At 58.5% G+C, this 56,266-nt stretch carries 59 protein-coding genes (1 of these 59 running past the window's edge); 49 read left to right on the forward strand and 10 right to left on the reverse strand.

Annotation, left to right across the window (positions count from 1 at the left end; translation table 11 throughout):
- Positions 1-174: 174 nt before the first annotated feature.
- A complete protein-coding gene (locus tag MWU51_RS04530; RefSeq protein ID WP_247038709.1) occupies positions 175-1,338 on the forward strand; it encodes a M20 aminoacylase family protein in 1,164 nt (387 codons plus the stop codon).
- Positions 1,339-1,353: 15 nt separating this feature from the next.
- Here the strand turns inward: MWU51_RS04530 and moaA are convergent, their stop codons facing one another.
- Positions 1,354-2,361 (reverse strand): GTP 3',8-cyclase MoaA, encoded by a 1,008-nt coding sequence (gene moaA / locus MWU51_RS04535; protein ID WP_247035095.1) that lies wholly within the window; start codon positions 2,359-2,361, stop codon positions 1,354-1,356.
- A gap of 94 nt (positions 2,362-2,455) precedes the next feature.
- Here moaA and MWU51_RS04540 point away from each other — a divergent pair, with 94 nt between their 5' ends.
- Genes MWU51_RS04540 through MWU51_RS04550 form a run of 3 tightly spaced genes read left to right on the forward strand, consistent with a single transcriptional unit; the run spans position 2,456 to position 4,818 of the window.
- Complete coding sequence (locus MWU51_RS04540) at positions 2,456-2,923, forward strand: D-galactarate dehydratase (RefSeq protein WP_247035096.1); 468 nt, start codon at positions 2,456-2,458, stop codon at positions 2,921-2,923.
- Positions 2,920-4,584, forward strand: a complete 1,665-nt coding sequence (locus MWU51_RS04545) for an AMP-binding protein (RefSeq protein WP_348646716.1) — start codon at positions 2,920-2,922, stop codon at positions 4,582-4,584. Before MWU51_RS04540 ends, MWU51_RS04545 begins: the two co-directional genes overlap by 4 nt.
- A 33-nt stretch (positions 4,585-4,617) precedes the next feature.
- Complete coding sequence (locus MWU51_RS04550; RefSeq protein WP_247035097.1) at positions 4,618-4,818, forward strand: hypothetical protein; 201 nt, start codon at positions 4,618-4,620, stop codon at positions 4,816-4,818.
- Here the strand turns inward: MWU51_RS04550 and MWU51_RS04555 are convergent.
- From MWU51_RS04555 to glmU, 3 genes are read right to left on the reverse strand one after another with little or no spacing between them, the layout of a single operon-like run.
- Complete coding sequence (locus tag MWU51_RS04555) at positions 4,815-5,492, reverse strand: DNA alkylation repair protein (protein ID WP_247035098.1); 678 nt, start codon at positions 5,490-5,492, stop codon at positions 4,815-4,817. The two genes, MWU51_RS04550 and MWU51_RS04555, sit on opposite strands and share 4 nt — an antisense overlap.
- Positions 5,489-7,309 carry a glutamine--fructose-6-phosphate transaminase (isomerizing) gene (glmS, locus tag MWU51_RS04560; protein WP_247035104.1) on the reverse strand — a complete coding sequence of 607 codons (1,821 nt, stop codon included), beginning with the start codon at positions 7,307-7,309 and terminating at the stop codon, positions 5,489-5,491. Before glmS ends, MWU51_RS04555 begins: the two co-directional genes overlap by 4 nt.
- Positions 7,310-7,311: 2 nt before the next feature.
- Positions 7,312-8,667 (reverse strand): bifunctional UDP-N-acetylglucosamine diphosphorylase/glucosamine-1-phosphate N-acetyltransferase GlmU, encoded by a 1,356-nt coding sequence (gene glmU / locus MWU51_RS04565; RefSeq protein ID WP_247035106.1) that lies wholly within the window; start codon positions 8,665-8,667, stop codon positions 7,312-7,314.
- A 130-nt stretch (positions 8,668-8,797) separates the two neighbouring features.
- On the opposite strand from glmU, the gene MWU51_RS04570 reads away from it, so the two are divergent.
- The 33 genes from MWU51_RS04570 (at position 8,798) to MWU51_RS04730 (ending at position 41,011) form a co-directional block, all read left to right on the forward strand.
- Positions 8,798-9,490 carry an HAD-IA family hydrolase gene (locus MWU51_RS04570; RefSeq protein ID WP_247035109.1) on the forward strand — a complete coding sequence of 231 codons (693 nt, stop codon included), beginning with the start codon at positions 8,798-8,800 and terminating at the stop codon, positions 9,488-9,490.
- 39 nt (positions 9,491-9,529) lie between these two features.
- Positions 9,530-10,735: an aminotransferase class I/II-fold pyridoxal phosphate-dependent enzyme gene (locus MWU51_RS04575; protein ID WP_247035111.1), complete on the forward strand. Its 1,206-nt coding sequence runs from the start codon at positions 9,530-9,532 to the stop codon at positions 10,733-10,735.
- 187 nt (positions 10,736-10,922) lie between these two features.
- On the forward strand, positions 10,923-12,083 hold the full coding sequence (locus MWU51_RS04580) for an isovaleryl-CoA dehydrogenase (protein WP_247035113.1): 1,161 nt from the start codon (positions 10,923-10,925) through the stop codon (positions 12,081-12,083).
- On the forward strand, positions 12,083-12,619 hold the full coding sequence (locus MWU51_RS04585) for a lysozyme inhibitor LprI family protein (protein WP_247035115.1): 537 nt from the start codon (positions 12,083-12,085) through the stop codon (positions 12,617-12,619). The genes MWU51_RS04580 and MWU51_RS04585 overlap by 1 nt, the downstream gene beginning before the upstream one ends.
- Position 12,620: 1 nt before the next feature.
- Positions 12,621-14,225, forward strand: a complete 1,605-nt coding sequence (locus MWU51_RS04590; RefSeq protein WP_247035117.1) for a carboxyl transferase domain-containing protein — start codon at positions 12,621-12,623, stop codon at positions 14,223-14,225.
- 3 nt (positions 14,226-14,228) lie between these two features.
- Complete coding sequence (locus tag MWU51_RS04595) at positions 14,229-14,669, forward strand: thermonuclease family protein (protein ID WP_247035119.1); 441 nt, start codon at positions 14,229-14,231, stop codon at positions 14,667-14,669.
- Between the two features lie 78 nt (positions 14,670-14,747).
- Positions 14,748-16,685 (forward strand): acetyl/propionyl/methylcrotonyl-CoA carboxylase subunit alpha, encoded by a 1,938-nt coding sequence (locus tag MWU51_RS04600; RefSeq protein ID WP_247035122.1) that lies wholly within the window; start codon positions 14,748-14,750, stop codon positions 16,683-16,685.
- A complete protein-coding gene (locus MWU51_RS04605; protein ID WP_247035124.1) occupies positions 16,685-17,362 on the forward strand; it encodes a glutathione S-transferase family protein in 678 nt (225 codons plus the stop codon). Before MWU51_RS04600 ends, MWU51_RS04605 begins: the two co-directional genes overlap by 1 nt.
- Positions 17,363-17,367: 5 nt before the next feature.
- On the forward strand, positions 17,368-18,222 hold the full coding sequence (locus MWU51_RS04610; RefSeq protein WP_247035126.1) for a hydroxymethylglutaryl-CoA lyase: 855 nt from the start codon (positions 17,368-17,370) through the stop codon (positions 18,220-18,222).
- A 3-nt stretch (positions 18,223-18,225) separates the two neighbouring features.
- A complete protein-coding gene (locus MWU51_RS04615; protein WP_247035128.1) occupies positions 18,226-19,008 on the forward strand; it encodes a crotonase/enoyl-CoA hydratase family protein in 783 nt (260 codons plus the stop codon).
- A 22-nt stretch (positions 19,009-19,030) separates the two neighbouring features.
- Positions 19,031-19,396, forward strand: a complete 366-nt coding sequence (locus MWU51_RS04620) for a hypothetical protein (RefSeq protein ID WP_247035130.1) — start codon at positions 19,031-19,033, stop codon at positions 19,394-19,396.
- Positions 19,397-19,696: 300 nt separating this feature from the next.
- The gene (locus tag MWU51_RS04625; RefSeq protein WP_091429417.1) at positions 19,697-20,062 is read left to right on the forward strand and encodes an NADH-quinone oxidoreductase subunit A; all 366 of its coding nucleotides are present in this window, start codon (positions 19,697-19,699) and stop codon (positions 20,060-20,062) included.
- On the forward strand, positions 20,053-20,586 hold the full coding sequence (locus tag MWU51_RS04630; protein WP_091429419.1) for an NADH-quinone oxidoreductase subunit B: 534 nt from the start codon (positions 20,053-20,055) through the stop codon (positions 20,584-20,586). The genes MWU51_RS04625 and MWU51_RS04630 overlap by 10 nt, the downstream gene beginning before the upstream one ends.
- A 3-nt stretch (positions 20,587-20,589) precedes the next feature.
- Positions 20,590-21,201, forward strand: coding sequence for an NADH-quinone oxidoreductase subunit C (locus MWU51_RS04635; protein ID WP_247035131.1), 612 nt, complete (start codon positions 20,590-20,592; stop codon positions 21,199-21,201).
- A gap of 5 nt (positions 21,202-21,206) precedes the next feature.
- The gene (locus tag MWU51_RS04640; protein ID WP_247035133.1) at positions 21,207-22,046 is read left to right on the forward strand and encodes a sulfotransferase; all 840 of its coding nucleotides are present in this window, start codon (positions 21,207-21,209) and stop codon (positions 22,044-22,046) included.
- On the forward strand, positions 22,043-23,266 hold the full coding sequence (locus MWU51_RS04645; RefSeq protein WP_247035135.1) for an NADH-quinone oxidoreductase subunit D: 1,224 nt from the start codon (positions 22,043-22,045) through the stop codon (positions 23,264-23,266). Before MWU51_RS04640 ends, MWU51_RS04645 begins: the two co-directional genes overlap by 4 nt.
- On the forward strand, positions 23,266-24,405 hold the full coding sequence (locus MWU51_RS04650) for an NADH-quinone oxidoreductase subunit E (protein ID WP_247035137.1): 1,140 nt from the start codon (positions 23,266-23,268) through the stop codon (positions 24,403-24,405). The genes MWU51_RS04645 and MWU51_RS04650 overlap by 1 nt, the downstream gene beginning before the upstream one ends.
- Before the next feature lie 124 nt (positions 24,406-24,529).
- Positions 24,530-25,345 (forward strand): NADH:quinone oxidoreductase, encoded by an 816-nt coding sequence (locus MWU51_RS04655; RefSeq protein WP_247035139.1) that lies wholly within the window; start codon positions 24,530-24,532, stop codon positions 25,343-25,345.
- A gap of 18 nt (positions 25,346-25,363) precedes the next feature.
- Positions 25,364-25,588 carry a DUF5337 domain-containing protein gene (locus MWU51_RS04660; RefSeq protein ID WP_247035140.1) on the forward strand — a complete coding sequence of 75 codons (225 nt, stop codon included), beginning with the start codon at positions 25,364-25,366 and terminating at the stop codon, positions 25,586-25,588.
- 6 nt (positions 25,589-25,594) lie between these two features.
- Positions 25,595-26,890 carry an NADH-quinone oxidoreductase subunit NuoF gene (gene nuoF, locus MWU51_RS04665; RefSeq protein ID WP_247035141.1) on the forward strand — a complete coding sequence of 432 codons (1,296 nt, stop codon included), beginning with the start codon at positions 25,595-25,597 and terminating at the stop codon, positions 26,888-26,890.
- A 147-nt stretch (positions 26,891-27,037) separates the two neighbouring features.
- A complete protein-coding gene (locus MWU51_RS04670) occupies positions 27,038-27,457 on the forward strand; it encodes a DUF5333 domain-containing protein (protein WP_247035142.1) in 420 nt (139 codons plus the stop codon).
- Positions 27,458-27,517: 60 nt separating this feature from the next.
- Positions 27,518-29,539, forward strand: a complete 2,022-nt coding sequence (gene nuoG, locus MWU51_RS04675) for an NADH-quinone oxidoreductase subunit NuoG (RefSeq protein ID WP_247035143.1) — start codon at positions 27,518-27,520, stop codon at positions 29,537-29,539.
- Positions 29,540-29,688: 149 nt separating this feature from the next.
- Positions 29,689-30,726, forward strand: coding sequence for an NADH-quinone oxidoreductase subunit NuoH (nuoH, locus tag MWU51_RS04680; RefSeq protein ID WP_247035144.1), 1,038 nt, complete (start codon positions 29,689-29,691; stop codon positions 30,724-30,726).
- Positions 30,727-30,729: 3 nt separating this feature from the next.
- On the forward strand, positions 30,730-31,221 hold the full coding sequence (nuoI, locus tag MWU51_RS04685) for an NADH-quinone oxidoreductase subunit NuoI (protein WP_247035145.1): 492 nt from the start codon (positions 30,730-30,732) through the stop codon (positions 31,219-31,221).
- Positions 31,222-31,241: 20 nt separating this feature from the next.
- On the forward strand, positions 31,242-31,649 hold the full coding sequence (locus tag MWU51_RS04690; RefSeq protein WP_247035146.1) for a carboxymuconolactone decarboxylase family protein: 408 nt from the start codon (positions 31,242-31,244) through the stop codon (positions 31,647-31,649).
- Positions 31,646-32,260 carry an NADH-quinone oxidoreductase subunit J gene (locus MWU51_RS04695; RefSeq protein ID WP_247035147.1) on the forward strand — a complete coding sequence of 205 codons (615 nt, stop codon included), beginning with the start codon at positions 31,646-31,648 and terminating at the stop codon, positions 32,258-32,260. The genes MWU51_RS04690 and MWU51_RS04695 overlap by 4 nt, the downstream gene beginning before the upstream one ends.
- Before the next feature lie 81 nt (positions 32,261-32,341).
- Positions 32,342-32,647 (forward strand): NADH-quinone oxidoreductase subunit NuoK, encoded by a 306-nt coding sequence (nuoK, locus tag MWU51_RS04700; RefSeq protein ID WP_091429437.1) that lies wholly within the window; start codon positions 32,342-32,344, stop codon positions 32,645-32,647.
- A 6-nt stretch (positions 32,648-32,653) separates the two neighbouring features.
- The gene (nuoL, locus tag MWU51_RS04705; RefSeq protein ID WP_247035149.1) at positions 32,654-34,816 is read left to right on the forward strand and encodes an NADH-quinone oxidoreductase subunit L; all 2,163 of its coding nucleotides are present in this window, start codon (positions 32,654-32,656) and stop codon (positions 34,814-34,816) included.
- A complete protein-coding gene (locus MWU51_RS04710) occupies positions 34,816-36,360 on the forward strand; it encodes an NADH-quinone oxidoreductase subunit M (protein WP_247035152.1) in 1,545 nt (514 codons plus the stop codon). The genes nuoL and MWU51_RS04710 overlap by 1 nt, the downstream gene beginning before the upstream one ends.
- Before the next feature lie 12 nt (positions 36,361-36,372).
- On the forward strand, positions 36,373-37,809 hold the full coding sequence (gene nuoN, locus MWU51_RS04715) for an NADH-quinone oxidoreductase subunit NuoN (protein WP_247035154.1): 1,437 nt from the start codon (positions 36,373-36,375) through the stop codon (positions 37,807-37,809).
- The gene (locus tag MWU51_RS04720; protein WP_247035156.1) at positions 37,799-38,563 is read left to right on the forward strand and encodes a biotin--[acetyl-CoA-carboxylase] ligase; all 765 of its coding nucleotides are present in this window, start codon (positions 37,799-37,801) and stop codon (positions 38,561-38,563) included. Before nuoN ends, MWU51_RS04720 begins: the two co-directional genes overlap by 11 nt.
- A 10-nt stretch (positions 38,564-38,573) precedes the next feature.
- Complete coding sequence (locus tag MWU51_RS04725) at positions 38,574-39,353, forward strand: type III pantothenate kinase (protein ID WP_247035158.1); 780 nt, start codon at positions 38,574-38,576, stop codon at positions 39,351-39,353.
- Positions 39,350-41,011 carry a ribonuclease J gene (locus MWU51_RS04730; protein ID WP_247035160.1) on the forward strand — a complete coding sequence of 554 codons (1,662 nt, stop codon included), beginning with the start codon at positions 39,350-39,352 and terminating at the stop codon, positions 41,009-41,011. The genes MWU51_RS04725 and MWU51_RS04730 overlap by 4 nt, the downstream gene beginning before the upstream one ends.
- A 125-nt stretch (positions 41,012-41,136) precedes the next feature.
- Here MWU51_RS04730 and MWU51_RS04735 read toward each other — a convergent pair whose 3' ends face one another.
- The 3 genes from MWU51_RS04735 to MWU51_RS04745 form a co-directional block, all read right to left on the reverse strand.
- Complete coding sequence (locus tag MWU51_RS04735; RefSeq protein ID WP_247035162.1) at positions 41,137-42,546, reverse strand: DEAD/DEAH box helicase; 1,410 nt, start codon at positions 42,544-42,546, stop codon at positions 41,137-41,139.
- Between the two features lie 146 nt (positions 42,547-42,692).
- Complete coding sequence (locus MWU51_RS04740; RefSeq protein WP_247035163.1) at positions 42,693-43,355, reverse strand: hypothetical protein; 663 nt, start codon at positions 43,353-43,355, stop codon at positions 42,693-42,695.
- 3 nt (positions 43,356-43,358) lie between these two features.
- Positions 43,359-44,966 carry a peptide chain release factor 3 gene (locus MWU51_RS04745; RefSeq protein ID WP_247035164.1) on the reverse strand — a complete coding sequence of 536 codons (1,608 nt, stop codon included), beginning with the start codon at positions 44,964-44,966 and terminating at the stop codon, positions 43,359-43,361.
- 122 nt (positions 44,967-45,088) lie between these two features.
- Here MWU51_RS04745 and MWU51_RS04750 point away from each other — a divergent pair, with 122 nt between their 5' ends.
- The 4 genes from MWU51_RS04750 (at position 45,089) to MWU51_RS04765 (ending at position 48,512) form a co-directional block, all read left to right on the forward strand.
- Positions 45,089-45,868, forward strand: coding sequence for an SDR family oxidoreductase (locus MWU51_RS04750; protein WP_247035165.1), 780 nt, complete (start codon positions 45,089-45,091; stop codon positions 45,866-45,868).
- A gap of 88 nt (positions 45,869-45,956) precedes the next feature.
- On the forward strand, positions 45,957-47,000 hold the full coding sequence (locus MWU51_RS04755; RefSeq protein ID WP_247035166.1) for an aldo/keto reductase: 1,044 nt from the start codon (positions 45,957-45,959) through the stop codon (positions 46,998-47,000).
- A 43-nt stretch (positions 47,001-47,043) separates the two neighbouring features.
- Entirely contained in the window at positions 47,044-47,565 is a 522-nt protein-coding gene (locus tag MWU51_RS04760) for a lipocalin family protein (RefSeq protein WP_247035167.1), read from the forward strand.
- Between the two features lie 41 nt (positions 47,566-47,606).
- Positions 47,607-48,512 carry a DMT family transporter gene (locus MWU51_RS04765; protein ID WP_247035168.1) on the forward strand — a complete coding sequence of 302 codons (906 nt, stop codon included), beginning with the start codon at positions 47,607-47,609 and terminating at the stop codon, positions 48,510-48,512.
- A 3-nt stretch (positions 48,513-48,515) separates the two neighbouring features.
- Here MWU51_RS04765 and MWU51_RS04770 read toward each other — a convergent pair whose 3' ends face one another.
- Together MWU51_RS04770 and MWU51_RS04775 are read right to left on the reverse strand one after the other, a co-directional pair.
- Positions 48,516-49,241 (reverse strand): NUDIX hydrolase, encoded by a 726-nt coding sequence (locus MWU51_RS04770; RefSeq protein ID WP_247035169.1) that lies wholly within the window; start codon positions 49,239-49,241, stop codon positions 48,516-48,518.
- Between the two features lie 16 nt (positions 49,242-49,257).
- Positions 49,258-49,686: a DUF983 domain-containing protein gene (locus MWU51_RS04775; protein WP_247035171.1), complete on the reverse strand. Its 429-nt coding sequence runs from the start codon at positions 49,684-49,686 to the stop codon at positions 49,258-49,260.
- Between the two features lie 198 nt (positions 49,687-49,884).
- Here MWU51_RS04775 and MWU51_RS04780 point away from each other — a divergent pair, with 198 nt between their 5' ends.
- The 4 genes from MWU51_RS04780 (at position 49,885) to MWU51_RS04795 (ending at position 52,070) form a co-directional block, all read left to right on the forward strand.
- Positions 49,885-50,469 carry an EF-hand domain-containing protein gene (locus MWU51_RS04780; protein WP_247035173.1) on the forward strand — a complete coding sequence of 195 codons (585 nt, stop codon included), beginning with the start codon at positions 49,885-49,887 and terminating at the stop codon, positions 50,467-50,469.
- A gap of 77 nt (positions 50,470-50,546) precedes the next feature.
- The gene (locus MWU51_RS04785) at positions 50,547-51,134 is read left to right on the forward strand and encodes an RNA polymerase sigma factor (RefSeq protein WP_247035175.1); all 588 of its coding nucleotides are present in this window, start codon (positions 50,547-50,549) and stop codon (positions 51,132-51,134) included.
- Positions 51,121-51,561, forward strand: a complete 441-nt coding sequence (locus MWU51_RS04790) for a hypothetical protein (RefSeq protein ID WP_247035178.1) — start codon at positions 51,121-51,123, stop codon at positions 51,559-51,561. The genes MWU51_RS04785 and MWU51_RS04790 overlap by 14 nt, the downstream gene beginning before the upstream one ends.
- Positions 51,558-52,070 carry a periplasmic heavy metal sensor gene (locus MWU51_RS04795; protein ID WP_247035180.1) on the forward strand — a complete coding sequence of 171 codons (513 nt, stop codon included), beginning with the start codon at positions 51,558-51,560 and terminating at the stop codon, positions 52,068-52,070. The genes MWU51_RS04790 and MWU51_RS04795 overlap by 4 nt, the downstream gene beginning before the upstream one ends.
- Positions 52,071-52,093: 23 nt before the next feature.
- On the opposite strand, the gene MWU51_RS04800 is transcribed toward MWU51_RS04795, so the two are convergent.
- Positions 52,094-53,479 carry a diguanylate cyclase gene (locus MWU51_RS04800; RefSeq protein ID WP_247035187.1) on the reverse strand — a complete coding sequence of 462 codons (1,386 nt, stop codon included), beginning with the start codon at positions 53,477-53,479 and terminating at the stop codon, positions 52,094-52,096.
- A gap of 100 nt (positions 53,480-53,579) precedes the next feature.
- Here MWU51_RS04800 and MWU51_RS04805 point away from each other — a divergent pair, with 100 nt between their 5' ends.
- The 4 genes from MWU51_RS04805 to MWU51_RS04820 form a co-directional block, all read left to right on the forward strand.
- Entirely contained in the window at positions 53,580-53,858 is a 279-nt protein-coding gene (locus MWU51_RS04805) for a DUF3572 domain-containing protein (RefSeq protein WP_247035188.1), read from the forward strand.
- A gap of 51 nt (positions 53,859-53,909) precedes the next feature.
- A complete protein-coding gene (locus MWU51_RS04810; RefSeq protein WP_247035189.1) occupies positions 53,910-54,605 on the forward strand; it encodes an HAD family hydrolase in 696 nt (231 codons plus the stop codon).
- 73 nt (positions 54,606-54,678) lie between these two features.
- Positions 54,679-55,275 carry a heme NO-binding domain-containing protein gene (locus MWU51_RS04815; RefSeq protein ID WP_247035190.1) on the forward strand — a complete coding sequence of 199 codons (597 nt, stop codon included), beginning with the start codon at positions 54,679-54,681 and terminating at the stop codon, positions 55,273-55,275.
- Positions 55,272-56,266, forward strand: the 5' portion of a protein-coding gene (locus MWU51_RS04820; RefSeq protein ID WP_247035194.1) for a diguanylate cyclase. The gene runs 13 nt beyond the window's last position; the window shows 995 of its 1,008 coding nt (coding positions 1-995); its start codon is at positions 55,272-55,274; the stop codon falls past the right edge of the window. The genes MWU51_RS04815 and MWU51_RS04820 overlap by 4 nt, the downstream gene beginning before the upstream one ends.

Consider the following 56,266-nt stretch of genomic DNA (forward strand, 5'->3'; position numbering starts at 1 on the left):
AGCGTCGCTGTTTGCCAAAGTCACGCCATTGAGGTCGGAATCGCGCCAAATTTGTCCGACGCATCCGCACAACAGTTGAACCAGACCGCCAACCCGCGCATTGTCACACTCGCGGCAGGATTCTTTGTGGGTTTGCCGTTGTCCTCGCAGCATCATGAGCGGAAAGGTCAGGACGTGCCGATCAGGAACAGATTTCATGAGTTGAAAGACGACATCACTGCTTGGCGGCGTGATTTTCATGCCCATCCAGAGCTGATGTTCGACACCCATCGCACTGCTGGCATTGTGGCCGAGAAGTTGCGCGGCTTTGGTTGTGATGAGGTTGTGGAGGGTATTGGGCGCACCGGCGTTGTTGGCGTCATCAAGGGGCGGTCTGATATGGCAGGTCGGGTTGTCGGATTACGCGCCGATATGGACGCGCTACCGATCGAAGAGGCGACAGGGCTGGATTATGCCTCGACGCAGCCGGGCAAGATGCACGCTTGCGGCCATGATGGGCACACCGCGATGCTTCTTGGTGCGGCGCAGTATCTGGCTGAAACCCGGAATTTCGACGGCACTTGCGTCGTGATTTTCCAACCCGCCGAAGAAGGTGGCGGCGGGGCGCGCGTCATGTGCGAAGACGGGTTGATGGAGCGGTTTGGTATTCAGGAAGTGTACGGTATGCACAACTGGCCGGGCCATGATCAGGGGACATTTGCGATCCGTCCTGGCCCGTTCTTTGCGGCCACTGATCTGTTGGATATCCGTTTTGAAGGGCGCGGCGGGCATGCTGCCAAGCCGCATGACACGATCGATCCGGTGGTGATGGCCTCGCAAGCGGTGCAGGCCTTGCAGACCATCGCGTCGCGCAACGCCGATCCGACCGAGCAAGTGGTTGTGTCGATCACGTCATTTGAGACAAGCTCGAATACTTTCAACGTGATACCGCAAGGTGTTCATCTGCTGGGCACAGTGCGAACGCTTTCAAACGACGTTCGGGATTTGGCCGAAGAACGGGTGCATGCGATCTGCAATGGGATTGCCGCCGCCTTTGGTGGGTCAGTCACGGTGCGCTATGACCGAAATTATCCAGTCATGGTCAACCACGCGGACGAAACCGGGTTTGCCGCACGGGCCGCACAGGAGGTGGCGGGGACGTGTAAGGAAGCCCCTTTGATCATGGGGGGCGAGGATTTCGCCTATATGCTGGAAGAACGTCCCGGCGCCTATATTCTTGTGGGCAACGGTGACACCGCGATGGTCCACCACCCCGAATACAATTTCAACGACGAGATTATCCCGCAGGGCTGTTCCTGGTGGGTCGAGGTCGTCGAGCAACGGATGCCTGCATCTTAAACGGAAACGATCTTCTTAGCCGCCCGTATGGTTCATATGGCGGATCGTCTGGCCTTGCACGATTTGCCGGGAATAGTCAAAATCGTGCCCTTTCGGTTTGCGTCCGATGGCTGCGTGAATCGCGTCGATCAGCACCGCATCGCTTTCCGACGCACGCAAGGGCGCACGCAGGTCTGACATGCCGTCATGACCCAGACAGGTATAAAGCTGGCCGGTGCAGCTCATCCGCACCCTATTGCAGCTTTCGCAAAAATTATGGGTCAAGGGTGTAATCAGGCCGATCTTTTGTCCGGTTTCTTCGACCCGCATGTATCGGGCCGGGCCACCAGTGGACATGTCCAGATCGGTAAGTGTCAGGCGTTCGGCCAGTTGCGCGCGCAGGTCCGATAGGGGCCAATATTGATCCAGTCGATCTTCTTCCCCCATATCGCCCATCGGCATGACTTCGATAAAGGTCAGGTCCAGACTTTTTTCGGCACACCAATCAACAAGTTCAAACAGCTCGGTGTCGTTGAAGCCTTTCAGCGCAACCGCGTTGATCTTGACCTTCAGACCGGCATCCAACGCCGCGTCAATGCCGCGCATAACCTGTGGCAGACGACCCCAGCGGGTAATCCGGGCAAACTTATCCTCGTCCAGCGTATCAAGCGAGATGTTCACCCGCCGCACCCCCGCGGCATAGAGATCCTTGGCAAAGCGATGCAGTTGCGAGCCGTTGGAGGTCAACGTCAACTCGTCCAAAGCGCCGCTTTCCAAATGGCGGCCCATGCCTTCGAAAAAGCCGATGATACCCTTGCGCACCAGCGGCTCGCCACCGGTAATGCGCAGCTTGCGCACACCAAGACCGATGAAGGCAGAGCAGATGCGATCCAACTCCTCAAGCGTCAACAAGTCTTTCTTGGGTAGAAAGGTCATGTTCTCGGACATGCAATATGTGCAACGGAAATCGCACCGGTCCGTGACGGACAGGCGCAGATAGGTGACCGTTCTCATAAACGGATCGACAAGCCGAGGTGTATTCATGGCCTGAACCTAAGCACGGGCGGTCAGGCGCGCAAGTCAACGATCGGTGAATTCTGCCGTTGAAACAGGCGACGAATTGCGCCACGCTACGAATATGAAACATGTCATTCTTATACCTGCGATTTGTCTGACCTTGGCCGGGTGTTCCGGTCTGGATATGAACAATCTCATGCCCCGCCCGCCGCATTTGCAAAACCAGCCGACCTATAACAATGACCTTCCGCCCGCGCCGCCCGAAGATGCGATCACGGTGGATGAGTTGGATACCGCCACGGAAGAAGATCGGATGGCCGCGGCCACGACCGCACCCAACGTGGCGGCCGGGTCGTTGGGCGTGACAGTGGCCAGCCTTGGCGACCCCACTGCGCCCGGTTTCTGGGTCGAAACCTCGCTTGTGTCCTCCGAAACGCAGGGCCGCGTGCAGTCCAAAACGACCGGACGCACCGTGAAAGTTACCCTGCGCCCCGCATCGGGTGGAGGAAGCCGCGTGTCGCTATCGACGCTTCAGTTGCTGGACCTCGACATCTCGGGGTTGCATGAGCTGGTTGTCTTTGGATCGTGACCTCGCGTCTGTCTGACGCGGATTGGCTGGCCGATGGCCGAGCGCGCAAGCTTATAGCGCGTTGGGATCAGTGGCAGGTGATGCGCGATGCTTTCGCGTGGAACGTTCCCGAACATTTCAACATCGCCGAACGGTGTTGTGACAGCTGGGCAGCACGTGATGCAGGGCGCGTGGCGCTGACCCATATCGCTCAGGACGGTGACGCCACAGACTGGACCTTTGGCGCGTTGAAGGCCGCATCTGATCGGTTAGCCACGGTCTTACGCAGGCGAGGGCTGGGTAAAGGTGACCGGATAGCGGTGTTGCTGGGGCAGGGGCCGGAGGTGCTGATCACCCACTTTGCCGCTTATAAACTGGGCGCTGTGATTTTGCCTTTGTTTACATTGTTTGGTGCCGATGCGCTGGCCTACCGCCTGTCTGACAGCGGCGCGCGGATCGTGGTGACGGACGCACAAGGCCTTGCAAAAATTGACGAAATTCGTGCAGACCTGCCGGAATTGACCGAGGTGTTATCGGTCACCTCAACCTTGAGCACATTGGATTTTTGGGCCGAGCTCAATGCGGCGCCACCCCTGACCACTGCCGTGGTTACTCATGCCGAAGATCCGGCGGTGATGATCTATACCTCGGGCACAACCGGACCACCCAAGGGGGTGCTGCACGCGCACCGATTCCTTCTGGGTCATTTGCCATGCGTGGAAACCTATAACGAGGATTTCCCGCAAGCTGGCGACAAAGGTTGGACACCTGCGGATTGGGCTTGGATCGGCGGATTGATGGATCTGGCCCTGCCGTTTCTTTATTTTGGCGTGCCGATTGTCAGTCACCGGATGCGGAAGTTCGAGGCCGAAGCAGCCTACGCCCTGATAGCAGATCAGAACATTCGCAATCTGTTCATGCCTCCGACCGCCCTGAAGCTGTTGCGGCAGTCTGATGCGCCGCCGGATGGTGTCCATATCCGGTCGATTGGGTCAGGCGGAGAAAGCCTTGGGTCGGGATTGCTAGGCTGGGCACAAGAGACATTGGGCGTCAATGTGAACGAATTTTACGGCCAGACCGAATGTAATTTGGTTTTATCTTCTGTGGCCGGAGCGATGCAGGTCAAACCGGGCAGTATGGGGCAGCCGATACCCGGTCATGCTGTTGCGGTGATCGACGCACGGGGGAAACCGTGTCCGCCCGGCGAAATGGGTGAAATCGCGGTGCGTGCAGGCGATCCGGTGATGTTTCTGCGTTACTGGAACCTGCCAGAAAAGACAGCGGCGAAGTTTGATGGCGACTGGATGCGCACGGGCGACTTGGCCGTCCAGGATGCGGATGGGTATTTCACCTTTGCCAGCCGCGACGATGACGTCATCACATCGGCAGGCTATCGCATCGGTCCGTCCGAGATTGAGAACTGCTTGCAAACCCACCCTGATGTCGCAATGGCTGCAGTGGTGGGCGTCCCTGACGCCCTTCGGACCGAGGCTGTCAAAGCCTTCGTCGTTTTGCGCGAGGGTGTGCGCGAAGCGGGGATGGCTGACCGACTGATTCAACTCGTCCGCGACCGGATCAGCCCACATGTTGCCCCGCGATTGGTCGAGTTCGTCGATAAGCTGCCAATGACTGCCACGGGCAAGATCATGCGCAGAGAATTGCGAGAACCAGATGCGCCCTAACGCAGGAATGACCTCTCGCAATAGGAATCTAACATGAAGAAGCTTTTGCGCACGCTTGGTCTGGTGTCGCTTGTGTTTGCCGCCACATCATGGCTCGCCGAGCGCATATTTTACGGAGGGCTGGATGAAAACGGTGTGTTGCAAGAAAGTATGAACCTACCGCTTTCGGTTTTTCTGGGCGTGGTTGGCGGGGTTTGCCTTCTGTTGTCCCTCGTGGTGAGGTCGAACCGTTAGGCTAGATACTTCCCGGCCTCCTTCCGCGCAAAGGCTTTCATCCTGCCGCCCTGTGCCTCCAGAAAGTCGCGAGTTCGGTCTGGGTCATGTTTTGAGAGATCACGCAGCCACCATGCGATGGCCTTCTGGATGAACCACTCTGGGTCATCGACATAGGTCGATGCCCAGCCAAGCACACGGTCGCGGATTGCCAAATCCTCTGGCTTGGGGTTGTTCTGCTTTGTCCAGGGTAGGGTGATGACCAGTGCCGCGCGCCGGGTCCACATGTGGTCGGACTTGGTCCAGCCTTCGACCGTGTTGATGCGTGACGTATCGGCCACCAACCGTTTCTGCCCAGCCATGCAGGCGTGGTCAGCAATCGCCCAACTGTCGAAATCGGCCACCCAGCTTTGGATCAGCGTCCATGCAGACTCGTCCGGGCGCAGCCGAGCTTGGGTCAGCAGTTTTGCCGCTGCTATGCGGGCTTCAAAGATGTCGGTTTGCCACAGATTATCGGCCAGCGTCACGCGGTCATCAACCGACAAGGACTGCCGCCAGCTTTTCGTCAGGTCATTCAGCGCGGGGTTTGGGATGCCCAATACTTTGCGCGTTTGCTTGTGGTAGGCGGCCATGCCTTCGGCACGACCTTCTTCAATTTGGGCGCGCAGGGCGGTCAGCGCCTCGTCCAGCGTCATTCGACCGTAACCGATTTGGCCAGATTACGTGGCTGGTCCACGTCGGTGCCTTTGGCAATCGCGGTGTGATAGGCAAGCAACTGCGCGGGAATCGCGTAAAGGATCGGCTGAATCAGTTCAGGCGCTTCAGGCAGAGCAAGGGATTGCCACACGCCGTCGCCGGCTTCTTTGGCGGCACGCGCATCCGACACCAACAAGACGCGCCCACCACGCGCCATGACTTCCTGCATGTTGGACACGGTCTTGTCGAACAGTCCGTCATGGGGGGCCATCACCACCGTTGGCGTGGCTTTATCGACCAACGCGATTGGGCCGTGTTTCAGCTCTCCTGACGCATAACCTTCGGCGTGTATATAGCTGATTTCTTTCAGTTTCAGCGCGCCTTCCAGCGCCAGAGGGAACATCTGCCCTCGGCCAAGGAACAAGACGTCCCGCGCTTCGGCCAGCTTCACGGCGATCTCTTTCGTGGCGGTGTCGATGGTCAACGCGTGGCTCATCAGGCCCGGCAATTGGCGCAGATCGGCCAAATGTGCTGTAAGGCCTGCATCGTCCAGATGCCCCCGATCATGGGCCGCTTTCAATGCCATGATGGCAAAGCAGGTCAACTGGCAGGTGAACGCCTTGGTGGAGGCCACGGACACTTCTGGCCCCGCATGAATTTCCACCGCCACATCGCTTTCGCGCGCGATGGAGCTTTCGGGGACGTTGATCAGGCTGACGATCTTGTCGACCTTGCCCGCCGAATATCTAAGGGCCGCCAGCGTATCGGCCGTTTCGCCAGATTGACTGACAAAGACGCCCAGCGTCTTAGGCGCAAACGGGGCTTCGCGATAGCGAAATTCACTTGCCACGTCGATATCGACGGGCAGACGGGCGTAATGCTCGAACCAGTATTTCGCGACCAGCCCGGCGTAATAGGCGGTGCCGCAGGCGACGATGGACAGGCGATCAATATCGGCGAAGTTAATACCGCCAAGGTCCATAGCGATCCGGTCACCCTTCACATAGGCGTTCAGAACTTCACCCACCACCGTGGGCTGCTGGGCGATCTCTTTTGCCATAAAGTGTTTGTAGCCACCTTTTTCGATCCGGGCGGCATCAAGGCGCACTTGTTTCACGGGGCGGTTCACAAGGCGATCCTTGTCGTCATAAATCTCTGCCCCGTTGCGGGTGATGACCGCCCAATCGCCTTCTTCCAGATAGGTGATGCGGTCGGTCATCGGGGCCAGCGCGATAGCGTCAGAGCCAACGAACATCTCGCCTTCGCCGTGACCGATGGCCAAGGGGCTGCCCTTACGTGCGGCGATCATCAGGTCGTGTTCGCCGTCAAACAGAAAACACAGGGCGAAAGCGCCTTCCAGTTCGGCCAGCGTGGCAGCGACCGCCTCTTGCGGGGATTTGCCGCGCGCGATGTGGCTTTGCGCCAGCAGGGCAACGGTTTCCGTGTCGGTCTCGGTCGAAAAGGTCAAACCTTCGGCGGCGAGCTTTTCGCGCAGCTCGCGGAAGTTTTCGATGATGCCGTTATGCACCACCGCAACCGGTCCCGCCTTGTGCGGGTGTGCGTTGTCTGTGGTGGGCGCACCATGGGTGGCCCAGCGTGTGTGTCCGATGCCTGATTTTCCGGCCAACGGGTCATGGACAAGCATATCCGACAAATTCACCAGTTTGCCCACAGCACGACGACGGTTCAGTTCGCCAGCCTCGTTGATGGTTGCAATCCCGGAACTGTCATAGCCGCGATATTCAAGCCGCTTCAGCGCCTCAACCAAGATGGGTGCGGCTTCGTGATTGCCCAGAACTCCTACAATACCACACATAATCAGGAACCTTTCTGACGTCGGGCTTTTGCGGCCTTCAGTTTTTCAAATAATTTGATGGCAAGGCCCGGTTTGACCTCCATCTTCGCGCGCCCCACGGCCATCGCACCGGCTGGCACATTTTTCGTCACCACAGTGCCGGTCGCCGTCATGGCTTCATCGCCGACCGAAACGGGGGCCACAAGGCAGGTGTTTGACCCGATGAACGTCCGCGCGCCGATGTCCGTGTGGTGTTTGGAGACACCGTCATAGTTGCAGGTGATGGTGCCTGCGCCGATATTGGCGTGCTCGCCGACGCGCGCGTCGCCCACATAGGACAGGTGGTTGACCTTCGCACCTTCTTCAATCTGGGCGTTTTTGATTTCGACGAAATTGCCCACCTTGGCGTCATTGGCCAGTTCGGCACCGGGGCGCAGGCGGGCATAGGGGCCGACCACCGCGCCGCGTGAGACGTGGCAGCCTTCCAGATGTGAAAATGCCCGGATCAACGCACCGCTTTCCACGGTGACGCCGGGGCCAAAGACCACGTTTGGTTCGATGACAGTGTCGCGCCCGATGACGGTGTCATGGGCGAAATAGACGGTGTCGCGGGCGATCAGGGTCACGCCAATTTCGAGCGCGGCGTCGCGGGCGCGGGTCTGGAAAACGTCTTCGGCAGCGGCCAGTTCGGCGCGGGAATTGATGCCGAGGGTTTCTGCTTCGTCGCAGGTCACCACCGAGGCGGTCAGACCGCGCGCACGGGCGACAGACACGATGTCCGGCAGGTAGTATTCGCCTGCTGCATTGTCGTTTCCAACCCCATCCAACAGGTCGAACAGAAGCTTAGCGTCTGCGGCAACAACGCCGCTGTTACAAAGTGTTACCGCGCGTTCTTCATCCGATGCATCCTTGAATTCTACGATGCGATCCAACGCGCCATCCTTGACGATCAAGCGCCCATAACGGCCAGGGTCTGCGGTCTCAAAGCCCAGCACAACCACGTCTGCGCCTCTTGCTCGCGCCGCTGCCATCGCTTCAAGCGTCTCAGTTCGGATGAAGGGCGTGTCGCCGTAAAGCACGATGGCATCGCCGTCGAACCCGTCCAACGCGGCCCGTGCCTGTTGAACCGCGTGACCGGTGCCCAACTGTTCTTCCTGCACGGCGATGGAAATCTCGGGGTCGATGTCTTTAGCCGCAGCCTCGACCATCTCGGCGCCGTGACCCACTACCAGCACCGCGCGGTCCGGCGACAAAGCAGCCCCGGATGCCAGCGCATGGGCAAACAGTGGTACACCTGCAATTTCATGCATGACTTTCGGCAGGTCTGAATTCATCCGTGTTCCCATGCCAGCGGCAAGGACAATCAGGGCGGTCGCCATATCTATCTGCTCTTTCAATTTCTTTTCGCCCGTTTTACCCCTTGGGGCGCGGCTCGCAAGCGAAAGCTGTTCAATTAACCTTACGCGAGGTTACAGGCTTTGCGTGGAAAATCCAAAGGCTGAAGGCAAAATGACGAACAACGCGACGCCGGGACGGCGTACAGTGATTTTTGATCTGGATGGTACATTGGCGGATACGTCAGGCGACCTGATCGCGGCGGCAAATGCCTGCTTCTCGGCGCTGGGACATGGTGAAGTCCTGGATCCAAGCGCCGACCAGCTGACCGCTTTTCACGGTGGCCGCGCAATGCTGCGGCTTGGCTTTTCGCGGGTGAATGGCGGGGTGGTGGATGACGCTGTTATCGAGCGCGAGTTTCCCAATCTGTTGATCGCCTATGAAGATGACATCGACCGCCACACACGTCTGTATCCGGGTGCGATGGACGCGGTCGCGCGACTGCACGCGGGCGATTATGCGGTGGGGATTTGCACCAACAAGCCCGAGGGGCTGGCGCGGCTGTTGCTGACTCGTTTGGGGATTTTGAACCACTTCACGTCTTTGATCGGCGCGGACACATTACCGACCCGCAAGCCCGACCCAGCCCCATTCGTCGCCGCAGCCCACGGGGCAGGCGGCGATCCGACGCGGGCACTTTTGGTCGGGGATACCGAAACCGACCGCAAGACCGCGCAGGCCGCGGGCGTGCCCTGCATCCTTGTCGGTTTCGGTCCCGAGGGGCCGGGGGTTGCGCGGTTGGCACCCGAGGCGATGCTGGATCACTTCGATGATTTGGATCGCGTGGTCGCAGACCTGATCGGCTGATCCATTGACGCGGTGCCTGATCCTGCGCAGGCTCGGAACATGACAGAGCGATTCACCGGTAATTTTACTCAACAAGAGCCGATCCCGGACGAAGGGATCGCCGCAGCAATGGAGGTGCTGCGCCACGGGCGTTTGCACCGCTATAACGTGGCCGAGGGCGAGACGTCCCACACAGCCATGTTGGAGCAGGAATTCGCCGCCCTCATGGGGTCAAAATACGCGCTGGCGGTGGCGTCGGGCGGTTATGCCATTGCGACCGCGTTGCGCGCCGTTGGTGTTGGGCCGGGCGACCGCGTTCTGACCAACGCCTTCACGCTGGCCCCTGTGCCCGGTGCCATTGCCTCCGTCGGCGGCGTGCCCGTCTTTGTCGAGGTGACCGAGGCGCTGACCATTGATCTGGACGATCTGGCGGCCAAGGTCGCGAAACCGGACGCGCCAATGGTCCTGCTGCTCAGCCATATGCGTGGCCATATCTGCGACATGGACCGACTGATGGAGATCACGGACGCGGCGGGCGTGACGGTAATCGAGGATTGCGCGCATACGATGGGCGCAACGTGGAATGGGGTGCTGTCTGGGCGTCACGGTGCGATGGCGGCGTATTCAACCCAGACCTATAAACACGCGAACTCGGGCGAAGGCGGGCTTCTGATCTCGGACGATCCCGACCTGATGGCGCGGGCGATCGTGCTGTCAGGCAGCTATATGCTATATGAGCGGCATTTGGCAGGGCCGCCGCCGGAAGCATTCGAGCGGGTGAAGTATGTGACCCCCAATATTTCGGGCCGGATGGACAATTTGCGCGCGGCGATCTTGCGGCCACAGCTTCCGGGGTTGGTGGAGCGGTGTGCCGCGTGGAACGCCCGCTATCGTGTGGTCGAAGACGGGCTGCGCGACACGCCCGGTCTGACCGTGATCGAACGGCCCGCGAAAGAAGGATACGTCATGTCGTCGTTCCAGTTTCTGTTGCTGGATTGGGCCGAGGGCGATGTACAGGATGTGGTGCGCTTCTGTGCGGAGCGCGGGGTAGAGTTGAAGTGGTTCGGCGGGGCCGAGCCTGCGGGGTTCACCAGCCGCTATGACAGTTGGCGTTATGCCGATGCGCCAAGGATGCCAAAGACGGATCGGGTCTTGCGTGGTATTCTGGACCTGCGCCTGCCGCTGACCTTCAGTCGGGAGGATTGCGCGCAGATTGCGCGGATCATTCGTGATGTGGTTTTGCGGGTGTATCAGCGGGCGGCGTAGGGGCTTTGCCCCTCTGCGCTGCGCGCATTCACCCCAGGATATTTTGGGGCCAGAAGAAACGGGCGGACAGGTTTGTGACGCTGCGTGAGTTTGCAGGCGTGTTGACGCGAATCGAGCATTGCGCGATTAACTGAACAAGTGTTCAATAACGGCGGGCGGTTGGGCCGGCCAAACGGAGGATCACCGGATGTTCAACCACAGCATGAATTTTGACCTTGGCGAGGACGTCAACGCCCTTCGCGAGATGGTGCATCGGTTTTCGCAGGACCGCATCAAGCCGATCGCTGCCGAAGTGGACCAGAAGAACGAGTTTCCCAACGAGTTGTGGCGTGAGTTTGGCGAACTTGGCCTGCTGGGTGTCACGACGCCCGAGGAATATGGCGGGGCTGGCATGTCTTACCTTGCGCATGTGGTAATCGTGGAAGAGATCGCGCGGGCCTCAGCCTCGGTCTCGCTGTCCTACGGGGCGCATTCGAACTTGTGTGTGAACCAGATCCGCCGCAATGCGACCGAAGAACAGAAACAGAAATACCTGCCCAGGCTGATTTCGGGCGAGCACGTGGGCGCCTTGGCCATGTCCGAGGCGGGTGCGGGGTCGGACGTCGTGTCGATGAAACTGCGCGCCGAGAAGCGCAATGGCTATTACGTGCTGAACGGCACCAAGTTCTGGATCACCAATGGCCCGGACGCTGATACGCTGGTCGTCTATGCCAAGACTGACCCGGACGCTGGCCCCAAGGGCATCACCACTTTCATTGTCGAAAAGAATATGAAGGGTTTCAGCACAAGCCCGCATTTCGACAAGCTGGGGATGCGCGGATCGAACACTGCCGAATTGATCTTTGAAGATGTCGAAGTGCCGTTTGAAAACGTGCTGGGCGAGGAAGGCAAGGGCGTGAACGTGCTGATGTCGGGGCTCGACTATGAGCGCGTTGTTCTGTCCGGCATCGGCACCGGCATCATGGCCGCCTGCATGGATGAAATCATGCCTTACATGAAAGAGCGCAAACAGTTTGGCCGTCCCATCGGGGACTTCCAACTTATGCAGGCCAAGATCGCGGATATGTACACCGCGATGAACTCGGCCCGCGCTTATGTGTATGAGGTCGCGAAGGCGTGCGACCGGGGCGAGGTGACCCGTCAGGACGCCGCCGCATGTGTGCTTTATGCGTCCGAGGAGGCGATGAAGCAGGCCCACCAAGCGGTGCAGGCGATGGGTGGCTCGGGCTATATGAACGAAACCCCCGTCAGCCGCATGTTCCGCGACGCCAAGTTGATGGAGATCGGCGCCGGTACCTCGGAAATCCGCCGGATGCTGATCGGGCGCGAACTGATGGGAAAGATGTGATGAGCATCCGGGGGTTTATCGTTGCTTCGCTTATGGCTTTGGCCTCTCCGGCCACAGCCCAGGACATGACCTATAGCTTCCACCCCACAACGGACTGCCTGTCCGCCATGGGGGACGATGGCGACCCGATGCGCTGCGTTGGATCGGCGGCCAATTATTGCATGGAAGCAACCGAAGGCGGGTCAAGCACGGTTGGCATGTCGTCCTGTCTTGGGCTGGAATACGAGGACTGGGATCGCCGCCTGAACCGCGCCTATGGGCTTTTGATGACCCGGCTGAAGGCCGAAGATGAAGAAATGGCAACGCTTGGGTCAGCGGCCCCCAAACAAGCCCCCGCGCTTCTGGACATGCAACGCGCGTGGATCACCTTCCGCGATGCGTCGTGCGACTATGAACGGTCGAAATGGGGTGGTGGCACAGGCGGAGGCCCTGCGTCTGTCGCCTGCATGCTGCATCAGACCGCCCGCCAGTCGCTTGCGCTGGAGGCCGATTTGAACGGCTACGGCGATACAATCTGCAACCACGAAGGATGCTGAGATGAAACTGAATTCCCAAGCCACGCCCGGTTCTGAGGCGTATAAAGCCAACCGCGAGGGCCATCTTGAGGCGCTGCAAGTTGTGGCTGACGCTGCCGAGGCCGCCGTGATGGGTGGCGGGCAGAAATCGCGCGAACGGCACCTGAGCCGCGGCAAGATGCTGCCGCGCGACCGGGTGTCGAACCTGCTCGATCCCGGATCGCCGTTCCTGGAGGTCGGGGCGACGGCGGCGCATGGCATGTATGACGGGGCTGCGCCCTGTGCCGGTGTCATCGCGGGCATTGGTCAGGTGCACGGGCAAGAGGTGATGGTGGTCTGCAACGACGCCACCGTCAAAGGCGGTACCTATTATCCGATGACCGTGAAGAAGCACCTGCGCGCGCAAGAGATTGCCGAGGAATGCAATCTGCCGTGCATCTATCTTGTCGATAGTGGCGGTGCGAACCTGCCCAATCAGGACGAGGTGTTCCCCGACCGCGATCACTTTGGCCGGATTTTCTACAACCAAGCGCGGATGTCCTCCAAGGGCATCCCGCAAATCGCTGTGGTGATGGGGTCGTGCACCGCCGGGGGTGCTTATGTGCCTGCCATGTCGGACGTGACGATCATCGTGAAAGAGCAGGGGACAATCTTCCTTGCTGGGCCCCCTTTGGTGAAGGCCGCAACGGGTGAGGTCGTCACAGCCGAAGATCTGGGCGGCGGCGATGTTCATACCCGCTTGTCTGGTGTCGCCGATTATCTGGCCGAGGATGACGCCCATGCGCTGGCCTTGGCGCGGCGCGCGGTGGAAAGCCTGAACCGCCAGAAACCAATGACGGTGAAATGGCAGGAGCCGGAAGAACCGGCCTATGATCCGGAGGAGTTGCTGGGCGTTGTGCCTGCCGACCTCAAGACGCCTTACGACATTCGCGAAGTGATCATCCGCATCGTCGATGGCTCGCGCTTCGATGAATTCAAACCGCGCTTTGGCGACACTCTGGTCACAGGGTTTGCACATCTGAAGGGCTGCCCCATCGGGATCATCGCCAACAATGGTGTGATCTTCTCGGAAGCCGCCCAGAAGGGTGCGCATTTTGTCGAACTGTGCAGTCAGCGCAATATCCCCTTGGTTTTCCTGCAAAACATCACGGGCTTCATGGTGGGCCGTAAGTATGAGAATGAAGGTATCGCGCGCCACGGTGCCAAGATGGTGACGGCTGTGGCAACGACGAACGTGCCGAAGGTGACCATGGTTGTGGGCGGCTCTTACGGGGCTGGCAACTACGGCATGGCCGGGCGCGCATACCAGCCGCGTTTCATGTGGTCCTGGCCCAATTCGCGGATTTCCGTGATGGGGGGCGAACAGGCGGCGGGCGTGTTGGCTACGGTGAAGCGCGACGCGATTGAACGTCAGGGCGGCGAATGGTCGGCGGAAGAAGAAGCAGCATTCAAGCAACCCACCATTGATATGTTCGAGGAGCAGTCCCATCCCCTCTATGCTTCGGCGCGGATGTGGGATGATGGTGTGATCGACCCGCGCAAATCGCGCGAGGTGCTGTATCTGTCGCTGTTGGCGGCGCTGAATGCCCCGATCGAGCCGACGAAATTCGGCGTGTTCCGGATGTAAACGGTGGACACGAACCTCGTCATATATTGCGGGCTGACGCTGTTGATCCTTTATTCGCTGGCCGAGCAGATTGCGCCCGTGCCGCGCAAAAGTGGGATTGCGGGCTGTGTGGTCGGCTTTGTCTATGACGGGGATACGGTCGAGCTGAAATGCCCCGACCGCACGCGCACTGCTCGGCTGGTGGGGTTTGACACGCCCGAGACAAAGGACGCCGGATGCGCTGCTGAGAAGGCACTGGGCGACAAGGCCACGCGCCGTTTGCGTGCGATTGTTGAAAGTGCAGACCTTACGCTGCGCCACGAAGGCCACGACAAATATGGGCGCGAGTTGGTGAGGTTGTCAGCGGACGGGCAGGACGTTGGAAAGACGCTGATCCGCGAAGGATTGGCAGTTGCCTATACTGCCGGCGCGCGGATCAATTGGTGTGACCGCTTGGGCGGCTGACTTTTTTTGACGCCTCGGATCGCGGGGCGAGTTGAAATTCCGGGGTGCATTGCGACCCCACCCGAAGGAGGAACCTTGATGTTCACGAAAATCCTGATTGCCAACCGGGGCGAAATTGCCTGCCGCGTGATCGACACCGCCCGCAAGCTGGGTGTGGCCACGGTGGCTGTCTATTCCGACGCCGACGCCGCCGCGCGCCATGTGAAAATGGCGGACGAAGCCGTGCATATCGGCCCGTCGCAACCTGCGCAGTCCTATCTGAAGGGTGATGTCATCATTCAGGCAGCACTTGATACCGGCGCGCAGGCGATCCATCCGGGTTATGGGTTCCTGTCGGAAAACCCCGATTTCGTGGATGCGGTTGAAAAGGCCGGGTTGGTCTTTATTGGTCCGTCCTCGGATGCGATCCGCAAGATGGGATTGAAGGATGCCGCCAAGAAGCTGATGGTCGAGGCTGGTGTGCCCGTCGTGCCCGGCTATCACGGCGCAGACCAAGACCCAGCGCTGCTGGCGTCAGAGGCTGACAAGATGGGCTATCCCGTGTTGATCAAGGCCGTGGCAGGCGGTGGTGGCAAGGGGATGCGCCGGGTTGATGATCCCAAGGACTTTGCGGATGCTTTGGCCAGCGCGCAGGGCGAGGCGAAGACCGCCTTTGGCAACGCGGATGTGTTGGTCGAGAAATATATTCTCTCCCCGCGCCATATCGAGGTTCAGGTGTTTGGCGACGGCACCCAAGCGGTGCACCTGTTCGAACGCGACTGCTCGCTGCAACGTCGCCACCAGAAGGTGATCGAAGAAGCGCCAGCGCCGGGCATGACCGAAGAGGTCCGCGAGGCGATGGGGCAGGCGGGCGTGCGCGCGGCTGAGGCCATCGGCTATAAGGGCGCAGGCACGGTCGAGTTTATCGTGGATGGCGCAAACGGCCTGCGCACCGATGGGTTCTGGTTCATGGAAATGAACACACGCCTGCAAGTGGAACATCCCGTGACGGAAGCCATCACCGGCGTTGATCTGGTCGAATGGCAATTGCGTGTCGCCTCGGGCGAGGGGCTGCCCAAGCAGCAGGACGAACTGTCCATCAACGGCCATTCCTTTGAAGCGCGGCTCTATGCCGAAGACGTGCCGAAGGGCTTCCTGCCCGCCACCGGCACGCTGACCCATCTGAAGTTCCCCGAAGGCGCGCGGGCGGATACTGGCGTGCGGGCAGGCGACACGATCAGCCCGTTCTATGACCCGATGATCGCCAAGATCACCGTGCACGCAGGCTCGCGTGCCGCCGCGCTGCGCCAGCTGTCCTCGGCGCTGACCCATACTGAAGTCGCGGGATCGGTGACGAACCTCGCCTTCTTGGGCGCGCTGACCCGTCACGAAGGGTTCGCAGCGGGCGATGTGGACACCGGCCTGATCGAACGTGATCTTGAGGCCCTGACCGCGGATCCCGGTCCCAGCATGGCAGATGTGGGCGCCGCCGCCCTATGCGCGCTGGGGCTTTTGAAACGCGAAGGCTCGGGCTTTACGCTCTGGGGTGGGCTCAACCACTTTGTGACGCTGACGCATGGCGATGATGTCTATGACGTGGTGGTGACCTCCTACGGGGCAGATCGTCATGTCATCACTGTTGGCGATGACAGCATCGAGGCCACCTGCCTGAACGGGCAATGGAAGATGGGCGGCGACCGTGGGCCGCGCGTGGCCAAGGCGGGCAACGTCGTGACGGTCTTTGCGCAATCCGGGCTGGAATTCCATGTCGTTGATCCGCTGGATCAGGACGCAGGTGCAGGGGCGGGGGCAGGTGTGGTCGAAGCCCCGATGCCGGGTCTTGTGAAGGCTGTGTTTGCAACGGCAGGGCAGACGGTGAAGCAAGGCGACCGGTTGGCCGTGTTGGAGGCCATGAAAATGGAACATAGCCTGACCGCCGCCCGTGATGGTGTGGTGGCCGAGGTTCTGTGCGCCGATGGCGATCAGGTCGAAGCGGGCGCGCCCCTTGTGCGACTTGAGGAAGAAGAGGAAAGCTGATGACCTTCCGTCTGCATCACGTCCAATATGCCCGCTCGATCCGGGTGCTGTGGCTGATCGAAGAAATCGGGCTGGAGGATAAGCTGGGCCGCACGCTTGAGGTGGTGGAGTATCAGATCGGTTCGAAACAGATGTATGAGGGCGAATTGCCCAAAGTCTCGACCGCGTCGCGGGTGCCAGCCCTGGAGATCGGCAACAAGCGGATCAGCGAAAGCGGCGCCATCGTTCAGTATTTGATCGAGGAGTTTGCCCCTGAACTGGGTGTCGATCCCGGCGGGGCAGAACGGACGGATTACCTGCAATGGATTCACTACTCGGAAACCATGGCCAGCCTTGTCGAGCAGTTGAACCTGCAAATGGTATTCCTGCGCCCGCCTGCCAAACCCAGCCCCATCGTGATCAAGCTGAACGTGGCGCGGTTGCGCCATACACTCGTGGGGCTTGAGGCGCGGTTGGAGGGGCGCGACTGGCTGCTGGACAAGGGGTTCTCGGGCGCTGACATCATGTTGGCCTTCAACCTGTTCGCCGTGCCTTACTACGTGAAACTGGACGAGTTCCCGAACATTCTGGCCTACAAGGCGCGGGTCGAGGCGATGCCGTCCTATCAGCGGGTGATCGAGCGCGAAGGCGAGCAGCGGTTCTATCACCAGGATTTCTATCCGGTTCCAGAGGAGTAACCCCGATGGATTATGTCGAGATATTCGAGGTCGGCCCGCGTGATGGGTTGCAGAACGAAAAACGCCAGATCCCGACCGAGGACAAGATCGCGCTGGTTGATCTTCTGTCCACCGCCGGGTTCAAACGGATCGAGGTGGCGAGCTTCGTCAGCCCCAAATGGGTGCCGCAGATGGCGGATTCAGCGGATGTGCTGGCAGGGATCACGCGGGCGAAGAACGTATCATACGCGGCGCTGACGCCGAACCTGCGCGGGTTCGAAGGCGCGCTGGCGGCCAAGGCGGACGAGATCGCGATATTCGGCTCGGCATCCGAGGGGTTTTCCAAGGCCAACATCAACTGCACCATCGCCGAAAGCCTTGAACGCTTTCAGCCCGTGGCGGATGCGGCGGCTGAGGCAGGGATCATGATGCGCGGCTATATCTCTTGCGTGACGGATTGCCCGTTCGATGGGCCGACACCGCCAGACAAGGTCGCTTGGGTGGCCGAGCAGCTGATCGCGATGGGGTGCTATGAAATATCCTTGGGCGACACGATTGGACAGGCCACACCCGAGACAATCGACGCGATGCTGGATGCGGTGCTGGGCGTCGCTGGGCCAGACATGTTCGCGGGCCATTACCATGACACGGCTGGCCGGGCGTGCGACAATATCGAGGCATCGTTGAAAAAGGGGCTGCGCGTGTTTGACGCCGCCGTGGGTGGTCTGGGCGGTTGCCCCTATGCGCCCGGCGCGCAAGGCAATGTGGCGACTGAGGCCGTGCATGACCGCGTGACGACGCTGGGCTATTCGACCGGGTTGGACCGGGACATTCTGGACAAGGCCGCGCAGATGGCGCGAAAAATGCGGGCAGGGGAATGAACCATGACCTATGAGACAATCTCGATTTCGACCGACGATCGCGGCGTCGCGACGCTGCTTCTGGATCGTGCGGACAAACATAACGCCATGTCAGCGCAGATGATTGAGGAACTGACCGACGCCGCCCACGCGCTGGGCGCAGATGAAGCGGTGCGTGTGGTGGTCCTGACCGGCGCGGGCAAAAGCTTCTGCGCGGGGGGCGATCTGCGCTGGATGCAGGACCAGATGGCGGCGGATCCGGTGACGCGCGGGATCGAGGCCAAGAAGCTTGCTATGATGCTGAATGCGCTCAATGAAATGCCGAAACCTCTGATCGCCAAGGTGCAAGGGCAAGCCTTCGGCGGTGGGGTCGGGATGGCGTCGGTGTCCGATGTGTCCATCGGCGTCACGGGGGCCAAGTTTGGCCTGACCGAGACCCGCTTGGGCCTGATCCCCGCCACCATCGGCCCCTATGTACTGGCCCGTCTGGGCGAGGCGATGGCGCGCCGCGTGTTCATGTCGGCGCGTATTTTTAATGCCGAGGAAGCGGTCACGCTGGGCCTTTTGGCGAAAGCCGTCGCGCCCGAGGATCTGGATGCGGCGGTTGAGGCCGAGGTGAAACCCTACCTTTCGGTCGCTCCCGGTGCTGTGGCCGAGGCCAAAGGGCTGGCCCGCCGTCTTGGTCCGCCAATCACCGAGGCGATCGTCGACGAAACCATCGCCGGGCTGGTCGCGCGATGGGAAAGCCCCGAAGCACAGGAAGGTATTGCCGCATTCTTTGACAAGCGCAAACCAAGCTGGGCATGATCCTTAACCTGACGAGGAACGATTGATCTGGGCCGGGTATATCTATGTGACACTAATCGGCATCCTCATGCTGTTTCAGGCCTGCATGGCGGCAGGCGCACCATGGGGACATCTGGCGAATGGTGGCAGATGGCCGGGACAGTTGCCAGTGCCGATGCGGTTCGCGGCGGTGGGGCAGGGAGCAATACTTGGCTTGATGGGCTGGGCGATGGCAGCACGCGCAGGAATTGTCGGCACACTTCCTGTTTGGACCTTCTGGGCGGCGCTGGGGGTGACTGTCATGACAGGTGTCGCAAACCTTGCCACCCCGTCGCGACCCGAGCGGCGGATCTGGGGGCCGGTGACCGTTCTTCTGGTCCTGTGCGGGCTGCGACTTGCCTGGGGTTAGCCCTGCGGGATTTCAAGCAGGTGAGTCTCTTTTCCCAAGCCGGTTTTGCCGGCCATTTGCTGCGCGACGGCAAAACATGATGGTTTTTTGGTTAACAGGTGACGAATTTCTGCATACGCAAAATGTTTAACCTGTGGCTAAAACCCTTGCAAACAACGGTATACTGAGAGGTCAGCCCTTGATTTTGCGCTCGCATTCACAAACTCGAATGCGATATGCACTCGGTTGACCCTGCGAACCCGCAAAGGTAAACCGCTGATAGCTAGCGACAGGCGGGTAAACCGTTCAAAGGAGCCACACGTGGAAGACCTTCTCAGAGAATATCTCCCCATTATCATTTTCCTTGGATTAGCCATTGTTATCGGACTTGTTCTGATCCTTGCAGCCGTTGTGTTGGCAGTGCGCAATCCCGACCCCGAAAAACTCAGCGCTTACGAATGCGGGTTCAACGCTTTTGATGATGCGCGGATGAAGTTCGATGTTCGGTTCTATCTGGTGTCGATCCTGTTCATTATCTTCGATCTAGAGATTGCCTTCCTGTTCCCATGGGCAGTGGCCTTCAAGGATGTCGGCATGGTCGGGTTCTGGTCGATGATGGTATTCTTGGCCGTTCTGACGATCGGCTTTGCATATGAGTGGAAAAAAGGGGCGCTCGAATGGGAGTGATGACTGGAGCCAACACGGCACAAGGCGACCGCGAGCATGGTACGCGCCTTTTGAACGATCAACTGGCCGATAAAGGCTTTTTGCTGACCACCACAGATGACATCATCAACTGGGCGCGCACCGGTTCGCTGCACTGGATGACCTTTGGTCTGGCCTGCTGTGCGGTTGAGATGATGCATGCGTCCATGCCGCGCTATGACCTTGAGCGTTACGGCGTTGCGCCGCGCGCTTCCCCACGCCAATCGGACGTAATGATTGTCGCCGGCACGCTGACCAACAAGATGGCTCCAGCGCTGCGCAAGGTGTATGACCAGATGCCCGATCCGCGCTATGTGATCTCGATGGGGTCATGTGCCAATGGTGGCGGCTATTACCACTATTCCTATTCGGTGGTGCGCGGCTGTGACAGGATCGTGCCCGTGGACATCTATGTCCCTGGTTGCCCCCCGACCGCCGAGGCGCTTGTGTATGGCATTCTGCAACTGCAACGCAAAATCCGCCGCACCGGCACGATTGTGAGGTAAGCGATGAGTGACGCCCTGAACGAACTTGGTGCCCTTCTGGAAATCAAACGCCCTGATTGCGTTCTGAGTTGGGACATCGCTTTCGGCGAACTGACGGTCAATGTGCCGTTGTCCGCCATCCCGTCTTTCATCGACTTTCTGAAGACCGACAAGGCTTGCATGTTCTCGTCACTCGTGGACATTACGGCCGTGGATTACCCGTCGCGTGAAGAACGCTTTGATGTCGTCTATCATTTCCTGTCGATGTACACGAACCAGCGTATCCGCGTTAAAGTCGCTGTGCGCGAAGACGACATGGTGCCGTCGATCACCGAGGTTCACCCTTCGGCCGGTTGGTTCGAACGCGAAGTCTTTGACATGTTCGGCATCCTGTTCTCGGGTCACCCGGACCTGCGCCGCATCCTGACCGACTACGGGTTCCGTGGTCATCCGCTGCGCAAGGATTTCCCGACCACCGGCTATACTGAAGTGCGATATGACGAGGTCGAAAAGCGCGTGGTTTATGAACCCGTGTCCCTGACCCAGGAATACCGCCAGTTCGACTTCATGTCGCCGTGGGAAGGGGCCAATTACATTCTGCCGGGCGACGAGAAATCTGACGAGGCCAAGGGCTGAACCAGATGAGCGGGCAAACCTTCATATTCTGCCTTGGGGCAACGAAGGCCGGCACAAGCTGGCTGTTCGACTATCTGTCGGGCCACCGGGAGTGTCACCTTCCGGCGATGAAGGAATTGCACTATTTCGACGCGTTGGAGCATGGCACGGGCGATTTCTATCGCGAGCAGGCGCTGGCCCGTCTTGACGCTGCCCGCAAAGACAAGCCGACCGCGTGGCAGAAACGGCTTGTCGCGGATTTGGAGCGCTGGCTGTCGATGTTTGACGGCGCGACCCGTGATGACGCGGCCTATCTGCGATATGTGCAGGATGGCGGCACCAAGGCGCGCGTGATTGGCGATTTCACCCCGGCCTATGGCTTGTTGAAAGAAAAATCGCTGAAAACCATGGCGGCGCTGACTGACAAGGTGCGGTTTGTCTATCTGATGCGCGATCCGGTGGATCGTATTTGGTCGAACATCCGCATGATGGCTGGTGGTGAAAGTGCCGCGCTGAATTCGAAGGTGGACGGCGTACTGAACGGCACGGCGGACAATATCCTCGACCGTTCGAACTACCGTCGCACGTTGAATCGACTTACCCGTGCGATCCCGCGCGAGGCGCTGCATATCGAATTTTACGAACGGCTGTTCACGCCCGACGCCATCGAACGTTTTTGCGCTTTTCTGGGGATCACACCCCAGCCCGCATCGTTCGACCGTGTGGTGCATCAAAGCATGAAAGCCGACCTGCCGATGGGCCAGCGCGCTCAGCTTCAGGCAGCATTGAAACCGCAATACAATTTCGTCGAGAAGTTCATGGGTGAGCTTCCGTCGGAATGGACCCAGAAGATGGTGAGCGCATGATGGACGGATCCAAGGACTTCAACGACACCCTGACCGGTGAACAGAAGATCCGCAATTTCAACATCAACTTTGGCCCACAACACCCGGCCGCCCACGGCGTGCTGCGCATGGTGCTTGAGCTTGACGGCGAAATTGTCGAACGTGCTGACCCGCATATCGGTCTTTTGCATCGTGGCACCGAAAAGCTGATGGAAAGCCGCACCTATCTGCAAAACCTGCCATATTTTGACCGTCTTGATTACGTGGCGCCGATGAACCAGGAGCATGCCTGGTGTTTGGCGATTGAAAAGCTATGTGGCGTCGAAGTACCGCGTCGTGGTTCGCTCATCCGCGTGCTGTTCTCGGAAATCGGCCGTATCCTGAACCACCTTCTGAACATCACCACGCAAGCGATGGACGTGGGCGCGCTGACCCCGCCGCTGTGGGGCTTTGAAGAACGCGAAAAGCTGATGATCTTCTACGAGCGCGCTTGTGGGGCTCGTCTGCACGCAAACTATTTCCGCCCCGGTGGCGTCCATCAGGATCTACCGCCTGAGTTGATCGACGATATCGAGGCTTGGGCGCACACCTTCCCCTCGAAAATCGACGATATCGACGTGTTGCTGACCGAAAACCGGGTGTTCAAGCAACGCAACGTTGATATCGGCATCGTCACCGAAGAAGACATCCTGAACTGGAGCTTCTCGGGCGTGATGGTGCGCGGGTCGGGCTTTGCGTGGGACCTGCGCCGCGCGCAACCCTATGAATGCTATGACGAGTTCGAGTTCCAGATTCCTGTTGGCAAGAATGGCGACTGCTATGATCGCTACCTTGTCCGCATGGAAGAAATGCGTCAGTCGCTGAAGATCATGCATCAGGCCATCGCGAAACTGCGTGCACCGGACGGGCAGGGCGAAGTTATGGCGCGTGGCAAGCTGTCGCCGCCACCACGGAGTGAGATGAAGCGCTCGATGGAAGCGCTGATCCACCACTTCAAACTCTACACCGAAGGCTTCAAGGTGCCCGCAGGCGAGGTCTATGCCGCCGTGGAAGCGCCCAAGGGCGAGTTCGGCGTCTATCTGGTGGCGGACGGGACCAACCGACCCTATCGCGCCAAGATCCGCGCGCCGGGGTATCTGCACCTGCAAGCTATGGACCACGTGGCCGGTGGCCACCAACTGGCCGACGTTGCCGCCATCATCGGCACCATGGACGTCGTGTTTGGGGAGATCGACCGCTAATGCTTCGCCGTCTGTATCACGAACAACCCGAAAGTTTCGCTTTTACCCCCGCCAATCAGGCTTGGGCCGAAGCACAGATCACGAAATATCCCGAAGGGCGTCAGGCCTCGGCTGTGATCCCGCTGTTATGGCGAGCGCAGGAACAGGAAGGCTGGCTGACCAAACCCGCGATTGAGCATGTGGCAGATATGCTGGGCATGGCCGATATTCGCGTGCTCGAAGTCGCCTCGTTCTACTTCATGTTTCAACTGCAACCTGTTGGAACTGTTGCGCATATTCAGATTTGCGGCACCACGTCCTGCATGATCTGCGGCGCGGAAGACCTGATTGCGGTGTGCCGTGAAAAGATTGCCGACAAGCCGCACGTCGTGTCCGCAGATGGTAAGTTCAGCTGGGAAGAGGTTGAGTGTCTTGGGGCCTGCACCAACGCGCCGATGGCCCAGATCGGCAAAGATTATTACGAAGATCTGACCGCAGAAAGCCTTGGCAAACTGCTGGATGATCTGGCCGCTGGCAAAGTGCCGGTGCCGGGTCCTCAGAACGGGCGCTATGCGTCTGAACCGCTGGCGGGGCTGACCAGCCTGAAAGAATATGACAGCGGCAAGACGCAGTATAACGCCAGCGCGCAACTGGCCACCGATCTTGGCGACACGGTCAAGCGAATTGATGGCACCGAAGTGCCTTTGTTGACGCCGTGGCTTGGCAAGAACGCGACCAGCGGCAAGACACAGCCACCGAAACCGGCGGCTAGCGCGAAGCCTGCAAACAAGCAAAAACCAGTGCGCAAAGTGCCCGAGGACGACAGCAAGAAAATTGCCAAACCTCCGGTGAAGCCTGCCGCCGCGCCGGTTGCGGGAACAGAAACTAAGAAACCCCGCGTCATGAAGGCCCCCCGCAAGTCGGGTGCGGATGACCTGAAACTGCTGAAGGGCGTCGGCCCCAAGCTGGAAGGTGTCCTGAATGGCCTTGGCTTTTGGCATTTTGATCAGGTTGCCAATTGGGGCGCGGAAGAGATTGCCTGGGTCGACGATCAACTGTCCTTTAAGGGTCGGATTGAGCGCGACGGCTGGGTAGAGCAAGCCAAAATCCTTGCAGACGGCGGCGAAACCGAGTTTTCGCGCAAGAACAAGAAGGGCTAGGTCTGACTGGAACCGGGTATGTTGAAAGGTCGAATGGAACATAAGCGTGTATCAAGGCAGAAAAATGCCAACGCATCTGTGCGACCTGATTGTGTGTCCACCATCAACAACAGGGATAGGGACAATGACTAAAGATACCGGGTTTTTCACCTGCAAGAACATTTGCTGGATCATCGGCGCTTTGCTGGGGTTTGCAGTTTTCCTTATGATTTCTGGCTTTATCGGCTTGATTGTCGGTATCATCGTGGCGATTGCTGCGGCGATCTTGCTGCAAAAATTCCTTTGTGGCGAAGTGGTTGATACACGTCCCGCCAAGGGGGCCATGACCGCGGCAAGCCTGAGCGGAAACACCGCCCGTGCCTCGGCAGAGGCAGAGACGACCGACGAAGTGGCGGCGTCTGCGGCAAGCATTCCTGCAGCTGCAATGGATGGCGCACCCGTGCCGGTCGAAGCTGCGACCGCTCCGCCCGCGCCCGTGACCGCCGAAAAGCCAACCGCCAAAGAAACGCCTGCAGAGAAGCCGAAAGCGAAGAAAACGGTTGCGAAGAAAACGGTTGCGAAGAAGCCAGAGGCGAAGAAAACCTCTGCCAAGGCGGCAACTAAGGCGGCACCGGCCAAACCCGCCGCCGCGACGGCGTCCGAGCCGACTGGCAAGCCCAAAAAACCGCGCACCATGAAAGCACCGCGCAAATCTGGAGCGGATGACCTCAAACAACTCAAGGGTGTTGGACCGAAACTGGAGCAGACCTTGAACACTCTTGGCTTCTGGCATTTCGATCAGATCGCCAAATGGGGTCCGGACGAGATTACGTGGGTTGACGACAATTTAAGCTTCAAGGGCCGGATTGAACGTGACGGCTGGGTGGAGCAAGCCAAGACCTTGGCCGAGGGCGGGGAAACCGCGTTCTCGAAAAAAGTCAAAAAAGGCGATGTTTATTAACGAAAGATGACAAATATCATGCACTCCGATCCAAAAAACAGCGTACAGCGGGAAGGGCGCCTGGCAGGTCTTGTCATCGCCTTCACCGGTGCGTTGTGGGTCGGTGGCACATGGGTTGGGAAAAGCCTCGACTGGTCCAATCGGACCATGGCGTTGGTGGATCTTCTGGCCCTTGCCGGGTTCTTGTTTGGCCTGGTGGTAACGTATCGGATCTGGCGCAAGCGCCGGGCGGATGAAGGATAAGAACGAATGCTGCAGGATAAAGACCGGATCTTTACCAACCTTTACGGCATGCACGACCGCACACTTGCGGGCGCAAAAACGCGCGGCCATTGGGATGGCACCGCCGGGATCATCAAGAAAGGCCGCGACTGGATCATCGAGCAGATGAAAGCCTCGGGCCTGCGTGGTCGTGGTGGGGCGGGTTTCCCAACCGGTCTGAAATGGTCCTTCATGCCGAAGGAAAGCGACGGCCGTCCGGCTTATCTGGTGATCAATGCGGACGAATCCGAGCCCGGCACCTGCAAAGACCGCGAGATTATGCGCCACGATCCGCACACGCTGATCGAAGGGGCGTTGATCGCGTCGTTCGCGATGAATGCGAACACTTGCTACATCTATCTGCGTGGCGAATATATCCGCGAGCGTGAAGCGCTTCAGGCCGCGATCGACGAATGCTATGATGCAGGCCTTCTCGGCAAGAATGCCGCGAAATCGGGTTGGGATTTCGACCTGTTCCTGCATCACGGGGCCGGGGCTTATATCTGCGGCGAAGAAACCGCGCTTCTGGAAAGTCTTGAGGGCAAGAAAGGCATGCCGCGCATGAAGCCGCCGTTTCCGGCTGGCGCGGGTCTGTATGGCTGCCCGACCACAGTGAACAACGTGGAATCCATTGCCGTTGTGCCGACCATTTTACGCCGCGGGCCGGAATGGTTCGCGGGCTTTGGTCGCCCTAACAACTCCGGCACCAAGCTGTTTGGTATCTCGGGCCATGTGAACAACCCCTGCGTCGTCGAAGAGGCGATGTCGATCTCGTTCGAAGAACTGATCGACAAGCATTGCGGCGGCATTCGCGGTGGTTGGGACAATTTGAAAGCCGTGATCCCCGGTGGCTCGTCCGTGCCATGCGTGCGCGGTGAAAACATGCGCGATGCGATCATGGATTTCGACTACCTGCGCGGAGAGCTCGGCTCGGGCCTTGGCACCGCGGCGGTGATCGTAATGGATAAGCAGACCGACATTATCAAAGCGATCTGGCGTCTGGCGAAGTTCTACAAACACGAAAGCTGCGGCCAGTGCACGCCTTGTCGCGAAGGCACCGGCTGGATGATGCGCGTGATGGAACGTCTGATGCGCGGCGAGGCTGAGGTCGAGGAAATCGACATGCTTTGGGACGTGACCAAGCAGGTGGAAGGCCATACGATCTGTGCCTTGGGTGACGCGGCGGCATGGCCCATTCAGGGCCTGATCCGCAACTTCCGCGACGAAATCGAAGACCGCATTCAAGTGAACAAACAAGGCAAGGCCAGCATCGCGGCGGAATGATCCGGCGACAGGACAAAAGAAAGACATGATGATGAATATGCAACGCAACATACTGAAAACCGGCGATTTCCCGTCCGTTTTTGCGTGTTGTTATTGCATGACAGCACCTTGCATCCCCACCTCCTTCTTAACAAAAGGAGATCTGTGATGATGAAACTTCGGACTTTCGCGTGCACAACTGCATTGGTTGCTGCCGCAACAACAGCCACGGCCGCTTCGGTAGATTATTCAATGCTGCGCGAAGACAGCCGGATGCATAATGAATTGTTGGGCGCGTCGATTGCCTATCTGATTGACGAAAACTGCCCGACATTGAAGTTGCGGAAATTTCGTCTTCTGAATAAAGCGTTTTCGTTGCGCAAACATGCGATGACGCTTGGCTATTCTTCGAAAGAAGTGATGGCTTATGTGGAAAGCAAGACCGAACAAAACCGTTTTCGCGCGATCGCAGAACCGATCTTGGCCAAGCGCGGGGTGAAGGCGGGCGATGATGAAAGCTACTGCACGGTTGGACGGGCAGAGATCAAACAGGGCTCCTTTGCTGGATCGTTACTTTACGAAAGCTAGGGGCAGACATGTGCGGGCACGGGGAATAACCCCGGCCTGCGGAACGAAAAAGGGACCGTGATGAGCGACTTGAAAAAGATCGTCATTGACGACATGGAAGTTGAAGTTGATGGCGCGATGACGCTGATTCAGGCCTGTGAAGTGGCCGGGATTGAGGTGCCGCGTTTCTGCTATCACGAACGCCTTTCGATTGCAGGCAACTGCCGCATGTGTTTGGTCGAAGTTGTGGGTGGTCCGCCCAAGCCCGCTGCATCCTGCGCCATGCAGGTGCGCGATTTGCGCCCCGGACCCGAAGGGCAACCCCCCGTGGTGAAAACCAACTCGCCCATGGTCAAGAAGGCCCGCGAAGGCGTGATGGAGTTTATGCTGATCAACCACCCGCTGGATTGCCCGATCTGCGACCAGGGCGGCGAATGTGATTTGCAGGATCAGGCGATGGCCTACGGTATGTCCGGCTCGCGGTTCAAGGAACAGAAACGTGCCGTGGACGATATTGATCTGGGTCCGTTGGTCGGCACGGCCATGACCCGTTGCATTAGCTGCACCCGTTGCGTGCGCTTTACGACCGAGATTGCCGGTATCGCCCAGATGGGTCAAACGGGTCGCGGTGAAGATGCCGAGATCGTCAGCTATCTGAACCAGACACTGGACAGCAACCTTCAGGGCAACATCATTGATCTGTGCCCGGTCGGCGCGCTGACCTCGAAACCCTATGCCTTTACCGCCCGTCCCTGGGAGTTGACCAAGACCGAAACCATCGACGTGATGGATGCGCTGGGGTCGAACATCCGCGTGGACACGAAGGGCCGTGAAGTGATGCGGATCCTGCCGCGCAACCATGATGGCGTGAACGAGGAATGGATTTCCGACAAGACGCGCTTTATCTGGGACGGTCTGCGCCGCCAGCGCCTGGACGTGCCCTATGTGCGCGAGAATGGCAAATTGCGCAAAGCCACATGGGGCGAGGCACTGGCCAAGGCCGCCGAGGCCATGAAGGGCGCAAAGAAGGTCGTCGGTCTGGTCGGCGATCTGGCCTCGACCGAGGCGGCGTTCAGCCTGAAAACTTTGATCGAAGGACTTGGCGGCAATGTCGAATGCCGCACCGACAATGCGCGCCTGCCGATTGGCAACCGCTCGGGCTATGTCGGTACCGCGTCGATTGAAGATATCGACAATGCCAAGTTCATCCAGTTGATCGGCACCAACCCGCGCGTTGAATCGCCGGTTCTGAATGCGCGCATTCGCAAGGCGTGGCTCAAGGGCGCTCAGGTCGGTCTGGTCGGCGAAGCCGTTGATCTGACTTATGATTATGCGCATGTCGGCAATGACCGAGCGGCGCTGGTAAGCATCGTGGGCAAAGACTACGGCGCGGTAAAAGACGCACCGTCAGTGGTGATCGTGGGCATGGGCGCTGTGCGCGAAGCCGATGGTCTGGCGGTTCTGTCCAACGCGATGAAGCTGGCCGAGGACACCGGATCAAAGCTGATGATTTTGCACACCGCCGCAGGCCGAGTTGGCGCGATGGATGTCGGTGCCGTGACCGAAGGTGGCATGGATGCCGCCACGATGGGCGCAGACGTGATCTACAACATGGGCGCGGACGAGATTGACATCGATGCTGGCCCCTTCGTGATCTATCAGGGCAGCCATGGTGATCGGGGTGCGATGCGCGCCGACGTGATCCTGCCGGGCGCGGCTTATACCGAGGAGGGTGGGCTGTTCGTCAACACCGAAGGCCGCCCGCAACTGGCGCTGCGCGCCAACTTCGCACCGGGCGAAGCCAAGGAAAACTGGGCCATACTGCGCGCTCTGTCTGCTGAACTGGGCGCGACTTTGCCGTGGGACAGCCTGGCCGGCCTGCGCCGCGCAATGGTCGAGGCTACACCGGTTCTGGCTGGCGTCGATCAGGTGGCCGCAAATGACTGGCAGCCACTGCCTGTTGAAAAGATGGGGGCGGCCAGCTTCCGTTACACGATTGGTGATTTCTATCTGACCAACCCGATTGCACGGGCGTCGGAAGTGATGGCCGAACTGTCAGCACAGGCGCGCGCACGTGCGTCGTCGAAACTGGCGGCGGAATAAGAACAGAGGCAGGACCGGGGACATGTTTGATCAAGCATACGGCAAAAGCGCAAAGAAGGGTCTGCCTACAGAGTCATCCGGCGTATTTGCACACCCCTATGGTTCTGCAACGAAAAACGAATACCGACGGTCTGAGGGCATGACGCGACATGGTTGAATTCTTCACGACAACAAATCTGGGCATCGCCCTTCTGATTATCGGACAATGTCTGCTGATCGTGGTGCCGCTTCTGGTGGCGCTGGCCTTCCTGCTCTATTTCGACCGCAAGGTCTGGGCAGCGGTGCAAATGCGCAAGGGCCCCAACGTGGTGGGCGCATTCGGCGTTCTGCAATCATTTGCAGATTTCATCAAATATGTGCTGAAGGAAATCATTGTGCCCGCAGGCGCGGACCGCTTCGTGTTCTTCCTGGCCCCGATGATGAGTTTCGTTCTGGCGATGGTCGCCTGGGCGGTTATCCCGTTCAATGACGGCTGGGTTCTGGCCGATATCAACGTTGCGATCCTGTTCGTTTTCGCCGTGTCCTCGCTTGAGGTTTACGGTGTGATCATGGGCGGCTGGGCGTCGAACTCGAAATACCCGTTCCTCGGCTCGCTTAGGTCAGCCGCACAGATGATTTCTTACGAGGTCTCGATCGGCCTGATCATCATTGGTGTGATCCTGACGACCGGCTCGATGAACTTCGGTGATATCGTGATGGCGCAGGACGGCAAGGGGCTCTTGAGCTGGTATTGGCTGCCGCACTTCCCGATGGTTTTCCTGTTCCTGATCTCGGCGCTGGCCGAAACCAACCGCCCGCCTTTTGATCTTCCAGAGGCTGAATCGGAACTGGTCGCAGGCTATCAGGTGGAATACTCGTCGACCCCGTTCTTGCTTTTCATGATCGGTGAATACGTGGCCATCGTTCTGATGTGTACGCTGATTTCGATCCTGTTCTTCGGCGGCTGGCTGTCGCCGGTCGAGGCGCTGCCGGATGGTATCCTGTGGCTGTTTGCCAAGATCTTCTTCTTCTTCTTTGTCTTCTCGATGATCAAGGCGATCACGCCGCGCTATCGCTATGACCAGTTGATGCGCATTGGTTGGAAAGTCTTCCTGCCCTTGTCGCTGGCATGGGTTGTTCTGGTGGCATTCTTCGCCCAATACGGGGCATTCTGGGGCACTTACGCCCGCTGGACAGTGGGGGGCTGATCAATGGCTTTTGATTACGCACGCGCAACGAAATACTTTCTGCTGACGGACTTCATCAAAGGGTTCGGGCTGGGGCTGAAATACTTCTTCGCGCCCAAGGCGACGCTGAACTACCCGCATGAAAAAGGGCCGTTGTCCCCTCGTTTTCGGGGTGAGCACGCGCTGCGCCGTTATCCCAACGGGGAAGAGCGTTGCATTGCCTGTAAACTGTGCGAGGCGATATGCCCCGCGCAGGCGATCACAATTGACGCGGAACCCCGCGAAGACGGCTCGCGCCGCACCACGCGCTATGACATCGACATGACCAAATGCATCTATTGCGGCTTCTGCCAGGAAGCCTGCCCGGTGGATGCGATCGTCGAAGGCCCGAATTTCGAGTTCGCGACCGAAACGCGTGAGGAACTGTTTTACGACAAGGCCAAACTGCTTGAGAACGGCGAACGCTGGGAAGCCGAGATTGCCCGCAATATCGAACTTGATGCGCCGTATCGCTAAGTAATCCCGAAGGAAAAGCCATGAACGATTTCTCCAAAATGTATGCACAGATGATGGAGCAGGGGCAGGAAATGCTCCGCAACTTCAACCCTGCGCTGGAGACGTTCAAACCGCAGGGTTTTGACAAGCTCATGCCGACCATGCCGAAAGACATGATGGATATGATGTTTGGCAACGCCTTCAACAAGGATGGTCTGGACGCCAAGACGCGGATGTTGATCACGCTGGCAGGTTTGACCGTGTTGGGCGCGCAGGCTGACGCGCAGATCAAGCTGACCGTGCGCCACGCTTTGGAAGCGGGCGCGACAGAAAAAGAGATCGCCGAGGTGATCTATCAAATGTCGATGCTCGGTGGTCTTCCGGCCATGACCCGTGCATTGGAACTGGCGCAAGCCGTGTTTGACGACAACGAGGAGGGGGACGCATGAGCGTTGCCGATTTCGCATTTTACCTCTTTGCCCTGACCACCGTGGTGGGCGGGTTCTTTACCGTGATGGCAAGAAACCCAGTGCATTCGGTGCTGTGGCTGATCACCGCTTTCGTTGGTGCCACAGGGCTGTTCGTTCTGCTGGGGGCTGAGTTTGTGGCAATGCTTTTGATGATCGTCTATGTGGGTGCAGTCGCGGTTCTGTTCCTGTTCGTTGTAATGATGCTGGATGTGGACTTTGCGGCGTTGAAAGCCGAGATGTCCAAGTCGCTGCCCTTGGCTCTGTTGATCGGTGTCATCCTTCTGATGGAACTGGGTACGATCTTCGGGGTCTGGCAGTTCTCAGACGGGGCCGAAGCGGCGCGTGCCGCAGTAACGCCGGCTCTGGACGTGGCACATAACACGCAGGCACTGGGTCAAATCCTCTATACCGACTACATCCTGCTGTTCCAGCTGGCGGGTCTGATCCTGCTGGTCGCCATGATCGGCGCCATCGTTCTGACCTTGCGTCACCGCACCAATGTGAAGCGTCAGAATGTGATTGCCCAGATGCACCGCGACCCGGCCAAAGCGATGGAAATCATCGACGTGAAACCGGGGCAGGGGCTGTGAGTGGATCCGAGATGAAAACGAATAACAAGACTTGGGCGCGCTGCACCGGTAGCCAAGCCCGGAACGAAGGGACGCAAGCACATGGTTGGACTTGAACATTATCTCGCGGTCGGGGCGGCCCTGTTCGTCATCGGCATTTTCGGGCTGTTCTTGAACCGCAAGAACATCATCATTTTGCTGATGTCGATTGAGCTGATGCTGCTGGCGGTGAACATCAACCTCGTGGCGTTCTCGAGCTATCTTGGCGATCTGGCCGGGCAGGTTTTCACGCTCTTTGTATTGACCGTGGCCGCCGCCGAGGCCGCCATTGGCCTGGCGATCCTGGTCAGCTTCTTCCGCAACCGTGGCACAATTGATGTCGAAGACGTCAACGTGATGAAAGGCTAACGGCAAATGGTACAGATCATCCTCTTTGCCCCGCTTATCGGTGCGCTGATTGCGGGCTTCGGCCATCGGATCATAGGTGACAAGGGCGCACAGGTTTTAACCACCGCGCTGTTGTTCTTGTCCGCGCTTTTGTCCTGGGCTGTGTTCCTGAGCCTTGGATCGGAAACGCAGCACATTCACCTGATGAACTGGGTGCAGTCCGGCACGCTGACCGTTGACTGGTCGATCCGTCTGGACCGCTTGACCGCGATCATGTTGATCGTCGTCACCACCGTGTCGTCGCTGGTACACCTCTATTCGATGGGCTACATGGCTCACGATCCACAGTTCGAGGGCGAAAGCTATCGTCCCCGCTTCTTCGCCTATCTCAGCTTCTTTACCTTTACGATGCTGATGCTGGTCACCGCCGATAACCTGCTGCAGATGTTCTTTGGTTGGGAAGGCGTAGGCGTCGCGTCTTATCTGCTGATTGGCTTTTACTATAAGAAACCGTCGGCCAACGCGGCGGCGATCAAAGCCTTCGTGGTCAACCGTGTCGGTGATTTCGGCTTCTTGCTGGGGCTGTTCGGGTTGTATTATCTGACCGACTCTCTGATGTTGGACGACATCTTTGCCGCCGCCCCCGCGCTGGCCGAGACCGAGCTTCATTTCCTGTGGCGCGACTGGAACGCTGCCAACTTGTTGGCCTTCCTGCTGTTTGTTGGCGCCATGGGTAAATCGGCGCAATTGTTCCTGCACACCTGGTTGCCGGATGCGATGGAAGGCCCGACCCCGGTGTCGGCTCTGATCCACGCGGCCACCATGGTGACCGCCGGTGTCTTCCTCGTTTGCCGCATGTCGCCTTTGATGGAATACGCTCCCGAAGCGACAGGATTCATCGTATTTCTTGGGGCAACCACCGCGTTCTTCGCGGCCACGGTGGGACTTGTGCAAAACGATATCAAAAGGGTGATCGCTTATTCGACCTGTTCGCAGTTGGGGTATATGTTCGTTGCGGCTGGCGTTGGTGTTTACTCGGTCGCAATGTTCCACCTGCTGACCCACGCCTTCTTTAAAGCGATGCTGTTTCTTGGGGCGGGTTCCGTGATCCACGGGATGCACCATGAACAGGACATGCGGAACTATGGTGATCTGCGCAAGAAGCTTCCCGTCACGTTCTGGGCGATGATGATCGGAACGCTTGCCATCACCGGGGTTGGTATTCCGCTGACCACCATTGGCTTTGCTGGCTTCCTGTCGAAAGACGCAATCATCGAAAGCGCCTATGCCGGTACCAACGGGGGCTATGCCTTCTGGATGCTGGTCATCGCAGCCCTGTTTACCAGCTTCTATAGCTGGCGCCTGATGTTCATGACCTTCTATGGCAAAGCGCGCGGCGACAAGCACACGCATGAACACGCGCATGAAAGCCCGATGGTCATGTTGGTGCCGCTGGGTGTTCTTGCGCTCGGGTCAATCTTCGCAGGCATGATCTGGTATGGATCTTTCTTTGGTGACCACCACAAGGTCAACGCGTTCTTCGGCATCGAAGCTCATGCAGAGGCTGGTGATCACGGTGAGGCAACGGACGACCATGGCGACGAGGCTGAAGCAGCTGAAGCAACTGCCGAAACCGCGCCTGCAGATGCAGACCATGCCACGGACGAAGCACATGCCGAAACAATGGCTGATCCGGCCCACGCCCCGGTTGCCGCCGTCCATCACAGAGAAGCCCCGAAAGGCGCGATCTTTATGGCCCCCGATAACCACGTGATTGACGATGCCCACCATGCGCCTGCATGGGTCAAGGTGTCGCCCTTCATCGCGATGCTGATCGGGTTTGTCGTGGCCTTCTGGTTCTACATCGTGAACACCAGCCTGCCCAAGCGGTTGGCCGACACATTCCCGCATGTCTATCAGTTCCTTCTGAACAAATGGTATTTCGACGAGATCTATGACGTGATTTTAGTGAAGCCTGCTTCTGTCATCGGTCGGTTCCTATGGAAGCGCGGTGACGGCAACGTCATTGATGGCTTCCTGAACGGTGTCGCCATGGGCGTAGTGCCTTGGTTCACCAAACAGGCTGGTCGGGCACAAAACGGTTACGTCTTCTCTTACGCCTTCGCGATGGTGCTTGGCATCGTCGCTCTGGTGACAATCATGATCCTCTTCAGCGGTGGAGCGCACTAATGAACAACCTGCTTTCCATCATCACGTTCCTGCCGCTGGTCGCGGCTGTGATCCTTGCGCTGTTTTTGCGCGGGGATGACGAAGCGGCAGCGCGCAATGCCAAGTGGCTTGCGCTTGCGGCAACCGTGGCGACCTTCTTGTTCTCCCTCCTACTGCTGACCGGCTTTGACTCGGCTGACACGGGCTTTCAGTTCGTAGAAGAGGGCAGCTGGATCATGGGCCTGAAATACAAAATGGGCGTAGACGGTATTTCGGTTCTGTTTGTCATGCTCACCACCTTCATGATGCCGCTGACCATCTGGGCCAGCTGGGGCGTCAAGTCCCGCGTGAAGGAATACATGATCGCATTCCTGTTGCTTGAAACGCTCATGCTGGGCGTCTTCATGGCGCTGGACCTGGTACTGTTCTACCTGTTCTTCGAGGCAGGCCTAATCCCCATGTTCTTGATCATCGGCATCTGGGGTGGGAAAGAACGGATCTACGCGGCCTTTAAGTTCTTTCTTTATACCTTCCTTGGCTCGGTCCTGATGCTGGTTGCGATGGTCTACATGTATGTAGACGCCGGATCGACGGACATCCCGACCTTGATGAGCCACAAATTCGGGTCTGACAGCTTTAGCCTGTTGGGTATTCAGATCGTGGGCGGGGCGCAGACGCTTTTGTTCTTGGCATTCTTCGCTTCATTCGCTGTGAAAATGCCGATGTGGCCGGTGCACACCTGGTTGCCGGACGCACACGTTCAGGCACCTACAGCTGGTTCGGTCGTTCTGGCTGCGATCCTTTTGAAAATGGGTGGCTACGGTTTCCTGCGGTTCAGCCTGCCGATGTTCCCTGTCGGTGCTGACGTCATGGCCTGTTTCGTGCTGTGGCTGTCGGCGATCGCGATTGTTTACACCTCGCTGGTGGCGCTGGTGCAGGAAGATATGAAGAAGCTGATTGCCTATTCATCTGTGGCACATATGGGCTATGTGACCGCCGGTATCTTCTCGTTCAATCAACAAGGTGTGGATGGCGCCATCTTCCAGATGCTCAGCCACGGCTTCATCTCGGGCGCGCTCTTCTTGTGTGTGGGCGTTATTTATGACCGGATGCACACCCGCGACATCGACGCTTATGGCGGCCTCGTGAACCGCATGCCGGCCTATGCGCTGATCTTCATGTTCTTCACCATGGCCAATGTTGGCCTTCCGGGCACGTCGGGCTTCGTCGGAGAGTTTCTGACGCTGGTGGGTATTTTCCAGGCCAACACTTGGGTCGCACTGGTTGCCACCTCGGGCGTGATCTTGTCGGCGGCCTATGCGCTTTACCTTTATCGCCGCGTCGTTTTTGGCGACCTGATCAAGGAAAGTCTGAAGTCGATCACCGACATGGACGCACGCGAGAAGATGATCTTCGCCCCGCTGGTGTTCATGACCCTGCTATTGGGCGTCTATCCCAGCTTGGTGACCGACCTGATCGGCCCATCGGTCGAGGCGCTTCTTACCAACTTCCACGCCGCCATTCCTGCTGACGTCGCAGAGATGGCCCAGACTGCATCGCATTAAGGGAGAGCGCAGATGAACTCTGTTGATATTCAAACGGTTCTGCCTGAACTCGTTCTGGCCGTCTATGCGATGGTAGCCCTGCTGGCTGCGGTCTATACCGGCAAGGATGCGCTGGCCAAGCCGATCACCTGGATCACCGGTGCGGTGATGATCGTCATCGCATTGATGGTGGCTGGGATGGACGGAACGACTGCCGCGTTCGGGGGCATGTTCCTTGACGATGCGTATGCGCGGTTTGCCAAGGTCGCAATCCTGCTGGCCGCTGCTGCCGTTCTGGTGATGGGTGAGGCAACAATGTCGCGCCGCGGGCTTCTGCGGTTCGAATACCCGATCCTCGTAGCCCTAGGCACCGTCGGTATGATGATGATGGTGTCGGCAGGCGACCTGATGGCGCTTTATATGGGGCTGGAGCTGCAATCGTTGTCGCTTTATGTGGTCGCGTCGTTAAACCGCGACAGCGTAAAGTCGACCGAAGCCGGTCTGAAATACTTCGTGCTGGGCGCTCTGTCGTCGGGGCTGCTGCTTTACGGGGCCTCGCTGACCTACGGCTACGCCGGCACAACGTTGTTCACGGGCATCATTCAAGCCGCCAATGACGGACATGTGGGCCTTGGTCTGTTGATCGGTTTGGTGTTTGTTTCGGCGGGCCTGGCCTTCAAGGTCTCCGCCGTGCCATTCCACATGTGGACGCCGGATGTTTATGAAGGCGCGCCGACACCCGTCACGGCTTTCTTCGCGACCGCACCAAAGCTGGCTGCAATGGGCCTTTTCGGTCGCGTTCTGTTCGATGCGTTCGGTGGGGCCATCGGAGACTGGCAACAGATCATCGCCCTTCTGGCAGTATTGTCGATGTTCCTTGGTGCGATTGCCGCCATTGGGCAGACCAACTTCAAACGTCTGATGGCTTATTCGTCGATTGCGCATATGGGCTTTGCCTTGATGGGGCTTGCAGCGGGTACTGAATATGGTGTCCAAGCCATGCTTCTCTATATGGCTGTTTACCTGACCATGAACATCGGCACCTTTGCTTTTATTATCTCGATGGAGCGTGACGGTCGCCCGATTGCTGATATCTCGGCCCTGAATCAGTTTGCACTGAAGGATAAACTCAGGGGATTGGCGATGCTGGTCTTGCTGTTCTCGCTGGCCGGTGTGCCGCCTATGCTGGGCTTCTTTGCCAAATACGGTGTGCTGATTGCCGCTGTTCAGGCAGGGCTGACATGGCTTGCTGTGGCAGGTGTCGTTGCGTCGGTCATCGGGGCGTTCTATTACCTGCGCATCGTCTACTTCATGTATTTCGGGGAGGAAGGCGAAGGGCTTGAGCTCAAGATGTCGCCCGCAGCCTGGTTGGCGCTGGTCGGATCGGCAGCGATTGTCATTTTGGGTGTTGTGAACTTCTTTGGCATCGAAACGGCCGCCGCCGCAGCCGCCGAAGCCCTTGTCAAATAATAGCCGCACGGCGTGGCCAGAGGGCGTTGGAAAACGTGTTCTGGATCAGGTCGACAGCACGAATGAAGAGGCCCGGCGCATCGCGCCGGGTCTTTTGGGTCCAACATGGATCCTGGCGCATCGCCAGACCGCAGGTCGTGGGCGTCGTGGCCGGGCGTGGGCAGATCCCGTCGGGCATTTCTCGGCCACATTGGTCATGCGCCCGACCGAACCGCCAGCGCAAGTCGCGCTTAGAAGCTTTGTTGCGTCGCTTGCCCTGTTTGATGCCCTTGTCATGGCCACAAGACTTACGGATGCATTTTCCCTAAAATGGCCCAACGATGTGCTTCTGAATGATGGCAAAGTGGCTGGCATTCTGTTGGAAAGTGCTGGGATGGGCACGCAGATCGGGCATTTTGCGATTGGGATTGGTGTCAATCTGATCGACGCGCCCGAAGGAGCGGCCATCGAAGGACGCGCCGTTGCGCCTGTCAGTCTGGCCGGGGAAACTGGGGTCAGCCTGACACCAGAGGCGTTTCTTGACCTGCTGGCCCCCGCCTATGCAAAGCACGAAGCGACGTTCACCACCTACGGTTTTGCGCCCATTCGTGAGGCGTGGCTGGCCCGCGCCGCCCGTCTGGGCGAGGTCATCACCGCGCGCACCACGCACGCCGAATATACCGGACGGTTCGACACGGTGGACGAAGAGGGCAACCTTGTCTTATCAACGACCACATCCCGCGTGGTGATCCCCGCGGCCGAGATTTTCTTCTAAGGGGCAACGCATGCTTTTGGCGATCGACTGCGGCAACACAAACACAGCATTCTCGATCTGGGATGGCGACAAATTTCTGTGCACAATGCGCACATCAACCCACCATTCGCGCACAGCGGATGCGTATTTCACGTGGTTTTCGACTCTGATCAATCACTATGGGATCAAGCCGGATATCGACGACGTGGTGGTCAGCTCGACCGTGCCGCGTGTGGTTTGGAACCTGCGCGTGTTCGCAGATCGGTTTTTTGGCTGCCGCCCGCTGGTTGTGGGAAAACCTGATTGCCTTTTGCCGGTGCCACCCCGTGTTGACCAAGGGGCGACCCCCGGGCCCGACCGTCTGGCCAATGCGGTGGCTGCCTTTGAACGCTATGGTGGCGATTGCATGGTGGTTGATTTTGGCACGGCCACGAATATTGACGTTGTGGCCCATGACGGCGCCTATATCGGGGGGGTGATTGCACCCGGCGTAAACCTGTCACTTGAGGCTTTGCACCAAGGGGCTGCCGCACTGCCCCATGTGGATGTGACTCAACCAGACAAGGTGATTGGCTCCAATACGGTGGGGTGCATTCAATCCGGTATTTTCTGGGGCTATGTTGGTCTTGTGCAAGGGCTGGTGCAAAAAGTGAAAGATGAATACGGTTTGCCGATGAAAGTCATTGGCACTGGTGGTCTTGCGCCGCTTTTCGAGCAGGGCGCGCATCTCTATGACGAGATCGACCACGACCTGACCATGCATGGGCTGGTCAGCATATACAAATATAACAAGGAACAGGGCAACATATGACCGCTGACCGTCTGATTTACCTCCCGTTGGGGGGCGCCGGCGAGATCGGCATGAATGCCTATGTCTATGGCTATGGCAAACCCGGAAAAGAGCGCCTGATCCTTGTCGACCTGGGCGTGACTTTCCCGGATATGGACACCACACCGGGTGTTAACCTGATCATGCCAGATATCACCTGGCTTGCTGACAATGCCGACCGGTTGGAAGCGATTTTTATCACTCACGCGCATGAGGATCACGTGGGCGCGGTGGGGCGGCTTTATCCCCGACTAAAAGCACCGATCCACGCGCGCCCATTCACCCGCTATCACGCACAGCGCAAGATGGAGGAGGCCGGGCAGGTGCCCGAAGTGGTCATTGCCGCAGACAGCTATCCGCAAGTGATCGAAGCCGGTCCGTTCAAGGTCAGTTTCCTGCCGCTCAGTCACTCTATCCCAGAAAGTGCGGGGTTGGTGATTGACACGCCCGCGGGGCGCATCGTGCATACGGGCGATTTCAAACTGGACGAAACACCCGTTCTGGGCGACCCGTTTGACGAGACGCTGTGGCGCGAGATTGCCAAACCGGGAGTGAAGGCGCTGGTCTGCGATTCCACCAATGTGTTTTCGACCCATCCCGGCCGCTCTGAGGCTGAGGTCGGCCCGGAACTGGTCAAACTGATCAGTGAAGCACCGCATATGGTGGTCGCGACGACATTCGCCTCGAACGTGGCGCGGGTGAAGCAACTCGCCGAAGCGGGCAAGGCTGCGGGGCGATCTGTCTGTCTTCTGGGCCGTGCGATGCGGCGTATGATCCAGGCCGGTGTCGAAACTGGCATTTTAGGGGATTTTCCCACAACAGTCTCGGTTGAAGATGCGCGTGATATTCCGCGCGAAAGCTTGATGCTGATCGTCACCGGTAGTCAGGGCGAGCGGCGCGCGGCGTCGGCTCAACTGGCGCGTGGAAAATATATGGGGCTGTCCATGGCAGAAGGGGACATGTTTCTGTTTTCCTCCAAGACCATTCCGGGCAATGAACGCGGTGTGATCCGTATCATGAACGCGTTTTCCGAGATGGGTGTGGATATGGTCGCGGAAAGCGATCGCTATCACGTTTCGGGTCACGCAAACCGACCTGATCTGCAGCGGGTTCACGACATCATCAATCCCCAGATGGTGATCCCGATGCATGGGGAACACCGCCACTTGCGCGAACATGCCAAGCTGGTGGAAGAGGGCGGCCGCAACGCGCTGGTCGTCGTGAATGGTGCGGTGTGCAACCTGACAGGCGACACACCACATATTGTCGAGCATGTGGACACGGATCGGATCTATCTGGATGGCGATATCCTGATAGGGTCGTTGGATGGGGTGGTGCGAGATCGCATCCGTATGGCGCTGAACGGCCATGTCATCGTGAACGTGATCGTCGAAGGGGACGATCCGTTGGGAGATCCGTGGGTCGAACTGATGGGATTGCCAGAGACCGGCAAGTCGAAAGCGCCATTGGTAGACGTGCTGGAAGAAGATCTGGGCCAGTTCCTAATGCGCGCCGGGCGCAAGACTTTGCGCGATGACGACAAGCTAGGGGAAGAGTTGAAGCGTCTTGCCCGCAAGTCCACCAATGACGAGATCGGGCGCAAACCCGAAGTGACCGTTGTTGTTAGTCGTTTGGAGTGACAGGATTTGCCGCGCGATGCGCGGCGTCCTATGGCGGGGATATTTCTTGCCAGAAGAAAACACGGACCCAAAGAAAGAGACCCGCAAGATCAGGTGCGGGTCTTTTTTGTTTATGTGCGTGCAAATTAGCCGGTGCGGCGTTCGTCGAAGCTCTTAGCGATGAAATCGGGCAGATGATCACCCATTCCGATTGATTTGCTGTCGTGCTTTTGGTCACGACGATCCGCGCGCGCACGCGTTTTTTTCTTTTCTTTGACTGGCTGCGCTGCTGGTTGGGCCGGGGCGACGTCCTTGGGCTTGGCGTCACTTTTGCTGCTACGGGGACGTTTGGCAGGCGTGCTGTCTTGCGCGTCGGCGTCTTTGCTGCGGGCAGGAGCAGGCTTGTCGCCAAAGGGGTTATCGACGCGGGGGATCTTGCTTTCAATCAGCCGTTCGACAGCATCAAGGTTCTTTTCGTCACGCGGCTCGCAAATCATGATTGCCTTGCCATCACGCCCGGCACGTCCGGTGCGTCCGATACGGTGCACGTAATCTTCTGCGTGTCCGGGCACATCATAGTTGAACACGTGGCTGACGTTTGGAATGTCCAGCCCACGAGCCGCCACGTCCGAGGCGCACAGGAACTTGAGCGTGCCCGCGCGGAACCCGTCCAGCACCTCCATCCGCTTGGACTGTTCCAGATCGCCGTGAATGGGCGCCGCGTCATAGCCGTATTTCTTCAGGCTTTTTGCGGTGATATCTACATCTGTCTTACGGTTGCAGAAGATGATCGCGTTTGTGCAGGCATCACCTTCGCGGTCGATCAGTGCACGCAGAAGCTTGCGTTTTTCACTGGCGGCACGATCGCGGCGCGAGGCTCTGAACATGCACAGTTCCTGGCTGATCGTCTCGGACGCTGTGGCTTGGCGTGCCACCTCGATCCGGGCAGGGTTTGACAGGAAGGTGTTGGTGATCCGCTCGATTTCGGGGGCCATTGTTGCCGAAAAGAAGAGCGTCTGGCGGGTGAATGGGGTGAGCGAGAAAATCTTTTCGATGTCAGGGATAAAGCCCATATCGAGCATCCGGTCAGCCTCGTCGACCACCATGATCTGCACGCCAGTCAGCAAAAGCTTGCCGCGTTCGAAATGGTCCAGCAGGCGGCCGGGCGTCGCGATCAGCACATCAACTCCGCGGTCAATCGCCTGATCCTGTTCTTTGAAGCTGACTCCACCGATCAAAAGAGCTTTGGTCAGTTTCACATGCTTTGCGTAGGTGTCGAAGTTCTCCGCCACCTGGGCGGCCAGTTCACGCGTGGGGCACAGCACAAGCGAGCGCGGCATCCGTGCGCGGGCACGACCACGGGCAAGGGCTGTGATCATCGGCAGGGTAAAACTGGCGGTCTTGCCTGTGCCGGTCTGGGCGATGCCCAGCACATCGCGCCCTTCGAGAGCATGCGGGATGGCGCCTTCTTGAATGGGGGTCGGGGTCTCGTAGCCCGCTTCGTCGATTGCTTTCAGCACCTTAGGGCTGAGTTTCAAGTCAGAAAATTTGGTCATGTATGTCCTGTTTCACGGACAACACTGGCCCGTGCGGATGGGAAGGGAAGGCCCGGATGGCCGGCTCGCAATATTTGCGCCCCTTCAATATGCCCTGTGGGTAAAGAAAAACCGGGGCATGGTCAATGACATGGGTTGGTTTGTGGTCAATCCGGGCAATGCGTTGCGATTGTTGCCACAGTCGCGGCGCTGTGATGCAGGATAGGAGTGTAACCTTCGCGCAGGACGCCAATGATAGGGGCAGGGGTCAACACGATCTGCGGGCCGTTTGGTTTATCGGTCTTGGGACCGTAACCATCAGTCAAGCAAGGCAGAACGTGATTGCGCCAAACCAGATGCGGGGCACCTTCGTGGAGGATGAAGCAGCCATCTGGCAACGATATCCCGTCCGCGGTGTGGCGGATCTGTGACCGTTTGCGATTGACCCGGCTGTGGTGCAGAGATTTATCAATTTCTTTGTGCCCGTCGGAATTTGCCCCAGAAGTTTGCCAAGCCATTTTGAACGCGCGATAGGCATCTGGTCGGCAATAGGCACATGGGCGATGACCGGCGGCCAGCCCAACGGCTTCGTCCAGAAAAAACAGGGGTGTCCACGCGCGAGCGGGCATGGGGCCGTGATATCGACCTTTGGGATGGGTCAGGTCGCAGATGATCCAGTGTTGGTGCTTCCAGCGAGAAACGCCAAGCCGTCCGTCACGAAAGGGCAGAATTCCCCGATTTCCAGTAAAAATGCCCCGTGCGTGATTTGCTACGATCTCTCCCGTCGGCAAAACGCGGTTTTGTAACGGTGAGGGGCGCGGTGGGGGCATTGTTCAGACCATCATTTCCTTCGTCGCCGAGAGTTTCAATGCCGGATAGTCGCGTTCAACACGATCAATATCCCATTGAAGACGCGTCAAAAATACCGGATCGCCGTCATTATCATACGCGATGTGCTGCTTGTTGGTCTCGACCAGTTTTTCAACCTCGTCTTTCTCGCCGATGATCCAGCGGGCTGAGGTGAATTGCGAGGCTTCAAAGCGCACGGGCAACCCATATTCCTGTTCAATCCGACTGGCGAGCACTTCGAACTGCAGCGCGCCGACGACGCCGACGATGAAACCCGATCCGATGTTGGGTTTAAACACCTTGGCTGCACCTTCTTCGGCAAACTGCATCAACGCTTTTTCAAGATGCTTGGCCTTCATCGGGTCGCCCGCCCGCACGCCCTGCAGAAGCTCTGGCGCGAACGAGGGGATGCCAGTGGCGCGGATCATTTCGCCTTCGGTAAGGGTGTCGCCAATGCGCAGTTGCCCGTGGTTGGGGATGCCGATGATGTCGCCTGCCCAAGCCTCCTCGGCTAGTTCGCGGTCCGAGGCTAGGAACAAGACCGGGTTCGACACAGCCATCGGTTTTTTCGTGCGCACATGGGTCAGTTTCATGCCACGCTTGAAATGGCCCGAAGCCAACCGCATGAACGCCACGCGGTCGCGGTGTTTCGGATCCATGTTGGCCTGTACCTTGAAGACGAAACCCGCGACCTTGGTTTCCTCGGGCGCGATGGCGCGGGGGCTGGCTTGCTGGGGCTGTGGTTCGGGGCCGTAATCTGCAATGCCCTGCATCAGTTCTTGCACGCCGAATGAATTGATGGCTGAGCCGAACCAGATCGGTGTCATATGCCCTTCCAGCACCGATTGCGGGTCGAGCGAGGGCAGCAATTCGCGCGCCATTTCGACCTCTTCTAGAAACCTTTCCAGCATGTGCGCTGGCACGTGTTCGGCAAGTTTTGGGTCGTCCAATCCGTTGATCTCGACCGTTTCGGCCACCACGTTGCGGTCGGCGCGATCCATAAGCTCCAGACGGTCGTTCAGAAGATCGTAGCAACCAAGGAAGTCGCGGCCCATACCTATGGGCCAGCTGGCGGGCGTTACGTCAATCGCAAGGTTTTCCTGAATTTCATCAATAATATCGAAGGTGTCCCGGCTTTCGCGGTCCATTTTGTTACAGAAGGTGAGGATCGGCAGATCGCGCAGGCGGCAGACCTCGAACAGTTTCTGCGTCTGACTTTCCACGCCTTTCGCCCCGTCGATTACCATCACGGCGGCGTCCACGGCGGTCAGCGTGCGATACGTGTCCTCGGAAAAATCCGAGTGGCCGGGCGTGTCGACCAGATTGAAACGGTATTTGCCGAAATCGAACGACATGGCCGACGCAGAGACCGAGATGCCTCGATCCTGCTCCATCTTCATGAAGTCTGACCGCGTGCGCCGCGCTTCGCCCTTGGCGCGCACCTGTCCGGCCATCTGAATGGCGCCACCATATAGAAGGAATTTCTCGGTCAGGGTCGTCTTGCCGGCGTCCGGGTGGCTGATGATCGCAAAGGTGCGACGGCGCGCAATCTCGGGCGGCAATTCGGGGCGGTTTGATGCGGTGTCCAACATGGGATGGCATATAGCGACGGGGACGGGCGCGCGCAACAAGGATGCGCTTCACTCGCCCCGGCGGCCCTGCTAGGTCTGGGCAGGACTTGGCGCCAAGCGGCGCGAACAGATGGGAGGTTCCAATGGATCTTGGTATTTCAGGCAAGCGGGCGCTGGTATGTGCGTCCTCGAAAGGGTTGGGGTTGGGTTGTGCGCGGGCTTTGGCGCACGCAGGCGTGTCGTTGGTGATGAACGCCCGGACCGAGGGGCCGCTTTTGGCCGCCGCCGATGCGATCCGTGCCGAAACCGGCGTTGACGTGGTGGCGGTCGCCGCTGACGTGACGACGGAGGACGGACGCGCGGCCTTGCTTGCGGCGGCAGGTGATGTCGACATCCTTGTGACCAATGCTGGCGGTCCACCGCCCGGCATGTGGTCGGATTGGGATCGCGACGACTTCATCGCCGCACTTGATGCCAACATGCTGGCACCGATTGCCCTGATGCAGGCGCTTGTGCCCGGTATGGCTGACCGCGGTTGGGGGCGGGTGGTGAACATCACCAGCCAGTCGGTGAAATCTCCGATTGCGGTTCTGGGCTTGTCCAACACCGCGCGCACCGGGCTGACCGGTTTCGTCGCGGGCACCGCGCGGCAGGTGGCGGGGCAGGGTGTCATCATCAACAACCTGCTGCCGGGCATCCACGATACCGACCGCGCCACCGCGCTGGACAAGGGCGTGGTCGAGGCACAGGGCATCACCATGGACGAGGCTCGCGCCGCCCGTCAGGCGACCATTCCCGCAGGGCGATACGGCACGATTGACGAGTTCGGCGCCACTTGTGCTTTCATGTGTTCGCAACATGCAGGCTACATGGTGGGGCAGAATATCCTGCTGGATGGCGGTGCGGTGAATACGACGTTCTGACGGTGCATGGCCCGCGCGTTTTGGGGTTGTTCTTGCGAAGGCGATGGGCAACCTTGCCGCGGCAAACAGGGTGAAAGGGAAAAGCAAAATGCGAATGAACAAACTGGCAGGCGGAGAGCTTGAGGTCAGCGCATTGTGTCTTGGCTCTATGCTTTGGGGGTCCACCAATACCGAGGCCGAGGGCCACACCCAGATCGACATGTCGCTGGATCACGGTATCAACTTCATCGACAGCGCCGAGATGTATCCGGTCAACCCGATCAAGGCGGAAAGATGTGGTCGCTCTGAGCAGATAGTCGGAAGTTGGGTCGCTAAAACCGGGCGGCGGGACGATGTGGTTATCGCCACGAAAGTGTCGGGCGACAATCCGGGCTGGAAGCGTGGTGGAAAAGGCTACAATGGTGCGATCATTCACGAGGCGGTGGACGCAAGCCTGACCAACCTGAACACCGACTATATCGACATCTATCAGACCCACTGGCCCATTCGCGGCAGCTATGCGTTTCGCCAAAACTGGACCTTTGACCCATCTGGCCAGAACAAGGACGAGGTCGAAGCCCATATGCGTGACGTGCTCAAGGCGATGGCAGAAGTCGTGGCCGCCGGCAAGGTGCGCCATTTTGCACTGTCCAACGAAAGCGCATGGGGCACTGCTGAATGGCTGCGCATCGCGCGCGAAATGGGTGCGCCTGAAGTGATCTCGATCCAGAATGAATATAGCCTGATGTTCCGGCTGGCCGATACGGATCTGGCCGAACTGTGTATGAACGAAGGCGTGCGCGTGCTGGCCTATTCACCGCTGGCCACGGGGCTTCTGACGGGCAAGTATCAGAACAACGCGGTGCCCAAGGGATCGCGGATGGACCTGTCGCCAGGGCTGGGCGGGCGGGCTACACCACGGGCCTTCGAGGCGGTGGAAGCCTATCTTGCCTTGGCAAAAAAACACGGTTTGGACCCGGTTCACATGGCGTTGGCTTTTTCAGTGTCGCGCCCCTTCATGGGGTCGACCATCTTTGGCGCATCGTCGATGGAGCAGTTGACGCGCATTCTGGATGGCAAGGATTTGATCCTGTCAGACGAAGTATTGAAGGACATTGATCTGACCCATCGTGCCCAACCGATGCCATTCTAAAGGTCGAGTGCCAAGCGCCTGCAATATATGAAGGATAAGTGCCATGAAACGACGTCAAATGATGACTATGACCGGCGCGGCGGCCATGGCCGCCAGTCTGGCCGCCTGCGTCGGCGGCGGGTCAGGTGTCGAGTTTCATCGCAGTAAGACGCGACAACTCAGCTCGACCACGCGGTTTGACGCTGCGCGCTTCGCGGGGCGTTGGGAAATTCGCGGAGAGTTTGTCTATCCCGGTGAGAAGCCGTCTTTCGGGGCGGTGAACCTGACACATAGCAATGGCAAAATCACGGCGATGGATGTCTATGGCCCGTCGGGGCTGCTTGAGCGGTATCCAACCAAGCAACCCGCGCCTGGGCGGATCACCGTCGGTACGCCGCCCTTTGACACTCAATACTGGGTGCTCTGGGTGGACGCTGATTACCGCACCGCCGCCATTGGCACGCCTTCGGGCAGTTTTGGCTGGATCATCGACCGGTCGCGATCGGGAGGCGAGGATCGGATCAAGGCGGCGCGCGATGTGCTGGGTTTCAACGGTTACAACCTGTCGCGACTGCAAACACGCTAACCCATCTGGCGTTTCGTTCGTCCCTGTGCCAAAGGGACATCATGCAAGCCTGGATCCCGATCACTATTGCCGCCGCATTTTCGCAGAACCTGCGGTTCATGCTGCAAAAGCGACTGAAGGATACGCGACTATCCTCGACCGGGGCAACGCTCGCTCGGTTTGTCTATTCTGCACCCTTGGTGGCATTGATCCTTGTGATCTATCTGTCGACTACCGATCAGGCAGCACCGGTCCCCGGGGGGCGTTTCTTTTTGTTTGCGTTCACTGGTGGAATCGCCCAGATCCTTGCCACAATCTGCGTTGTCGCCCTGTTTGCCGAACGAAATTTTGCTGTCGGTATCACGTTCAAGAAGACCGAGGTCGTGCTGACCGCGCTGGTCGGTTTGGCGGTGCTGGGCGAAGGCGTCGGATTGGCCGGGGGTATGGCAATTGCCGTCGGGTTCCTGGGACTAATCCTGCTGTCCGACCCGCCCGAAGGGGGCAAGACCGGCTGGAAACGTTTCTTCAATCGGGCCGCAGCGTTGGGGCTTGGCGCGGGGTTTCTGTTTTCGGTGTCGGCCATCGGCTATCGCGGGGCGGCTTTGTCTTTGCCCGCACAGGACGTGGTGGCAAGGGCAGGCTTCACCCTTGCGGTCGTCACTGCGTTTCAGTCCTTGGTCATGATCATCTGGATGTCCCTACGCGAAAAGGGCGAAATCGCCCGCGTGTTTGCCGCATGGCGGGTGGGGGCGTTGGTGGGACTGTGTTCAATGATAGGCAGCTTTTGCTGGTTCACTGCCTTCGCATTGCAAAACGCGGCGCTGGTCAAAGCGCTGGGGCAGGTCGAGCTTCTGTTTTCCTACGCAGCCACGCTGTTTGTCTTTCGTGAAAAGGTCACCGGGCGCGAATATGCCGGGACCGCGCTGATCCTGATTTCGGTGCTGGTTTTGGTGCTTTTCCTGAAATAGCCCTTAACTGGCTGCGGTCAAAGGCCCAACGCCACCCAGCCGTTCAAACAGGCTTTCTTCGTCCGAATTGTTGAAAAAAGGCACCTGTGCGGGCGCGCCCAAATCAGGCAGGTTGCCAACAATTTCAGCCAGCACAACTTCGGTGATGAAGGGCAGGTCGAAGCGACGCACATCGTCCAGCGGGATCCATTGCAGGTGACTCAACTCGTCCGAAGCACGCGAGAAATCGTCGATGTCGGTGAGCAACTCGTCGGCATCCACCGCAAAGAAACGCGCGTCGAACCGACGCGGGCGTCCTTTTGGGGTGATTGCACGAAAGACGAACGCCATGCCACGGGCTGAGGGGATCAACCCCTCGTTCGCGAAGGCTTCCCATCCCGAGGGGATAGTGCTGTTCCAGTTGCCGGGTGCGGCCAGCATCTGGCCAGTTTCCTCCCACAACTCGCGGATAGCAGCCACCAGAAGCGCCGATGACAAGGCCGGGTCTGCCTGTTCGCCCAACCGAGTGCGGCAAGGTTCTGCCCCGCCCTCGGCCAGCGGCACATGGCTGTCGCTGGGGTCAACGGCCCCGCCGGGAAAGACAAACTTGTTAGGCATGAAGGCCGCCTTGGCCCCACGCTGCCCCATCAGGACGTGCGGACGGTCGGCTTTGTCGCGGATCAGGATGACAGTTGCTGCGTCCCGAATGATCTTCGACTTGTCTATCGCTTCGTTCAATGCCTCGCCCATTGCTCTGTCCACCCTCTTATTTGTCTGTCCCGGCTTTTATCGCGAACCCATGCATCCGCTTGGCCCACTGAAACCCGACCATGAATCCCTTGAACCGGGGTAGTAAGTATAACGACGCCGCAACCGTACCCACGGTGAAGATTGAGGCCAGCACCATCGGTTCCTGCACGAAATTCACATAGGTGATGTGCAAAAGCGGCGCCATCAGGTGCCCAACCACAAGAATGGTCAAATAGGCAGGGCCGTCATCTGCACGGTGGTGGTACAGCTCTTCCCCGCATACCGTACAGCTGTCATGGACCTTCAGATAGCCCTGAAACATTTTGCCTGTGCCACAGTTTGGGCAACGTTTTCGCCATCCTTTCTTGATCGCGGGCTTCAGCTCGCGTTCCTGCCCGTCATCGTGGGTCACGGGGCCGGGTGTCATCGTCATCACTTCGGTCATTTAATCGTCCTCTGTCGCGCACCGAGCCATACTAGAGAATGACGCGCGGAAAATCATGCCGTGAAATCGGTCTTGCGGCGGGATGTCGCGATTTTTTTTGTCAGACTGCGACGGAAACACACCCCTGCAGCGTTCAAGGGATATGACGCCGGACAGAAACAGGCCCGGCGCGAACAGGCAAGCAAAAAGGAATACACCATGAATTTGACGAAAAAACACGCTGCAACCGCAATTGCTTTGGTTTTGGGGGCGGCTGTTACGCTGGGCTCGACCAGTGCCATGGCTTTCGGGGGAAAAGACGGGCGCGGAATGGATGGCCCGCGGGGTGGGTTCATGCAAATGGAATTCACTGATCTGGACAGTGACGCAAACGGGCAAATCACTGTCGAAGATTTGCAGGCCAACGCACAGGCTCGGTTTTCGACAGCGGATGCTGATGGCAACGGGGAGTTGACGGTCGAAGAACTGCTAGCGCAGCGCAGCGCGAATATGGCCGAACGTCAGGCGGCTGCGGGTGATCAGCAGAAGCGCCCGGGGCCAATGTCTGAAAAACAGATGGGCTGGATGATCGAAAAGATGATTGCCAAGCGCGACAGCAATGGCAACGGCACGTTGAGCCTAGATGAAATGACCCCGGAACAGGCGCGGCTGGATCGTATGATTGACCGTTTCGACACCGATGATGACAATGCGATTTCGCAAGCCGAGTTCGATGAGGCACAAAAGGAAGCCTTCATGCGTGGACATGGCAAGGGTGGCAAAGGCAAGCGTAACGGCGGCTAAAACACAGGTCCGCCCCACGCAATTTTGGGGCGGACCAACCCGTTGCCACTTGCGGGCATTGAGGCTAGGCAGGACGGATGGAAATGGCTTTGGACGCGTATGCTGATGCATCGGATGACGCGCTTCTCGTCTTGTACGGGAATGGTGATCCCATGGCGGCAGAGCTTCTGACCCGTCGTCTTGCACCACGAATTCTGGGGTTTGCGGCGCGACTGCTGGGCGGTGATCGGGCCGAGGCCGAAGATGTGACGCAAGAGGCAATGTTGCGTTTGTGGAAGATCGCGCCAGACTGGCGCACCGGAGAGGCGAAAGTATCGACATGGCTGTTCCGGGTGGTGTCTAACTTGTGCACGGACCGGCTGCGAAGGCGGCGTACTGTCGACATCGACGCGATTGAGGAACCCGAAGACAGTACACCCGCCGCCGTTGATCGAATGATACAGGCGGATCGGGTTGCTGCTTTGCAAGCCGCGCTGAACAGCTTGCCTGATCGGCAACGGATCGCGGTGACGCTGCGTCATATCGAAGGGGAGACCAACCCCGATATTGCGCAGATCATGGATATCAGCGTCGAGGCGGTTGAAAGCTTGACCGCCCGAGGCAAGAGAGCGTTGGCACAAGCCCTGGCGGGCCAGCGAGAGGAGTTGGGATATGGCAAAGACTGACAAAAACATGCTGGATGATCGCGAGTTGGAGGCGTTGTTTGACGCCGCCCGGTTTGATTCAGCTTCGCCGTCTGACAGGTTGATGGCTGCCATACTTGACGATGCCGCCGCCGAACAGGTCGGGCGGGACGGCTCGCAACATACTTCGACGAACATCCCGCTTGAGCAGATACATGGCCGACGCCGTGCGCGCGGGTTTTGGGCCGATCTGAGAGCCAGCATGGGCGGATGGCCTGCCTTGGCGGGCATGGCGACAGCGACAGTTGCTGGGGTCTGGATCGGGTTTTCTTCTCCGACGCAGCTTGAAGCGATGTCGGGCGGTCTGGTTCTAAGTGGCAATTATTCCGCGACCGAACAATCCTATGTGCTTGAGGATCTGACCCCAAGCTATCTGGGAACCGACGTTTTTATGGAGGATGAGGGATGAGCACCCCCACTTTGCCATCTGCCGACCAATCTGGCGTCGGTCGCCAAAAATGGACGCGAGTTTTGCTGGTGGTGTCGCTGACACTTAACCTGCTGGTTCTTGGGCTGGTGATTGGAGCCAAACTGGGCGGCCATCGTGATCAAGGGTTTGACCCCCGCGGGCCCAATCGTGGTGCGATCCGCGATCTGGGTTTTGCGCCTGTGGCAGGCGCGCTGGAGCGATCGGATCGCCGCGAGATCGGTAAAATCCTACGGGATCGCAGCGGGTCGTTTGCCGAGAACCGCAAGAAATTGGAAGCCGAATTCCAGGATATGTTGTCAACCCTGCGTGCGGATCCATTCGATCCAGAGGCGCTATTGTTAACGATGACCCAGCAGTCCGAACGGATGCGCCAACGTGGCGAGCTTGCGCGCTCTGTCCTCGTGGAGCGGATCGCGCAGATGAGTATGTCGGAACGCCGTGAATTTGCGGACCGGATCGAACGATCCATACGCAAGCGTGCGCCATGATCGGCAACGCGCCTGAACAACACTCAGGCCGCGTCCGACACGAACGTTACCTGATTGCGGCCGTCTGATTTGGCGCGATATAGCGCCTGATCGGCAAATTCCAGCAACTCATGGGCCGAACTCGCGCATCGGGGCGCGTCGCTTGAAACCGCGACACCAATCGACAATGTCACATTGATGCCGTCCCGCAATCTGTCCGCGACAATCGGAAGGTCGCCGACCGCACATCGCAGCCGTTCGGCCATCGCTTGGGCTTGCCTGCGGCTGACGCCGGGCAGGGCGATCAGAAACTCTTCTCCGCCATAGCGTGCCAGCAGATCCATGTCGCGCAGATTGGCTTTAAGCCGCTTTGAGACCTCGACCAACACCTCGTCTCCGACTTGGTGTCCGAACTTGTCATTGATGGCTTTGAAGCGGTCAAGGTCCAGTACCATGATGGCATAGGGTTGGTCTTTCACCTGTGCCTCCCGCTCCAGCCTATCCAGATAGCTTTGGGCAAAACGACGGTTGTGCAAGCCGGTCAGCGGATCGCGCAACGCCAGCGCCAGATTGGTATCAAAGCTCTTGCGCAGATCGTCGCCTTCGAACTTCCGCGCCAGCAATCGCGTCAGACGCAAAGCCAACTCCCGCGCATCAAATCCGGGCCGAAGCACAGCATTTGCTCCCAGGTCAAGCGCCATCGAGCTGGGTGACGGGGTTTCGCCGCAATCCTGTACGACGATAACCGAATTGCGCGTTGTTTGGCGTGATCTGAGTTCGCTAACCAATCGCAATCCGTCAGATGTCTTGCTGAGAGTCGAGGCGATGACAAAAGCGTCGGGAACTGTTCCCATTGCACTGACATCCTCAAGTGCCTGAGATTGTGTCATGATATCAATGCGGTGCCGGATCTCGGTGGCAAGGTGCATCCGCCAGAATATGCCTGTTTCTGCATCTGGTGCGATCAAGGCAACCCGCGCATGACGCGCGAACAACGCGGGCGCTTCTGCGCATCCGAAATCACGCGACAACTCGCGTCGGCGCATCACTTCGTCATCCGCCCCTCGCGCGCGGATCAGGTTACGCACCATGGCCATCAAAGTGGCTTCATTCAGGGGTTTAGAAAAGACATCATCCGCGCCCGCCATGATCGCTTCTAGCCGGGCGCGTTGGTCATCTTGATCCGAGACCATGATGATCGGGATTGAGCCAAGCACAGGATCAGCCTTGAGCGCACGACAGGTGGACAGACTGCATTCAGTGCGCCCACGACCAAGAATGATAAGGTCCGGTTGCGTGCCACTGGCCAGTGCTACGACCTCGTCACAGCGATCCGTCTGAATCACCTCGTAACAGGCGACGGTCAGCTTGACCTTCAAAACGATGCGATTGGTCGCAAGGTCATCCGCGATTAGGATTCTCTCACTCATATCGTCAACTCGCCCTTGTCATTGTGCTTAGGTTTAAGGTCTGTTCATATTGCTGCCAGATTGGTTAAGAAAACCTTTCCAATCGTTAAGGAGTGTAAGAATGACGCCTGAAAAAGCCGAAACCACGGCGCTGAAAGCTTTGGGATGGCTGGTCGCAGACGAAGAGCTGTTGCCGGTCTTCATGGGCGCGAGCGGGGTCGATCAGGATGCTTTGCGAGAAAGCGCAGGGGATGCGGCCTTTCTGGGATCGGTGCTGGATTTTCTGCTTATGGATGATGCTTGGGTGATCCGGGCTTGCGATGCGTTAAGCCTGCCCTATGAACATTTGGCGATAGCCCGGCAGGTACTTCCCGGTGGAGCGCAAATCCATTGGACATGACGGAAAATCTATATTCTTCAATATATTGGGGATTTCCCGGAAAGAGCAAACATGACCGTTGACGCATTGCTGTTCGATAAGGATGGCACATTGTTTCTGTTCGAGGCGACATGGGAAAGCTGGGCACATGCGGTTCTGATGCGCCTCACGGATGGCGATCTGAGCAAAGCCCGTTTTATTGGCAAAGACATTGGGTATGATGTGGACCGGAAGGTTTTCCAGCCCACAAGCGTTGTGATCGCAGGAACGCCCTCGCAGATCGTCGAGCACCTTGGGCGACATGTTGCCTATTCGGCGGAAGCACTGGAAACACTTCTTAATGAAGAGGCTGCTGTCGCACCCCAGATCGAGGCGGTTGCTCTGGCACCGTATCTTGACGGTCTGCGCCAACGCGGGCTGAAAATTGGTGTGGCGACCAATGACGCCGAACGCCCTGCAAGGGCGCATCTGGACGCCGCTGGGGTGACCGGTAAGTTCGATTTCATCTCAGGCTATGACAGCGGCCATGGAGTGAAGCCTGCGCCGGGGCCGTGCCTGGCTTTTGCAATGGCGACAGGGGTTGCCCCTGACCGTGTGGCCATGGTGGGGGACAGCCTGCATGATCTGCATGCAGGACGTGCGGCAGGAATGAAAACAATCGCTGTATTAACCGGATTGGCACGCGCAGACGAGCTTGCCCCGTTTGCGGATGTCGTGCTGGAGGATATCGGGCACATCCCGGCATGGCTGGACAGGTCTACAGGCTGATTTTTCTACCTCATCGGCTGTTTCAATTTTGTTTACACTCGGCTGCTAAAGTCAGTTCAGAAACGAGTGTGATATGACGATTCATGGTTTGATATTCTGGTGTTTTGAAGGGTTCCTTATCTTTACCTATGGGGCCAGTCGATGGCGCTCCATCATTGGCAATCTTGAACTTGGTTATGACAGTTTCGAGCCGCTGTTTCGTTATGACATCGATCTGGCGAACCGTTTAGTCACAGAAGCCGCCCGACAGTTGGACAAACCACCCGACACTTTGCTGGAAGATTTCGGAACTTTCCTCGTTACCGATCAACGGGTCGAGCGGGTCCGGCGGCTGTTGCGTTTTGGAGGCGTGGACTACACCGACTTCCTTCATTCCCTTGAAGACCTGAGTGGCCGTGCTCAACTTGCTGTCCCGGATCTGGACTTGCCGGCGATTGAACTGGATGCGATCACGGCTGACGAGTTTCTGATCACCTGTCGCGGTGTCTCGCAAGGCGTTGGTTTTATACTTTTGGGAGTTCTGCGGGCTCTGGCAGACGACTATGGCGCGCTGGCCTATCTGGAACATCTGGGGCGCAAGGGGCAGGACGAGACCATATCGGTTCGGTTGCTGGAAATGCGCCACGGCACCGGACGCGCATTTCACCTTGCGGCCGGAGGCGTGCCATGACGCTGGCTGTTACCATCCCCATCGGACCACACACACTGGATCAGATGATGCCGATGCATTTGGTTTTAGATGGTGCAGCCCGGATCAGTCATGCGGGGCCTACAATTGAAAAAGTGTTTGGCACGCCGCTTGTCGGGCGCAGTGCGTTTTCCCTGTTCGAACTTCGACGCCCCCGCGTCGTGCGGTCGATGGACGATGTGCGCGCGATGGGAGATGCAAAAGTCTATTTAAGACTTAAGGATGGGTCGGGAACTACAATGGTTGGCGCAGTTTCGGTCCTGCCGGGCGGCCATCAGGTGCTCATGAATCTTTCCTTCGGATATTCAGTGGTCGATGCCGTCGCGCGTTATAAACTTGCCGGTTCCGACTTTGCGCCAACTGATCTGACCGTCGAAATGCTCTACCTGATGGAAGCAAAAACCGCTGCGATGGAAGCCACAACCCAGCTTGCCCATCGTTTGCACGACGAAAAGGCCGAAGCGCAGGTTGAGGCGATGACCGACGGATTGACCGGTCTACAAAACCGCCGAGCGTTTGATATCAACCTGGATCGACAGATCGCCCGTGGCGGGGTGTTTTCGTTGATGCATATTGATCTCGATTTTTTCAAAGCGGTCAATGACACCCAAGGTCACGCGGCAGGTGACGCGGTCTTGCGCGAAGTGGCCAGCGTGCTGCGGGATGAGACGCGGGATTCGGACATGGTTGCACGGGTCGGGGGAGATGAATTTGTCATACTGTTTGGTCGTTTGGCCGAGGCCGACATGTTGGAAAACATCGCTCGGCGCATCATCTCTCGGCTTGAACGTCCCATTCCATTCGATGGCAAGACTTGCAAGATTTCGGCCAGCATCGGAATTGCCCGCAGCACCGATTATGACTGTGTCACGGGCGAACAGATGGTGTCTGATGCCGATCTTGCGCTTTACATGTCTAAGGACAAAGGCCGCGCCTGCCAGACGATCTTTCGTCCCGAATTTAGACAAACCCG

Source organism: Aliiroseovarius sp. F47248L (assembly GCF_023016085.1).
GTDB lineage: Bacteria > Pseudomonadota > Alphaproteobacteria > Rhodobacterales > Rhodobacteraceae > Aliiroseovarius.

Bases quoted from the DNA above. Each gene is read 5' to 3' on its own strand.
- MWU51_RS04735 (WP_247035162.1), bottom strand. From the start codon at position 42,546: ATGACCAAATTTTCTGACTTGAAACTCAGCCCTAAGGTGCTGAAAGCA.
- MWU51_RS04640 (WP_247035133.1), top strand. From the start codon at position 21,207: ATGAGCGGGCAAACCTTCATATTCTGCCTTGGGGCAACGAAGGCCGGC.
- glmU (WP_247035106.1), bottom strand. From the start codon at position 8,667: ATGGCGACCGCCCTGATTGTCCTTGCCGCTGGCATGGGAACACGGATG.
- MWU51_RS04725 (WP_247035158.1), top strand. From the start codon at position 38,574: ATGCTTTTGGCGATCGACTGCGGCAACACAAACACAGCATTCTCGATC.
- MWU51_RS04765 (WP_247035168.1), top strand. From the start codon at position 47,607: ATGCAAGCCTGGATCCCGATCACTATTGCCGCCGCATTTTCGCAGAAC.
- MWU51_RS04800 (WP_247035187.1), bottom strand. From the start codon at position 53,479: ATGAGTGAGAGAATCCTAATCGCGGATGACCTTGCGACCAATCGCATC.
- MWU51_RS04745 (WP_247035164.1), bottom strand. From the start codon at position 44,966: ATGTTGGACACCGCATCAAACCGCCCCGAATTGCCGCCCGAGATTGCG.
- MWU51_RS04575 (WP_247035111.1), top strand. From the start codon at position 9,530: ATGACAGAGCGATTCACCGGTAATTTTACTCAACAAGAGCCGATCCCG.
- nuoK (WP_091429437.1), top strand. From the start codon at position 32,342: ATGGTTGGACTTGAACATTATCTCGCGGTCGGGGCGGCCCTGTTCGTC.
- MWU51_RS04785 (WP_247035175.1), top strand. From the start codon at position 50,547: ATGGAAATGGCTTTGGACGCGTATGCTGATGCATCGGATGACGCGCTT.
- MWU51_RS04790 (WP_247035178.1), top strand. From the start codon at position 51,121: ATGGCAAAGACTGACAAAAACATGCTGGATGATCGCGAGTTGGAGGCG.
- MWU51_RS04550 (WP_247035097.1), top strand. From the start codon at position 4,618: ATGAAGAAGCTTTTGCGCACGCTTGGTCTGGTGTCGCTTGTGTTTGCC.
- MWU51_RS04730 (WP_247035160.1), top strand. From the start codon at position 39,350: ATGACCGCTGACCGTCTGATTTACCTCCCGTTGGGGGGCGCCGGCGAG.
- MWU51_RS04605 (WP_247035124.1), top strand. From the start codon at position 16,685: ATGACCTTCCGTCTGCATCACGTCCAATATGCCCGCTCGATCCGGGTG.
- MWU51_RS04660 (WP_247035140.1), top strand. From the start codon at position 25,364: ATGCACTCCGATCCAAAAAACAGCGTACAGCGGGAAGGGCGCCTGGCA.
- MWU51_RS04760 (WP_247035167.1), top strand. From the start codon at position 47,044: ATGAAACGACGTCAAATGATGACTATGACCGGCGCGGCGGCCATGGCC.
- MWU51_RS04585 (WP_247035115.1), top strand. From the start codon at position 12,083: ATGAGCATCCGGGGGTTTATCGTTGCTTCGCTTATGGCTTTGGCCTCT.
- MWU51_RS04555 (WP_247035098.1), bottom strand. From the start codon at position 5,492: ATGACGCTGGACGAGGCGCTGACCGCCCTGCGCGCCCAAATTGAAGAA.
- MWU51_RS04630 (WP_091429419.1), top strand. From the start codon at position 20,053: ATGGGAGTGATGACTGGAGCCAACACGGCACAAGGCGACCGCGAGCAT.
- MWU51_RS04570 (WP_247035109.1), top strand. From the start codon at position 8,798: ATGACGAACAACGCGACGCCGGGACGGCGTACAGTGATTTTTGATCTG.
- MWU51_RS04670 (WP_247035142.1), top strand. From the start codon at position 27,038: ATGATGAAACTTCGGACTTTCGCGTGCACAACTGCATTGGTTGCTGCC.
- MWU51_RS04810 (WP_247035189.1), top strand. From the start codon at position 53,910: ATGACCGTTGACGCATTGCTGTTCGATAAGGATGGCACATTGTTTCTG.
- MWU51_RS04780 (WP_247035173.1), top strand. From the start codon at position 49,885: ATGAATTTGACGAAAAAACACGCTGCAACCGCAATTGCTTTGGTTTTG.
- MWU51_RS04650 (WP_247035137.1), top strand. From the start codon at position 23,266: ATGCTTCGCCGTCTGTATCACGAACAACCCGAAAGTTTCGCTTTTACC.
- MWU51_RS04655 (WP_247035139.1), top strand. From the start codon at position 24,530: ATGACTAAAGATACCGGGTTTTTCACCTGCAAGAACATTTGCTGGATC.
- MWU51_RS04600 (WP_247035122.1), top strand. From the start codon at position 14,748: ATGTTCACGAAAATCCTGATTGCCAACCGGGGCGAAATTGCCTGCCGC.
- MWU51_RS04740 (WP_247035163.1), bottom strand. From the start codon at position 43,355: ATGCCCCCACCGCGCCCCTCACCGTTACAAAACCGCGTTTTGCCGACG.
- MWU51_RS04710 (WP_247035152.1), top strand. From the start codon at position 34,816: ATGAACAACCTGCTTTCCATCATCACGTTCCTGCCGCTGGTCGCGGCT.
- MWU51_RS04770 (WP_247035169.1), bottom strand. From the start codon at position 49,241: ATGGGCGAGGCATTGAACGAAGCGATAGACAAGTCGAAGATCATTCGG.
- MWU51_RS04610 (WP_247035126.1), top strand. From the start codon at position 17,368: ATGGATTATGTCGAGATATTCGAGGTCGGCCCGCGTGATGGGTTGCAG.
- MWU51_RS04590 (WP_247035117.1), top strand. From the start codon at position 12,621: ATGAAACTGAATTCCCAAGCCACGCCCGGTTCTGAGGCGTATAAAGCC.
- MWU51_RS04540 (WP_247035096.1), top strand. From the start codon at position 2,456: ATGAAACATGTCATTCTTATACCTGCGATTTGTCTGACCTTGGCCGGG.
- MWU51_RS04815 (WP_247035190.1), top strand. From the start codon at position 54,679: ATGACGATTCATGGTTTGATATTCTGGTGTTTTGAAGGGTTCCTTATC.
- MWU51_RS04635 (WP_247035131.1), top strand. From the start codon at position 20,590: ATGAGTGACGCCCTGAACGAACTTGGTGCCCTTCTGGAAATCAAACGC.
- nuoN (WP_247035154.1), top strand. From the start codon at position 36,373: ATGAACTCTGTTGATATTCAAACGGTTCTGCCTGAACTCGTTCTGGCC.
- MWU51_RS04695 (WP_247035147.1), top strand. From the start codon at position 31,646: ATGAGCGTTGCCGATTTCGCATTTTACCTCTTTGCCCTGACCACCGTG.
- MWU51_RS04690 (WP_247035146.1), top strand. From the start codon at position 31,242: ATGAACGATTTCTCCAAAATGTATGCACAGATGATGGAGCAGGGGCAG.
- nuoF (WP_247035141.1), top strand. From the start codon at position 25,595: ATGCTGCAGGATAAAGACCGGATCTTTACCAACCTTTACGGCATGCAC.
- MWU51_RS04645 (WP_247035135.1), top strand. From the start codon at position 22,043: ATGATGGACGGATCCAAGGACTTCAACGACACCCTGACCGGTGAACAG.
- moaA (WP_247035095.1), bottom strand. From the start codon at position 2,361: ATGAATACACCTCGGCTTGTCGATCCGTTTATGAGAACGGTCACCTAT.
- glmS (WP_247035104.1), bottom strand. From the start codon at position 7,309: ATGTGTGGTATTGTAGGAGTTCTGGGCAATCACGAAGCCGCACCCATC.
- nuoI (WP_247035145.1), top strand. From the start codon at position 30,730: ATGGCTTTTGATTACGCACGCGCAACGAAATACTTTCTGCTGACGGAC.
- nuoG (WP_247035143.1), top strand. From the start codon at position 27,518: ATGAGCGACTTGAAAAAGATCGTCATTGACGACATGGAAGTTGAAGTT.
- MWU51_RS04750 (WP_247035165.1), top strand. From the start codon at position 45,089: ATGGATCTTGGTATTTCAGGCAAGCGGGCGCTGGTATGTGCGTCCTCG.
- MWU51_RS04775 (WP_247035171.1), bottom strand. From the start codon at position 49,686: ATGACCGAAGTGATGACGATGACACCCGGCCCCGTGACCCACGATGAC.
- nuoL (WP_247035149.1), top strand. From the start codon at position 32,654: ATGGTACAGATCATCCTCTTTGCCCCGCTTATCGGTGCGCTGATTGCG.
- MWU51_RS04805 (WP_247035188.1), top strand. From the start codon at position 53,580: ATGACGCCTGAAAAAGCCGAAACCACGGCGCTGAAAGCTTTGGGATGG.
- MWU51_RS04615 (WP_247035128.1), top strand. From the start codon at position 18,226: ATGACCTATGAGACAATCTCGATTTCGACCGACGATCGCGGCGTCGCG.
- MWU51_RS04795 (WP_247035180.1), top strand. From the start codon at position 51,558: ATGAGCACCCCCACTTTGCCATCTGCCGACCAATCTGGCGTCGGTCGC.
- MWU51_RS04755 (WP_247035166.1), top strand. From the start codon at position 45,957: ATGCGAATGAACAAACTGGCAGGCGGAGAGCTTGAGGTCAGCGCATTG.
- nuoH (WP_247035144.1), top strand. From the start codon at position 29,689: ATGGTTGAATTCTTCACGACAACAAATCTGGGCATCGCCCTTCTGATT.
- MWU51_RS04580 (WP_247035113.1), top strand. From the start codon at position 10,923: ATGTTCAACCACAGCATGAATTTTGACCTTGGCGAGGACGTCAACGCC.